Genomic DNA, 55,977 nt, shown 5'->3' on the forward strand with positions numbered 1-55,977 from the left:
CGGTGGCTGGTCGGTGCCGCTGCCGCCTGATGCGGGGGCCGGTGGGCGGGTGCGGGTGGGTTGGCCCTGCGGGGCCGGGTCCCCTACCCACCCTTCGCCCGTTCCCGGGCTGCGCCCGGACCCCTTGCCGGGTGCGGCGCCGTTGCCGGGGGCCGGCCCCCGGACCCCCGCTCCTCAAACGCCGGAGGGGCTGGGTACCGAAGGGCGGGTAGGGGAACTCCGCCCGCGCAGCGGCAGGGGAGCAGCGGGGACTGCGCCCCTGCCGGTAGCCCACCGGAGCCCGCCGCAGGCGACCCGCATACCCTCCCCGGAGGGGTTCCCGACCGACCGACCACCCCCTCCGGAGGAGACATGCCCCCACTGGTCCACGCCGCGCGAACGCCCGGCCTCACCACCCTCACCCTCGACTCCCCGGCCAACCGCAACGCCCTCTCCGCAACCCTGGTCCAAGAACTCCGTACGGCCCTGGCCACCGCGGCCGCCGAACGACCCACCCGGGCGGTGCTCCTCACCCACACCGGCACCACCTTCTGCGCCGGCGCCGACCTGAAGTCCCCCTGCGACCCGGCCGACTTCCTGGCCCTGCTCCGGGAGATCGCCGAACTCCCCAAGCCCGTCGTGGCCCGGGTCACGGGCCACGTCCGCGCGGGCGGCCTCGGCCTGCTCGGCGTCTGCGACATCGCCGCCGCCGGGCACGGGTCCACGTACGCCTTCACCGAGACCCACCTCGGCGTGGTCCCGGCCGTGATCTCCGCGCCGCTGCTCCCGCGCCTGGACCCCCGCGCCGCGGCCCGCTACCTCCTGACCGCCGAGGTCTTCGACGCCGCCGAAGCCACCCGCATCGGCCTGCTCACCCTCGACACCCCGGACGCGGACGTCGACAAGGTGCTCGCCCCCGTCCTGGAAGGCCTCCTCAAGGCCGGACCCGAGGCCCTGGCCGCGACGAAACGGCTGGTCACGGCCCCGGTACGGGCCGCCCTGGAGCGGGACGGGGCAGCCCTCACCGAGCTGTCCGCCCGGCACTTCGCCTCCGCGGAGGCCCGCGAGGGCATCAGCGCCCGCTTCGAACGACGGGACCCGTCATGGCTGCGGTGACCGCGGAGAGCGGGCCCAAGCAGGCCCGCAGCCGGGTCACCCGCCGCCACCTCCTCGAGGCTGCCGTCTCCTGCCTCGCCGAGCAGGGCTGGGCCGGATCCACCGTCGCCGTGGTCGCGGAGCGCGCCGGTGTCTCGCGCGGGGCGGCCCAGCACCACTTCCGCACCCGCGAGGAGCTGTTCACCGCGGCCGTCGAGTACATGGCCGAGGTGCGCTCGACCGCGCTGCTGGACCTGTTCCCGCGCGGCGGCACCGCGGCGGCCCGCGCCGACGTGGTCGGGGCGCTCATCGACCTCTACACCGGCCCGATGTTCCGCGCCGCCCTCCAGCTGTGGGTCGCGGCCTCCCACGAGGAGCAGCTGCGGCCCCGCGTGGCGGAGCTGGAGGCCCGCGTCGGACGCGAGACCCACCGCATGGCCGTGGAACTCCTGGGCGCGGACGAGTCCGTACCGGGCGTACGGGAAACCGTGCAGGGTCTGCTCGACATGGCCCGCGGTCTGGGCCTGGCCAACGTCCTCACCGACGACACCGCCCGCCGGGCGCGGGTGGTCGCCCAGTGGGCCCGGATCCTGGACACGGAACTGGGCTGACCTCCCAGCCCCCCCAGCCCCTCCCCCTCCTTCCCTCCTCCCCTTTTCCTCCGGGAACGCGAAGGGCGCCGCACCCCCGAGGGGACGCGGCGCCCTTCGTCACGGCGGCGGCCCTGTGCGGGGGCAGCCGGCGGCCGGCGTGATCAGGCGGTGGAGGTGATGTCCGTGATATCGGAGTAACCCTCGATCTCGCGCGGGTTGCGCACGCCCGGACCGGTGTAGCGGGCCGAGGGACGGACCAGGCGGCCCGTGCGCTTCTGCTCGAGGATGTGTGCGGACCAGCCGGCGGTACGGGCACACGTGAACATCGAGGTGAACATGTGCGCCGGGACCTCCGCGAAGTCCAGCATGATCGCGGCCCAGAACTCCACGTTCGTGGCGAGGACCCGGTCGGGGCGGCGCGCGTGCAGCTCCTCCAGGGCGGCCTTCTCCAGCGCTGCGGCCACCTCGTAGCGCGGGGCGTCCAGCTCCTTGGCCGTACGCCGCAGCACGCGGGCGCGCGGGTCCTCGGCGCGGTAGACGCGGTGGCCGAAGCCCATCAGCCGCTCGCCCTTGTCCAGGGCCTTCTTCACGTACGCCACGGCGTCGCCGGTGCGCTCGATCTCCTCGATCATGCCGAGGACGCGCGAGGGCGCCCCGCCGTGCAGCGGCCCGGACATGGCGCCGACCGCCCCGGACAGCGCGGCCGCGACATCGGCACCCGTCGAGGCGATGACGCGCGCGGTGAAGGTCGAAGCGTTCATCCCGTGCTCGGCGGCGGAGGTCCAGTAGGCGTCGACGGCCTTGACGTGGCGCGGGTCGGGCTCGCCCCGCCAGCGGATCATGAACCGCTCGACCACGGATTCGGCCTTGTCGATCTCGCTCTGCGGGACCATCGGCCGTCCCTGGCCGCGCGCGGACTGGGCCACGTACGACAGCGCCATCACGGCCGCCCGCGCCAGGTCGTCCCGCGCGGTCTGCTCGTCGATGTCGAGGAGCGGTTTCAGGCCCCAGACGGGGGCGAGCATGGCGAGTGCGGACTGCACGTCGACCCGGATGTCACCGGAGTGCACCGGGATCGGGAAGGGCTCGGCGGCCGGCAGGCCGGGGTTGAAGGCACCGTCGACCAGCAGACCCCAGACGTTCCCGAAGGAGACGTGGCCCACGAGGTCTTCGATGTCGACACCCCGGTATCGCAGCGACCCGCCTTCCTTGTCGGGTTCGGCGATCTCCGTTTCGAACGCGACGACTCCCTCGAGACCGGGTACGAAGTCGGACATCAGGCTGCTCCTCAAATAGTGCGAACACGCGCGGCTCCCGGCGTGATTCGCGGTCCGGCGCGGTCATCCCCGTTGATGCCCGGCACGGCCGATGGTCATCCGTTCGGGACCGTCGGACCGGCCCCAAGATTTTGTACGTTCCGCTTGGCGCGGGGAAGCGTGACATACGGCACAGTCCAGGGCGGGCGGCTGCGGCAGGATGGCCGCGTGACCGATCAGCACCTTGACCCTGCCGACATGCGCAAGCAGTACCGCTCCCAGCTCGTCGCCGAGGAAAGCCTCGCCGAGGAACCGATGGGCCAGTTCGCGCGCTGGTTCCGCGACGCTGCGGAGGCGAACGTCTTCGAACCCAACGCGATGGTCGTCGCGACCGCAACCCCGGACGGCCGCCCCAGCTCGCGCACGGTCCTGTTGAAGCAGTTCGACGAGCGCGGATTCGTCTTCTTCACGAACTACGACTCCCGCAAGGGCCGCGAACTGGCAGTGAACCCGTTCGTCTCACTGCTCTTCCCCTGGCACCCCATCGCCCGCCAGGTCATCGTCACCGGCACGGCCTCCCGCATCGGCCGCGACGAGACGGCGGCGTACTTCCGCTCCCGTCCCCACGGCTCCCAGCTGGGCGCCTGGGCCAGCGAGCAGTCCACGGTGATCGCCTCCCGCGCGGAACTGGACCGCCGCTACGCGGACCTGGAAGCCCGCTACCCCGAGGGCGAACAGGTTCCGGTCCCCCCGCAGTGGGGCGGCATCCGCGTGGTACCCGACGCGGTGGAATTCTGGCAGGGCCACGAGAACCGCCTCCACGACCGCCTCCGCTACGTCCTGGAGGCGGAGAAATGGCGCGTGGAACGCCTCTGCCCGTGACCCCGTAGGGGCCCGGACACGCAGACGACCCGCGAGCTCGGGTTTCCCCCCTGCAGTGGGGGAAGCCGGCCGGACGTACCGGCGAGCTCGCGGGTCGGGTGACTGCTTGGGATTGGCGCCGGCGACTCCGCCGGGCACCGCACTGGGTGCGTGCGACAACGGGCGCTTTAGCCCGCAGCCACCTCACGCGTCCGGTTTCCGTACATTGCGGCAACCACCTCCTTTCAGTGTGCCGCCACTGTAGGCACCCCCGCGGAGCGCGCTCAACCGAATTTCGGGGGCGAGTTCGTACCCGTATCCGTCCGCTCTCTGGAGCAGCGCCACATTCCGGTGGGAGACATCAAACCGGCAGGTCAGCGTGCTGATTCGATGCTGGCCACTCGTCCGGACCGCGATCCGGCCCACCCAGGTCCCGACCCACTTCCCCCGGGGAACCACGGCTTTCACGAGGTCGCCGGTGGCGTAACCGTTCAGGATCTTCGCGCGCGGCCGCCGCAAGCGGGGGAACCCGAAGCGGTCCGGGGTGGTTCTGGCGTACGCACCGCGCCCTGTCGAGGTCACCACCAGGATCTGCGCGGGCACCCGCACGAGCTGGTCGCCCCGCTCATGCTCAAGGAACCCAACGGAGAGGGCATCGAGGGTGTGGCTCTTCGGCAGCTCCATCACGACACGGTTCCAGTACGTCCGGCCGCCCGACCAGGCGTGCACAGGTACGCCCAGCGTGGCCAGCACCTCCACGAGCCGGTGCCGGGTGGCGTTCATGACGGCGACGTCCCGAAGCGGTCTCCTGAGCTGGGCGATCACCCCCGCCAAGCGGTCGGGCCGGTCGGCGAGGAATTCCTCGACCCGCTGACTGCCCTTCGCCTGATTGCACGGAACGCAGGCGAGGACGAGGTTCGAAACCCGGTCCGACCCCCCGTTGCCGTGGGGGCGGACGTGTTCGATGTTGAGCGGTACCGCTGAGGCATCGCAATAGGCGCAGGACCTGTTCCACTTGGCCAGCAGGAACTCACGGACCTCGGACCCGGCGAGTGTGGCACCCGGGTCCTCCCGAACGCCGGGCCGCACGACTCCGGCGACAGCGGTCGTATCGAAGGCGACTTGTTCCACGTGGATCGCGACGACCGGCGCGTATCGGCACAACTTCGTCACGAGCGACATCGTGGAGTCGACCCGATGCCGTAGCGACGGAGGGAGCCAGCCGGCTGGCCGGCAGCGGTTGTCGGACCGGGGAGCCCGGTACCGCAGGTTCGAGGAGCGGCGTCGGCGACGTAGCCCGCGCGCCGCAGCATGCCGTTGCGGATCTGCTGTCCCCGATGCCGGAGCTCGATCGTGACGAGCCCTCGGCGCGCTACGGAGGTCTGGCCCTCCGGGCCGACGGGATGGAGTTCGTCGGTCACTGCGATCCCCGTTGCTTTCGACCCGGGGTCGAGGCGCACTTGCACGCCCGCGACGGTGGAACACTCACGGGTTCGCTCCCTCAGTCGGATGGTGAAGGGCACTCGTCGGGCCAGGACCGCTCGCCCGCTCCGGAGCAGTTCGCGGGCCCGGGCGGGATGGCAGGGCATCAGGGGTTCGCCCCCTTCGCCAGAACGAACACCCGGCTTGCCGTGTCGCGGGGAGCGTCACCGCTCCCGTTCACTGCCATGGCCGCTGCGTGAGCAGCGGGTCCGGCGTTCCGCCGACGGGCCCAGGTGCGGTTCCCGTCGATCTCCCCTCGCCCATGTTCCACGTCGGTGCCCGGCTCCGTGGCCGGGAGTCCGCGAGCCGTTTCGTCCCTGCTCCCGGGGGTGTCTGCGCTCACGGATTCCAGAGCAGGCTGCTGAGGAAGCACAGCCTGGTGGGTCTGCTCACCTGCGGAGAACGTAGTCATCAAGGCACCTCGTCTGATCCTCGGATCGTGATGACTGGGGCTGGTCACTCAGTGAGGGAGCGAGTGACCTCCCTTCTCGTGTTGCGGCCGACGCTATCGACCTTGGACCGAGCGGCGACGACGGATCGGTAGGGCTCACTCGAACGTGTGGCCGCTCGGGTCGTGCAGTCCAGGCGATCGGGCTGTGGTCAATCGGTCCCGGGGCTGTTTACCCTGGCCGCCGAGGCTGGGGGGCCGTATGGATCAGGGGACGCTGCCGCGCGAGTACCGGACCAGGGCGGGGTCGGCGGGTGGGGCGTACCTGTGGATGGGTCTCGTCTGGGTGTGGGGGTGCTACCAGTCGGCCACAGCCGATCGCCTGCCGTTCTGGTGGAGGGTGGCACTGCCCGTCCTGGCAGCCCTGCTCCTTGCCTTCGCGGCCTACGCCCGGGCGCGCCGGTTCACCGTCCTCGACGAGCAGGGGATCGCCGTACGGAGCCTCCTGCGGGTGCGGCGGGTGCGGTGGGCTGAGCTGCACGACATCCGGGCCGAGGGCCGGCCCGGGCGGGCGGGCAGGGGGCCCGGTGCGGAGTGGGTCTCCGCGTACGCCTACCTGCCCGGGGGCAAGCGGGTCTCGCTGCCGTGCGTGGACGACCGGGAAGTCGAGGGGGTCCGTACCGAAGTGGCCCTCATCCGGGCCGCGTGGGCCGGGCTGCGCGGCCCCGGGTGGCGGCAGGATCCGGGTGCGGAGGCGCGCATCGCCCGGGCTGCCGCGCAGCGGGAGTGGTGGGCGCGGTCGGCCGGGGCGAAGGCGGTGATCGGTACGGCCACGCTTGCCGGCATCGCGCTTCTCGTGGTGGTTCTCAGCTGACCGGACAGCCTCCGTGGCCCGGACATACCGGGATGATTGCGGGAAGTGGGTGTGTGCTGCGTCACGTTCGAGTTCAATGACGTGACGTGCCGCACACGCGAACACCTGTAGGGGGCCCAGGTGACTGCATCCGGACGTGATGAGACCGCCGACGATCTGCTCGCAGCGCTGCTGGACGGGATGGACGCGGCCTTGTGCGCGTTCGATGCCGATGGCGTGATCACCCACTGGAACCGCGAGGCCGAGCGGATTCTGGGGTGGTCGGCGATCGAGGCCGTGGGGCGCAAGGGGTTCGCGGGGTGGGCCGTGCGGCCCGCCGACGCGCAGGACGTACAGGACAGACTCATGGCCGCGCAGGACGTGCCGGGGCGGCAGGTGCACGAGTTCGCACTGCTGACCAAGGACGGCGGGCGGGTGCTCGTGCGGACCCAGTCCGCGGGGGTGCCGGGCGCCGACGGGAAGCCGGCCGGGGTGTACTGCGCCTTCAGCGAGGTGCACGCGCAGATCGACCTCGAGCGTTCCATCGCCCTGAGCGAGGCGCTGATGGAGGACGCCTCCTGGGGGGTCGTGCTCGTCGACGTGGACCTGCGCCCGGCCGTGGTCAACGCCCATGCCGCCCGGGCCTTCGGCTCCGGCCGCACCGTGCTGCTCGGGAGGCCGCTGGGGGAGCTGCTGGCGCAGGGGGTGGAGGAGCTGGAGGGGGCGCTGCAGCACGTGCTGGCCGAGGGCGCGCCCCCGGCGCCGGCGGAGCTGTGGGTGTCCGTGCGCGGACCCGAGGGCGTGCGGCGGCGGTGCTGGCGGTGCGGGTTCCTGCGCCTGGCCTCGCCGCTCGCGGAGGAACCCGTACCGCTCGGGGTCGCGCTGCTGTTCCAGGACGTCACCGAGGCCCGCCAGGCGCAGCTGGACACGGCGCAGCTGCGCTTCCGGTCCCATCAGCTGTACCGGGCCGGGCGGGCCGCCGCCGAGTGCGAGGACCCGGCCGAGGCGGCGGCCGTACGGCTGGAGTTCGCCCTGGCGGGCTTCGCCGAGCACGCGCTGGTGGACGTACTGGAGCCGCTACGGGAACCTGCGCCCGCACGGCTGCTGCGCTGGGCAGCGTCCCCGCCCGGCCTGCCGGGGCTCCCCGAGCCCGGGGTGATCCCGGTGCGCTACCGGGCCGGTCACCCGGCGCTGCAGGCGCTGGACCGGGCCGGGTCGGTGCGGACGAGCGCGCCGCGCGGGCAGGCCGACGGGGCGTGGGCGGGCGCCCGGCACTGGCCCGAGGGTGCGGCGCACGCCCTGTGCACGGTCCTGCGCAGCCGGGGCCGGACCCTGGGGACGCTGACGTTCCTGCGGGGGCCGTCCCGGGCCGCCTTCGAGCGCGAGGACGCGGCGTACGCGGAGGAGGTCGCGGCCCGCGTCGCGGCGGATCTGGACCTGGCGGGGCGCTGAGGCGCCCCGCGGGCGACAGCCTCTAGTGGCGGAAGAAGATGCGGTCGCCGTACTCCTGCATGACGCGGCCGTTCCACTCGTGGCCGCCGTCCACGTTGCCCGAGCGCAGGAGCGGCGGTTCGACCCCGCGGGCGACGAGCTCGCCGGCCGCGGCGGCCATGACCGCCTGCATGATCGCGCTGGTCACGACGGTGGAGGCGGGAGCGAAGGGGGCTTCGATGCCCTCGTGGGTGAGCTCGGCGTCGCCGACGGCGATCTTGCTGTCGAGGACGATGTCGCAGTGGTCCTTGAGGAAGGTGCCGGAGACGTGGCGGGACTTGGTGCCGGTCGCGTAGGCCACCGAGGTGACACCGATGACCTTGAGGCCGATCGCGCGGGCGTTCATGGCCATCTCGACCGGCAGCGCGTTGCGCCCGGAGAGGGAGATGATCACGAGGACGTCGCCGTCACTGGCCGGGCTGCTGTCCAGGACCGCGCCGGCGAGGCCGTCGACGCGTTCCAGGGCGCTGCCGAGCGTGGCGGGCATGACGTCGATGCCGACGGTGCCGGGGACGGCGAGGAAGTTCATCAGGGCGAGCCCGCCGGCCCGGTAGACCACGTCCTGGGCGGGGAGGGAGGAGTGCCCGGCGCCGAAGGCGAAGAGCTTGTTCCCGGCGGCCACGGCGTCCGCGATGACGGTCCCGGCCTCGTTGACGCGGGCGGACTCCTCGTCCCGTACCCGCTCCAGCAGACCGATCGCGGCGTCGAAGAACTGACCGGCCAGCTTGCTCTCGCTCATACGCCGATGGCCTTCCGGGGTGGGAGTGGGTGAGGTTGTCGTCCGTGTCCGCCGCTCACCGTGCGGTCTGGACCAAGGGCCTGTCAATACGAACTTCCATCCACGGGGCGAAAGGCCCGGTGGGCGGCGTAATGAGAGGTGCCCAGAGGGGACGGAGGGGCGTTTCCGGGCAGTCCGGAACGGCCCTTGACGTCCTACACGGGACGGTTGTCGGCGTGATGGGTCAGAATTGGGGGCAGGGCCAGCGCACGCAATCCGAGGGGCACGAATGTCCGGACTGATCGATACCACGGAGATGTACCTCCGCACCATCCTCGAACTGGAAGAGGAAGGTGTGGTCCCCATGCGCGCCCGTATCGCCGAGCGGCTCGACCAGAGCGGCCCGACGGTGAGCCAGACGGTGGCGCGGATGGAGCGCGACGGCCTGGTGGCCGTCGCCAGCGACCGGCACCTGGAGCTGACCGACGAGGGGCGCAAGCTGGCGACGCGCGTGATGCGCAAGCACCGCCTCGCGGAGTGTCTGCTCGTCGACGTCATCGGCCTGGAGTGGGAGCAGGTGCACGCCGAGGCCTGCCGCTGGGAGCACGTGATGAGCGAGGCGGTGGAGCGGCGGGTGCTGGAGCTGCTGCGCCACCCGACCGAATCGCCGTACGGGAACCCGATCCCGGGGCTGGAGGAGCTGGGCGAGAAGGCCGAGGCCGATCCGTTCCTGGAAGAGGGCATGGTCAGCCTCTCCGAGCTGGACCCGGGCGCGGAGGGCAAGACCGTGGTGATCCGCCGGATCGGTGAGCCGATCCAGACGGACGCGCAGCTGATGTACACGCTGCGGCGGGCGGGCGTGCAGCCCGGCTCGGTGGTCAGCGTGACCGAGTCGCCCGGCGGTGTGCTGGTCGGCAGTGGGGGCGAGGCCGCGGAGCTGGATGCGGACGTCGCGTCCCACGTGTTCGTGGCGAAGCGCTGACGGACGGAGGGGCTGGGGGGTCTTCGACAGGCTGACGCACGGTCGTTCGATCGGGTCGCCAGTGCGAGCGAATCCGACTGGTGTCGGTCGGTGTGGACCGGTGAAGATCTGCATGGATGGTCCCGGCGCCTTACGGCGCCGGGACCGGTCCTCCCCTGCTTGACCTGGAGCCCCGAGCTCTCAAGGTCATCCCTTCGGACCGTCTTCCCCGAGCGGCCCGCCTCCCTGTGGAAAGGATCTCCATCGGCAGCGGCGGTCAATCCTTGAGCAAGGTCACTCGAAAGAGCGGTGTTGTCGGCGAGAACCCCGTTTTCGAATACGGGTTCGATACTGTGGCCGGGAGCGAAGGGGGTGCATCTGCGGTGGTACGACGCCTCGATGTGACGGGGGCCGACGGCGTACGCCTGGCGGCCTGGGAGTTCTGCGCAGCGGCCGCGGAGTCCGAGCCGTCGACGCCATCGCCGCACTCGCCGTCGGGCGAGCCCGCGGCCCTCTTACTGCACGGCCTGATGGGCCGCGCCTTCCACTGGACGGGCACCGCCCGCTGGCTCGGCGCGAGCCGCCGCGTCGTGGCCCTCGACCAGCGCGGCCACGGCCAGAGCGAGCGCCCGCCGACCGCCGGCCCCGGCAGCTCCGTCGCCTACGGGCGCGAGGCCTTCGTGGCCGACGCCGAGGCGGCCGTCGAGCAGCTCGGCCTCGCGCCGGTGACGCTGATCGGCCACTCCATGGGCGCCCTCACCGCCTGGCAGCTCGCGGCCCGCCGCCCCGACCTCGTGGCGGCCCTGGTCATCTGCGACATGCGGGCGTCCGCGCTGGGGGAGGCCTCGCAGCAGGAGTGGGAGGAATGGTTCCGGCACTGGCCGCTGCCGTTCCCCACCCAGGACGCCGCACGGCGCTGGTTCGGCGAGGACGACCCGCGGGTGGAGCGCCCGGACCCCGGCCGGGGCGAGTTCTTCGCGGAGGTGATGCACGAGGCCGACGACGGCTGGCGCCCGCTGTTCTCGCGCCGTCAGATGCTGACCGCGCGGGAGACGTGGGTGCACGACGCGCACTGGGAGGAGCTCGCCCAGGTGCGGTGCCCGACGCTGGTCGTCCGCGGTCTGGACGGCGAGCTGGGCCGGGCCGAGGCCCAGGAGATGGTCCGCGTCCTGCCGGCTGGGCAGTACGCGGAGATCCCGGACGCCGGCCACTACCTCCACTACGACCACCCGACGGCGTGGCGAGCCGCGGTGGAGCCGTTCCTGGAGGGCATCAAGGCATCGGCGTGAGGGGTGGGCGCGGCCCGGTGGGACCCTGTGGGCCGCTACGGGGGCGGCTGCCGGGGCCGGCCCCGGCAGCCGTCGCCGTCGCCCCTGCGGGCCCCTGGGGGCCTTGTGGGGCCCCGGTGGGCCGGTGCCCCGGTGCCCCGCTGGGCCGGTGAAGGGCGGCTGTTGGGCCGGGCCGCTCGCCGGCGCCGCGCCGCCTGCTGCCGCGGAGTGGGTCACGGGCCTTCCAGGAGGGCGAGTTGTTCCTCCAGGGGGAGGGCTTCGCCCGTGGCGAAGGCGGTGGCGTAGGCCTCCGGGCCCAGGGCCGCACGGGCCCGGGCCGTCGCCCGGTCGGTGTCGGTGCGTTCTGCCCGGGGGCGCGGGGTCCCCACCGAGGTGCGCAGGGCCGTCGCGGTGCCCAGCAGGGAGGCCGCCCGGGCGGGCGGGAGTATCCCCGCCAGGCCTTCGAGGGCCAGAGCGAGGGCGCGGGGGTCCCCCGAGCGGCGGGCCGCCGCGAGGCCTTCCCGGTGCAGGGACTCCGCCGCGGCCGGGTCGGCCCGCAGCTCCGCGACGTAGCCCAGCTCCGCGAGGACCAGCGCCGCTCCGGAGTCCACTCCGAGGCGCCGGTTCCAGTCGAGCCACGGTCGCAGCCGCGCCTCGGCGCCGTCCAGGTCGCCGCCGCGCCGCGCGCCCAAGGCGAGCCCGATCGCCGCGAACTGCTCGGCCGGGCGGTGGCATTGCTCCTCCGCGAGCCGCAGGGCCCGTTCGTGCAGTGCGGCCGCCTGTGCCAGGTCGCCGGTCAGCAGCGCGATGCGGCCCTGCCGGGCCAGCCGGAAGGAGGCGTGCGTCCACAACTCCAGCTCCTGCGCGTCCCGTACGCCGTCCTCGTGCAGTCGTGCCGCGGCCGGGTAGTCCCCGGTCACCTCGGCGAGGATGCCGAGCTGCTCCGAGGTCTGCAACTGGCCCCAGCGATCACCCAGTTCGGTGAACACCGCGGCGGCCGCCTCCGCGTTGCGGCGCAGTTCCGCGAGGTCGCCGTCGTACATCGCCCGCGTCGAGAGGGTCAGCAGCGCGACCGCTTCGCCCCATCGGTCACCGCTTTCGCGGAACCGGGCGGGGAGAGGGGTGAGTTCGTCCTCCCTCACGCCGGAGCCGAAGCCGCACCGGGCGTAGGTCAGCAGCCACTGTTCCCGGAGGTCGGCGGCCGAGAAGTCGCCGCCCAGGTGGCTGTCGTCCCCGCCGAGCAGTGCGAAGGCGGCGTGCAGGGCCGAGGCCCCGGCCGCCCGGGTGGCCTCGGTGGCTTCCTGGATCCGGCCGCGCAGGAACCAGTACCAGGACTGCGCGCCGACCAGCCGCAGCCCCAGCTCACCGGCCCCCGCGTGTTCCAGGGCGGCCCGGGCGTTGAGGCCTTCCCGGTCGAGCCGCCGCAGCCACTCGCCCTGCCCGGGCCCGTGCAGCCGCTCGGCCGCGCGCTCGGCCAACCCGGTGTAGTACTCCGCGTGCCGGTGCCGGGTCGTGCCCGTCTCCCCGGCGGCGTCGAGCCGTTCCAGCCCGTACGCCGCCACCGATTCCAGCAGCCGCAGGCGCGAGTCCCCGTACGCGGGGTCTCCGTACGCGGAGTCCCTCTGTCCCGAGTCCCCGTGTCCGGAGTCCCCGTACGCGGAAGCCACGAGCGAGCAGTCCACGAGCCGCGTGAGCAGATCGAGCACGTCGTCACGGGCGACCGGGTCACCGGAGCCGCCGCCCCCACCCGGCGGGTCCTCGTCCGCGCACACCGCCTCGGCCGCTTCCACGGTGAATCCGCCCGCGAACACCGACAGGCGGCGCAGGACCGTCGCCTCCGCCGGGGAGAGCAGCTCCCAGCTCCAGTCGATCGTCGCGCGCAGCGTGCGCTGGCGGGCCGGGGCGTCGCGGCGCACCTGGTTGAGCAGGCGGAAGCGGTCGTGCAGGCGGTCCGCCAGTGCCTGCACCCCCAGGACCCGTACCCGCGTCGCGGCGAGTTCCAGCGCGAGCGGGATCCCGTCCAGCCTGCGGCAGATCACGGCCACGGCCTCCGCGGTGTCGGGGCCGAGGGCGAAACCGGGGGCGGCGGCGGCCGCGCGGGCCGCGAACAGTTCCACGGCCCGGGCCTGCGGGAGCGGGGCGACGGCCTCGATCACCTCGCCCGAGAGCGCGAGCGGCTCCTGGCTGGTGGCGAGGACGCGCAGGCCGGGGGCGCGGCGCAGGAGCCGTTCGGCGAGGTCCGCTGCGGCCGGGAGGAGGTGTTCGCAGTTGTCGAGTACGAGGAGCGCCTCGCGCCGCCGCAACGCCTCGGCGAGCCGTTCCTCGACGGAGCCGCCGCCCGCGTCGTCCTCGCGCATCCCGATCGCGGCGGCCACCGCCTCGGCGACCGACGTGCCGTGCGCGCCCGCGAGTTCCACGAACCACACCCCGTCGGCGTGGGTCTCCTCCAGCCGCGCCGCCGCGGCCAGCGCGAGCCGGGTCTTGCCGACGCCGCCGGGCCCGCACAGCGTCACCAGCCGGCCCGCCCCGAGCGCCGCGCACACCCGGGCGACGGCCTCCTCGCGGCCCACGAGGGAGCTGAGGGGCGTGGGCAGGTTGCCGCCCCCGTACGCCCGGTTGCCCCCGTATGCCCGGCCGCCCCCGTATGCCCGGCCTTCCCTGGATGCCCGGCCGTCCCGGGCCGACTGTTGCGGCAGGCCCGGCCGCGCGGTCGTGCCCAGCGCGGGGTCCTGGCGCAGGATGGCCTGGTACAGGGCCGCGAGTTCGGCTCCGGGGTCGATGCCGAGCTCCTCGGCGAAGAGCTCGCGCAGGTGCGCGTAGACGGCGAGGGCCTCGCTTTGGCGGCCGGCGCGGTACAGCGCCCGCATCTGGCTGCCGCGCAGCCGCTGGCGCAGCGGGTGGGCCGTGGCGGGGCCGGTCAACTCGTCCGCGAGCTGCTGGTGTTCGCCGAGCTCGAGGCGGGCCTCGGCCAGGTCCTCGTACGCGGTGATCCGCTGTTCCTCCAGCCGGGCGATCGCCGCCTGCGTGAAGTCGGCGTCCTGGAAGTCGGCGTAGGCCTCCCCCTGCCACAGTCCGAGCGCCCGGGTCAGCAGCTCCGCCCGGGCCCGCGGCTCCGCCTCCTTGCGCGCGGCCGCCGCCAGCTCGGCGAATCGGTCCGCGTCCACGGCCCGCGCCGGAGCGCGCAGGGCGTAGCCCGCCGGACCGTAGGCGACGAGTGAGCGTGCGCCGTCCTCGGCCTTGGCGAGGGTCCGGCGGAGCTGGGAGACCTTGGTCTGGAGGGTGTTTCCCGGGTTGCCGGGGGCGGCATCGCCCGCCTCGCCCCACAGGTCCTCGATCAGCCGGTCCACCGGCACGGGGCGGCCGTCGCGTACGAGGAGGGCCGCGAGCAGGGCCCGTACCTTCGCCTCGGGAACGGGTACGGGAGTCCCGTCATCCGTGCGGACGGTCAGTGGCCCCAGCACCTCGAAACGCATGCCGCAACGTTACTTCTTGCCCGTCAGAACACGGTGAGCGGAGAAAACCCGGCGCCGTCCGCGACCCCGTGCGCAACCCGCCTCCGACCCCGTGCGCAACCCGCCTCCGACAACCCCGCCTCCGATCCCGTGCGTGACGCGTGCGCGGCCCGTGCGCGCCCCCGGACACGGTGTTCCCGTGACCGCGACCGAGCGGGCACGGGAACACACCGGAAGGAACAGTCACATGACCACGAGCACCACGAGCACCACGAGCGCCACGGGCACTCTCTCCCGGGAGATCCGCCTCGCCGCCCGCCCGGTGGGCGAGCCGGGCCCGCACCACTTCGACCTGGTCGCCACCGAGGTTCCGGAGCCCGCCGAAGGCCAGATCCTGGTCCGCAACACCTGGATGTCCGTGGACCCGTACATGCGGGGCCGGATGGACGACGCCCCCTCCTACATCCCGCCCTTCGCCCTCGGTACGGCCCTCGAAGGCAGCGCGATCGGCGCGGTCGTCGCCTCCCGCTCCGCGGCGGTGCCGGTCGGGGCGACCGTCTCGCACTTCCTCGGCTGGCGGGAGTACGCGGTCCTCGACGCGGCCGCCGCCACCGTCGTGGATCCCGCGGTCGCCTCGCAGTCCTCGTACCTCGGTCCGCTCGGCACCACGGGCCTGACGGCGTACGCGGCACTGACCCGCACCGCCCCGGTCAAGGAGGGCGACGTCGTCTTCGTCTCCGCCGCCGCCGGCGCGGTCGGCAGCGTTGCCGGGCAGCTGGCGCGGCGCTTGGGCGCCTCCCGGGTGATCGGCTCGGCGGGCGGCCCGCTGAAGACGAAGAAGCTGCTGGACCGCTTCGGCTACGACGCGGCCGTGGACCACCGCCAGGGCGACCTGGCCGGCCAGCTCGCCGAGGCGGCCCCCGACGGCATCGACGTCTACCTCGACGCGGTCGGCGGCGACCACCTCCAGGCGGCCATAGGTGCGATGCGCCAGGGCGGGCGGATCGCCATGGTCGGCGCGATCAGCGGCTACAACGCCACCGCGCCGGCGGTGGGCCCGGACAACCTCTTCCTGGCCGCGGCCCGCGAGGTGACCCTGCGCGGGATGCTCGTCTCCAGCCACTTCGACCTGTTCCCGGAATGGATCGGCCGGGCGGCGGGATGGCTGGCGGACGGCAGCCTGCGCACGGAGGAGACCGTCGTCGACGGCATCGAACACGCCCCGGAGGCCTTCCTCGGCATGATGCGCGGCGCGAACACCGGCAAGATGCTGGTCCGCCTCTCCCCGGAGGACGCCGCCGCGAAGGCGACCCCCAGCACCCCGGGCACCCCGGGCACTACGACCACCACGAGCACGACGCCCAACACGACCACCACCGATGCCCGATGAGCGCCGCCCTGGTCGTCTTGGCCCACCCCCGCGGAGATTCGCTGACCGCCCAGCTGGCCCGCCGCGCCGTGGCCCGGCTGGAGGCCGACGGCCATACGGTCGACGTGCTCGATCTGCACGCCGAGGGCTTCGACCCCCGGATGGGGACCGAGGACGAGCCGGACTGGTCGGACCCCGGCAAGGAGTACTCCGCCGAGGCCCGCACGCATATGGACCGGATCGCCACGGCCGAGATCCTCGTGGTGGTCTTCCCGCTCTGGTGGTTCGGCCTCCCGGCCATCCTGAAGGGCTGGATCGACCGGGTCTGGAACAACGGCTTCGCCTACGGCCTGCGCCGTCCGCTCCTGAAGGGCAAGCGGATGGTCTGGATCCCGCTGGTCAGCTACCCGGAGGCCAAGTTCAAGGAGCTGGGCTGGGACGAGCCGGTGGACCGCCTCCTGCGCGTCGGGATCTCCGAGTACTGCGGCATCGGGGACGCCGCCGTCCACTTCGTCTACGACTCCCTGAGCGCGGGCGAGTCGGCCCTCGACGAGGCCGACGCCGCCCTGGCCCCGGTGGTCAGCCCTTGCTGACCGCCAGCAGGATCTCCGGGAGCTTGCGGACCACCGTCGGGGCCGCGAGACGCAGTCCGGTCCAGGTGGCGAGCGTGCCCCAGGCCACGCCCAGGGGGAGCAGGATCCAGGCCAGGGACTTCTGGTCCGTGGCGCTGAAGTAGATCGCCAGGGCGATCATCGGCGAGCTGACCAGTGCCGAGGCGAGCATGCCGCCGAGGAGGGCCGCCCACGCCAGGGCGCCCTGGCCCGGAGCGACGCTCTTGAAGGCGCCGTCGGTCGGGATCGAGTACGGGAGGTGGGCGGACGCCAGGGCTCCCGTGCACAGCATCGAGCCGAGCAGGGCAAGGGCCAGGCCCAGGGCGCCGGGGAGGCCGGCCCAGTCGCCGAGCAGGCCCGCCGTGACCGCCGCGACCACCACGGTGAAGGGCACGGTGACCAGCGCGAGGGCCAGGGCGCGGGCCCGCAGTTCCACGTACGCGTCCCGGGTGTTCGAAATGGTCTGCGCGACCATCCAGAACGCCGAGGTGTCCTGCCCGAACTGGTTGTACATCTGCAGGCCGAGCATGCCCGAGGCGAAGCAGGCCAGGTACACCGAGCCGCTGCCCTGGACGGCGTTGACGACCGGGATGATCAGGCCGAGCGCCAGGGCCGACACCCACGCCGCCTTGGTCTTCGGGTCGCGCACCATGTAGCGCAGCACGCGCTGGGCGGCCGCGCCCGTACGGTCGTCGGGAAGGATCGACCAGCCGCCGCCGGTGGCGCGGTTCGCCGGCTTCTTCTCCTTGGCGGCCGCGATCGTCGAACCGTCAGGGGTGACCATCAGCTTGGTCAGGCTGCGCTCCCAGAACCAGAGCAGCAGGCCGAGGGCCGCGACCGTGATGAGGAGCTGCGCGGCCGCGATCCCGTACGAGCCCTCGCTCGCGGAGTCCACCATCCCGACGGCCGTCGCGGGCGGCAGCCAGCGCACGACCGCCCCGGCCGGCTCCAGCTTGTCCAGGCCGCCGGTCTGGAACAGCCGCTGGGCGGCGAAGTTCGCCACCTGCGCGCCGATCGCGATCAGCAGACCGCTGAGCAGCGCGAGGTCGCGCCCCTTGCGGCTGGTCAGCAGCCGGACGTTGGCGGTGGCCACCGCCCGGGCCAGCGCGACGCAGCCGACCAGCAGCAGCGGTACGGCCAGTACGGCGGCCACCGCGCCCGCCGCGCCCCGGGCGACGGCGATCACCGAGCCGACGGCCAGGCACAGCGTGAAGAGCGGCCCGATGCCCACGAGCGAGGCCGCCAGCATGGCCCGTACGAGCGGCCGCGGGCGCAGCGGCAGCATGACCAGCCGGGTCGGGTCGAGCGTCTCGTCGCCGGTGGCGAAGAACAGCGGAACGAACGTCCAGCACAGGGCCATGAGCGCCGCCAGCAGGACGACGACCGCGCCGGCGTGCTCGTTGCCGCGCAGAACGGTGAGGCCGAGCGTGGCGAAGAAGGCGATGACGAGGGCGAAGGCGAGGGCGCCGAAGTAGGCGGCCTTGCGCATCGTGGAGCCCTTGAGCCCGTTGCGCAGGAGGGACAGCTTGAGGCGGACGAAGATCGGGGTGATGTTGACGGAGGCGGCCGCGGAAGCGGAGGCCGGGGCGCCGGCGGAGGTGGCGGACCCGAATGCGGCCGCCTGAGCCTGCGCGGACGTGGCGGCGGGCGTGGGCGTCGGCGTGCTCATCGGACGCCCGCCCCGTTGCTTCCGCCGTTGGCCGCGGCCCCGCCGCCGAGCCAGTCCAGGGACTCGCCCGTGGCCCGGCCCTGCGCCCCGACCAGTTCCAGGAACGCGGCCTGCAGCGAGGGCGCGTCGCCCCGTACGTCGGCCAGCGTGCCGGCGGCCCGGATCCGGCCGGCGGCCATGACGGCCACCCAGTCGCACAGCGACTCGACGAGCTCCATGACGTGGGAGGAGAAGACGACCGTGGCTCCGGAGGAGGTGTAGCGCTCCAGTACTCCGCGGATGGTCTGCGCGGACACCGGGTCCACGCCCTCGAACGGCTCGTCCAGGAAAAGCACTTCGGGGTTGTGGAGCAGCGCGGCCGCCAGGCCGATCTTCTTCCGCATGCCCGTCGAGTAGTCGACGATCAGCTTGTTCTGCGAACCGGCCAGGTCCAGGATGTCCAGCAGCTGAGTGGCGCGGCTGTCCGTCTCCTTGCCCGGCAGCCCCCGCAACCGGCCCATGTAGCCCAGCAGTTCCCGGCCGGAGAGTCGTTCGAAGAGCCGCAGCCCCTCCGGCAGCACGCCGATCCGGGACTTCACCACCACCGGGTCCGCCCACACGTCGTGCCCGGCGACGAACACCCGTCCCATGTCCGGGCGCAGCAGTCCGGTCACCATCGACAGCGTCGTCGTCTTGCCCGCGCCGTTCGGCCCCACCAGGCCGACGAACTGCCCCGCCGGGAGCTCCAGATCGATCCCGGAGACGGCCACCTGCTCGCCGAACCGCTTCCACAAACCCTCGACCCGTACGGCGGGTGCGGCGGCCGGTGCGCGCCCTGCACCGCCGCCCGTTCCGTCCGCCCCGCCCATCGCAACGCCCTGGTCCGGCATGCGCCTGCCTCTCGTCCTGTTCCCCGTGTCCTGCTTTTCTCACCATAGGAGGAGGGGGAGAGGCGGAGCAGTTACTTATGTCATGAGTTTCCCCGCGGGGATCTCCGCTGGTCAGAGAGGGGCGGAGCAGGACGGAGCCGTCGAGCGGGACGACGGGCGGGGCTCAGGCCGTGCGCCGGGCCCGTTCCGCCGCCGCCTCGCGGCCGCACGCGTAGGCCAGGGCGTCGATCAGCTCCTCCACGTCCGGCAGCCACCGGTTCGCGGCCGTCGGCGGCTGCGCCCACTGCACCGAACCGCGTCCGCCGATGCGGGTCGGCGGCGCGGCCACGTACTCGCCCTCTCCGCGCGCGGCCAGGTCGAGTTGGGCCGGCTGCCAGCCGATCTTGCGCAGCAGGTCGGGCACCTTCGCCCCGGCGCCGGGCAGGACGAAGAACAGCATCCGCCCCGCCGGGTTGGCGATCACCGGTCCGAGGGTGCGCTGCATGCGCTGGAGCCGGGCCAGTGCCAGGAAGCCGGCCGCGTCCGGGACGTCGAGGGCGTCGAAGGTCCGGCCGGTGGGCAGCAGGATGGCGGCCTTCGGGTTCTTGCCCCAGAGCCGCCTGACCTGCACGGCGCTGCCCGAGGCCTGTGAGGCCCAGTCCTTCCCCGCCGCGTGCGCGCCGGGCGCCGGGCACTCCGGTGCCCCGCACGAGCACCGCTCGCGCCCGTCGCCGGACTCCAGCCAGGTGCCGGCGAAGACATCCCAGTGCCGTTCTTCCGTGTACCGCACGGCATGGTCCAGCAGCGGCTCACTGCGCTGCAGGGGGATGGGCGCGGTCTCCGTGACTCCGATGGTCTCTTCCACGTGCAACACAACTCTTGCGGTCACCGGGGGTTACGGGCGTAAACCGGCCGGGCTGCGGAGCATCGATCCTGCATGCGGGGCGCATCGGTGCATCGCGGGGGGCGCGTAGGAGGCCGGGGCGCCGGAGGTGGGTAGCGACAGGACGCAATGGGGAAGATTCCCCGCACATCAGGCGGGAAGTGATCATTCGAACGATCACCCGCGTCTCTGGGGGTTTTCATGGCAGCCAGGCCTCTCGTCGCCCGCCAGCCGAACGAACGGCTGCAGGCGCTCATCCAGGAAGCCGGGTGCTCCAATGCCGGGCTCGCCCGGCGCGTCAACATGTGCGGGGCCGAGCACGGTCTCGACCTCCGCTACGACAAGACCTCCGTGGCCCGCTGGCTGCGCGGCCAGCAGCCGCGCGGCCGGGCCCCCGGGATCATCGCCGAGTCGCTGGGCCGCAAGCTGGGCCGGACCGTCACCATCGACGAGATCGGCATGGCCAACGGCAAGAACCTCGCCTCCGGGGTCGGCCTGCAGTTCTCCCCGACCGTCGTCGGCGCGATCGAGCAGGTCAGCGAGTTGTGGCGGAGCGACGTGGGCCGGCGCGACTTCCTTTCGGGGTCGAGCGTGGCCTCCTCTGCCCTGGTCGAGCCGAGCCGCGACTGGCTGATCACGGGGGCCGACGCGCAGGTCGCGCGCAGCGGCGGCTCACGGGTCGGGATGTCGGACGTGGAGGCCGTACGGGCCACCACGCAGGCGCTGAAGGAGCTCGACCACCGCTTCGGCAGCGGGCACGTGCGCCCGGTGGTCGTGCACTACCTCAACTCGGTGGTCTCCGGCCTGATCGGCGGCTCGTACCGGGAGCCCGTCGGCCGGGCCCTGTTCGCGGCGGTCGCCCGCCTCACGGAGCTGGCGGGCTACATGGCGGTGGACACCGGCCAGCCGGGCCTCGCCCAGCGCTACTACATCCAGGCCCTGCGGCTCGCACAGGCGGCGGGGGACCGGGCGTACGGGGGCTACGTCCTGGCGGCGTCGATGAGCCACCTGGCGGCGGAGCTGGGCAACCCGAGGGAGATCGCGCAGCTGGCCAGAGCCGCGCAGGAGGGCACGCGGGGCCAGGTCACCCCCCGGGTGGAGGCGATGTTCTACGCGGCGGAGGCGCGCGGGCACGCGCTCCTCGGTGACGCGCGGTCGACGGCGGTGCTGTCCTCGCGGGCGGTCACCGCGCTGGAGCGGGCGGAGCCGGAGTCGGGGGACGACCCGGAGTGGATCCGGCACTTCGACGGGGCGTACCTCGCCGACGAACTGGCGCACTGTCACCGGGACCTGGGGCAGGCCGACGCGGCGGCGAAACGTGCGGAGGAGGCCCTGCGGGACCTCCCGGCGGGCAAGGCGCGGCGCCGGGCGATCGGCCTGCTCCTGCTGGCGGCGGCGCGGGTGCAGCAGCGCGAGGTGGAGGCCGCCTGCCAGACGGCCACGCAGGCGGCGGAGGTCCTGTCGGGCATCCGCTCCAACCGCGGGGCGGTGTACCTGGAGGACTTCCGCACCCGCCTGGACCCGTACCGGGAGGAACCGGCGGCCCGGGAGTTCACGGCCCGCCTGGAGCCGGTCGGCTGACCCGCCGCCCGGATCCCGGGGTCGTGGGGATCACGTCGTCCTTTCCCCGCCGATATCCGGACGCCCGGTGCCCGGCCCGGCTCTTGGTGCCGAGGCCGACACTGGCAAACTCGGCGGGGAACGGTAGCGTGAGCCGACGGTTCCGTAGACGCGGACAGGTCGGAGAGGGAGTTCCGGTGACGGAGAGCGGACAGGGCGGCAGCCCGCAGGGAGGCGTGCCGTGGGGTCCGCCCGTGCCCGCACAGCCGCCGGCGGAGCCGCCCGTGCAGCCCGGCGGGGAGCCGGAGTTCCTGCACGGCCCGCCCTCCTACGGCTATCCCGCACCCGGTGGCCCCTCCTACGGCTACCCCCAGGGGCACGTGGTCGGCCCCGGCTACGAGGGCCCCGGCGACCCGCACGGCTACGGCTACCCGCCGCTGCCGGAGGCCGCCACCCAGTACATTCCGCCGGTCCCGGCCGCCCCCTCGTACGAGGAGGCCGCGACGCAGTACAACGCACCGGTCCCCGCGGCTCCGGCGCACGACGAGGCCGCCACCCAGTACATACCGCCGGTCCCCGCGGCCCCCTCGTACGACGAGGCCGCGACCCAGTACATTCCGCCGGTCCCGGCCGCCCCCTCGTACGAGGAGGCCGCGACGCAGTACATCGCGCCGGTTCCGGCCGCGCCCGCCGATCCCGCCGCCGGCTTCGACGGGATCTTCCGGGGGGACACGGCGCTGCTGCCCCCGATCCAGGAGCCGGTGCTTCCCCAGCAGCCGCGCCGGCCGCATCCGCAGCAGCCCCCGCACCAGGCGCACCAGCAGCAGTACGCGCCGCCGCCGCAGCAGCACCAGCAGTACGCGCCGCCGCAGCAGTACCAGCAGCAGCCGCCGCCGTACTACCAGGAGGAGCCGCCCGGCCCCGCCCCCCGCAAGGTATCGCCCGCGATCATCGCCGCCGTCGTCATCGGCCTGGCCGTCGTCGGGCTCGGGGTCGGCGCGGTGCTCGGTGACGGCAAGGCGCAGAACAACGACCCGGCCGCCACGGCGCCCACCCCCACCCCCGGCAGCTCCGCCGCGGACAAGGGGGAGGCTCCGCTGGATCCCGCGCAGCCGCAGGCCGTTCAGCTCGACAAGCTCCTCGCGGACAGCAACGACAGCCGGGCCTCGGTGATCAAGGCCGTCGAGGACATCAAGGGCTGCAGGAACCTGGACCAGGCGGCCACCGACCTGCGCGACGCGGCCCGGCAGCGCGATGAGCTGGTGACCCGGCTCCAGGAGCTCAAGGTGGACAAGCTCCCGAACGACGCGAAGCTGACCGCGGCCCTCACCAAGGCGTGGAAGTCCTCCGCCGAGGCCGACAACAGCTATGCGGCCTGGGCGAACGACGTGAAGTCCGACGGCGACAAGTGCAAGGACGGCAAGGCCAAGACGACCCGCAATGCCTCCGAGGGCAACAAGGCGAGCGGCGACGCCACCAGGGCGAAGGAGAGCGCGGCGGGCCTGTGGAACTCCATCGCGGGCAAGTACGACCTCACCAAGCGTGACAAGAGCCAGCTCTAGCGCGTCGCCGAAGGACGGGCCTCTGGAAGGACGGGCCTCTGGACGAACGGGCCCCCAGAAGGACAGGTCCTAGCTCGAACGGGGGGCCAGTTCCAGGGTCTTGGTCATGTCCATGGACGACTCGCCGCCCGGCTGGGCGATCAGCCGGCCGTGCTGGACGACCTGGAAGGTAACCCGGCCGTTGACCATGCGGGGGAAGCCGGAGACGGCGCGCATGTCCTGGTGGCGCCAGCTGAGATCGGGGGTCAGGCCGCCGGTCTTCACCGGGTCGGACTTGTTCAGCTTCCGCGTGAGGATGCGTCCGGTGATGTCCTCGTCCTCCTTGAACCGCTTCACCATCTCGCTGAACACCGTGTACGCGATCCAGGTGGTCTGGGCGCCGCTGTCGTCGGGGTCCACGGCGTTGTCGCCGAAGGCGTGGTCGGAGATCACGTTGCGCATCTCCGTCCACAGGGGATCGGCGGAGACCGGGTACCAGCTCGTGACGAGCGCGCCCTCGAAGGGGCTCTCCTTGCCGCCGGTGCGGTCGACCAGGGCCTGGCTGACCGAGCCCAGCACCGAGGAGACCTGCGGCTTGGGGCTGTCGGAGTCGGCGCGGCGGAAGGCGTCGAAGAAGGTCTCGGTGCGGGCGCCCAGGACGGCGGCCACGCAGCCCTTCTCCTTGGCGTCCTTTCCGCCCTTCCCGTCCTTCGCCGAGGAGGCGCCGCCCTTTCCGGAGGCCCCGGAGGAGGTGGCCGCCAGGGCCTCCCTGGCCTGGACGGAGAGGTCCGCGGAGTCTTCGGCGGCCTGGATGTCGCTGGCCTCGGGCATCTGGTTGGCCTTGAGGCCGGCGTTGAGCTGGATGGGGATGGAATCGCCCGCGAGGGTGTCGGGGCGGACCAGGGCGACCTTGGCGCAGGTGCGCCCCAGCTGGTGGCCGACTCCGGCCATGAGGACGGGCTGGCCGCCGTTGACGGGGAAGGAGAGCGGGGACTGGAACTCCATGGAGGAGACCCCGTACCCGCCGATGAAGGGGATGCCCTCGGCTTCCAGCGGGGCGAGGAAGGCGCGCCCGTGCTGGCTGTACGAGCCGATGACGGCGACGGCCTTCTCCGCGACCGCCTTGCGGGCGCAGTCGGCGGCGCCGCCGGCCGTGTTGCGCTCGTTGCAGGTCAGGACGCGGAGCTTGCGGCCGTTGATGCCGCCCTTGGAGTTGACCCAGCGCTCGTAGGCCTTGGCCATGCCCGGCATGCCCGGCATGTTGGTCGCTTTGGAGTCCTGCGGGGCGAAGGTCATGACGGTGAGGGTGTCGGCGCCCCCGGGGCCCCCCGAGCCCCCGGGGAGCACCCCGCAGCCGACGAGGAGACACGCGCCCATCGCCATGGCCGTGGTCCGGGCCAGAAGGGTGCGGGAGAGTGCTGCTGCGCATCGCCGGTTGGTCATGTGCATGCACCATTCCCCGTCAGGGGTAACTGAGGTGTGAGGTGTGCACAACATCGGGTGACGTCGAGGTGAATTACGGGTGTCACCCACACGCTGAGTGAGCACCGGGCGCCCGGGCCTCCGGGCCCGGGCGCCTCAAGATCGCGCCGCACGGGAACGTACGATCGAAAGCGTGACATTCGCCCAAGGTTCGAAGAACTCTTCCCGCCGCGGCGGCCGCTCCTCCACCATGGGCGGCATGCCCCTCAACGACATGGCGTGGTGGCGCTGGCGCAGCAACGTGCGCTCGGCGCTGCACATGCTTTCCGACCCCGCGTTCCAAGAGGACACCTGGCTGGCCGGCGCCGAGGGGTACGGGGACGTCACCGACGCCGTGTACCGGCTCGTCGAGGACACCTGGCTCGACAGCTGGTCCGCGGAGAAGTACGTCGGCACGATCTTCCGCGACTCGCAGGAGGCGGCCCTGGTGGACCTCGCCGTGCTGCGCGTGCTGCGGATCATGCACCAGATAGGCCCCGACGCCCCGGTGTCCGGCTACCTGGAGCACCACGCCTGGCCGGAGGCGGTACGGGCCGCGCGCGAGGCGCACGTACGGCTGGCGACGGCGGACGGGGACGACCCGGACGCGCGGCCGTGCTCACTGGACGTCCTGAGGATCCTCACGCGCGCGGTGTGATGTGGAAGGCTGTGGTGCCATGAGCGACGACCCGCAGCCCCAGGCCCCGCAGCAGTACGTACTGACCCTCTCATGCCCGGACAAGCAGGGCATCGTGCACGCCGTGTCCAGCTACCTGTTCATGACCGGGTGCAACATCGAGGACAGTCAGCAGTTCGGCGACCGCGACACCGGTCTCTTCTTCATGCGGGTCCACTTCGCGGCCGACGCTCCGGTCACCGTGGAGAAGCTGCGAGCCAGCTTCGCCGCGATCGGCGACTCCTTCCGGATGGACTGGCAGATCCACCGCTCCGACGAGCGCATGCGGATCGTGCTGATGGTGTCGAAGTTCGGGCACTGCCTCAACGACCTGCTCTTCCGCCACCGGATCGGTGCCCTGCCGGTGGAGATCGCGGCGGTGGTGTCGAACCACACCGACTTCGAGGAACTGGTCGGCTCGTACGGGGTCCCGTTCGTGCACATCCCGGTGACGAAGGACACGAAGGCGGCGGCTGAGGCGCGGCTCCTGGAGCTGGTGCGGGCCGAGGAGGTCGACCTCGTGGTCCTCGCGCGGTACATGCAGGTGCTGTCGGACACCCTGTGCAAGGAGCTGAGCGGGCGGATCATCAACATCCACCACTCGTTCCTGCCGAGCTTCAAGGGCGCGAAGCCGTACCACCAGGCGCACGCGCGGGGCGTGAAGCTGATCGGCGCGACCGCGCACTACGTGACGGCGGACCTGGACGAGGGTCCGATCATCGAGCAGGAGGTCGAGCGGGTGGGGCACGAGGTCACCCCGGACCAGCTGGTGGCCATCGGCCGGGACGTGGAGTGCCAGGCGCTGGCGCGGGCCGTGAAGTGGCACAGCGAGCACCGGGTCCTGCTGAACGGGACCCGGACGGTCGTCTTCACGTAACCGTCGGCCGGGCCCGGACGGCGGGGCGGGCGCCCGGTGTCCGGGCTCCTGGCATCCGGTTACATCCGGCTCAGCGAGGCGGCCGCGAAGAGGACGTCGCGGATGGCCTCGCGGTCGCCGTTCTGGCCGACCGCGGCCTCCTCCGGGGAGATGTGGCCCGCGGCGAGCTGGCAGAATTCGGCGCCGTCCAGGGCGATCCGGGCCACCGTGTGCTCCGGCGAGGGCTTCGCCGCGGGGGAGTCCAGGGCGATGTCCCAGCCGCCGCCTCCCGCACCCTCGATCTCCAGGTGCAGGGTCCGGCCCGGCGCCCCCGCCGCGACCAGCCCGCGCGGCGGCGCCGCCAGCCCCGCCCGCCGGCGCCCGGCCAGGGCCGCCGGCAGGAGCCGGGCCGCCAGGTCGATCATCCGGTTCAGGTGGGGCGCGGACGGCGGCTCGTACGGGTAGTCCACGGCCTCCGCGATGTCCACGGCGTGGACCCAGCACTCGAAGGCCCGCTCCAGGAAGGCGTCCCCGAGGGGCAGGGCGAAGGGGCCGTACTCCACGTCCAGTTCGGCCACGCCGCGGCCCGCGAAGGACACCGTGCGGACCAGGGTGTGACCCTGCTCCCGCCACGGCTCGCGGACCCGGCGGGTGGTCGGGTACGGGGAGTCCTCCCAGAACCGCTCGGTGCGCTCGGCCGGGGTGCCCGGGGGTGCCTCCCGGCCCAGGGGGTCGTCCAGGCCCAGCGCGGCCGCCACGAGCCCGTCCACCGCCAGCAGGTGCCCGATGACCCCGGCCACCGTGGTCCGGCGCGTCTGGCGGCGCTCCTCCTCGAACCACTTCAGCCGGACCGGGGTGTGCCACTCGGAGTCCCCGAAGTCCCGCAGCAGCGCGTCCAGCCGGGCCGTCTCGGTGTCGTACGGGCTCGCCCACACCGGGACCGGGATGCGGGCCGGGCGCTTGCCGAGGCAGTCCTCGAGCACGCGCGAGCGCAGCAGCGGCTTGAGGTCGAGGCTCTCCTCCGGGTGCAGCAGCCCCACGGCGTCGCGCAGCCGCAGGGCCTCCTCGGCGCAGGGCGCGCACTCGGTGAGGTGGTCCTCGACGGCCTGGGTCTCCTCCGCGGAGCAGGCCGCCAGGGCCCATGCGCCGAGCAGGGACTTCAGTACGGCGTGGGACGGCGGCGGCGCGACCGGGAGGGGCTCCGGGTCGGGCTGCGCCGGCGCCGGTACGGCGGGGTGACCGGTGATCTCCGTGTACTCCGGGTATTCCGATTCGTCGAGGGCGTCGAGGTCCTCGAGGTCGTCCGGCTCGTCGGGGTCCAGGGCCGCGGGCGGGGCGTCCGTGTGATCCGTCGCGTCCGCGGCCAGGGCGTACCCCGGCCCCGCGAGGTCGAGGTCGTCGGCCGCTCCGCGCGGGCCCGGTATGCGCGCCGGGCCGCGGGGGTTCGGGTGTCGCTCGTACTCTTCGCCGTCTTCTTCGCCGAAGGGGTTCGGCGGCATCGTCATCGGTTCGTTCCAAATCCGGAGGGGCCGTACCCGGGCGGGACCGTGTCGTCGCGCGGGACGGCGTTGGCCGTGGAGAGGAGTTGCAGGCCCAGGCGCAGCCGGCGCCGGGCCTCGTCCTCGCTGATCTGCAGGTCGGCGGCCGCCTGCCGGTAGTCGCGGCGCTTGAAGTAGGCGAGTTCGAGCGCGGCCCGCAGGGGCGCGGGCATGGAGGTGACGATGAAGTCCGCGCGGGCCGCCGCGTTGGCGGTGCGCACCTTCTGTTCCAGTTCCTCGCGGGAGCCGTTGCCCAGTTCGGCCTGGCGCAGGCGGGCCACGGCCTGTCCCTGGGTGATGCGGGCGACCCAGGAGCGCATGGAGCCCTGCTTGGGGTCGTAGGCGTCCGGGTTCTCCCAGATGTAGCCGAAGACTTCGCGGGTGACCCGGTCGGCGGCCTTCTCGTCGCCCAGGACCCGGTGGGCGAGGCTGTGCACGAGCGAGGCGAAGCGGTCGTACAGCTCGCCGAGTGCTGCGGCCTCGCCGCGGGCCAGGCGTTGTTGCATGCGGCGGTCCCAGCGTGGTGGTGCGTCCTTCGGCATCGTGCCCCCAGCCGGCTTCCCGGTTTCGCAGCCGTGTGTCGACCACTCGAATGTAGTGGGCATGCAGCGGTTCGCGCCCGTTTTGCCAGAACCCGGCGTCGGAAGTGCGCCCTGCGTGATAGGGGCGTCGCTCGGCGTGAACGGGGTGGTGTGGCCCGGCACATGGGTACAGGCGTACGCGCCCCGCCGCGCTCCTCGTGCGCTGGTTCGATGCGGCCACCTGCTTGCCCGCTTCGCTTAACGCGCAGGCCACGTAGGCCTTACGCTCCTGTCCTGTCTTGAACTGACCCCACTGCACACGTGAAGGCGGAACGCCGAACATGGACAGCGCAGAATACGAGCGCAAGATCGCCGCCCGATTCGCCACCTTCGACCAGGACGGGTCCGGGTACATCGACCGGGAGGACTTCAGTACGGCGGCCAAGGCGGTCCTGGCCGAATTCGCCGTGGCGGCCCGGTCCGACAAGGGTCAGGCCGTGTTCGCGGGCGCGGAGGCCTTCTGGCAGGGCATGGCCGGCATCGCGGACGTGGACGGGGACCAGCGGGTGTCCCGCGAGGAGTTCGTCACGGGCGCGGCGAAGCGCCTGCGGGACAATCCGCACCGGTTCGCGGAGATCGCGCGGCCGTTCCTGCGGGCGGTGATCGCGGCGGCGACCCCCGCCGACGACGTCGCCCGCGGCGCGACCCCGGCGGCGACGGCGCGCGTCCTGCGCGTGCTGGGCACCCCGGAGGAGCTGGCGGGCCCGGTCGCGGCGGCCCTGGACGCGGACGGCGACGGCCACATCACCGAGGACGAGATCCTGGCGGCCTTCGCCGGCTACTGCGGGGTGGCGGCGCCGGACGCGTAGCCCCTGGCGGGCGGGAGCGGGGAGGCGGGGCCGGAGTCCCGCAGCCCCGCCGCGCCCGTGAGCGGCACCTGCCCGACAGGGTCTACGCGAAGCGTTCGCGCAGTTTGTACTTGAGGACCTTGCGCAGGGCGTCGTTGCGGGGCAGGGCCTCGACCAGTTCCAGCTGTTCGGGGAGCTTGTGGGTGGAGAGGCCCTCCGTGCGCAGGTGCGAGGTCACCTCGGCCAGGGTCAGGGGGGCCGCGTCCGGGGGCTGTTCGACGACCGCGCAGACGCGTTCGCCGCGTTCGGGGTCCGGCAGGCCTATGACGGCGACGTCGGCCACGCCGGGGAGCAGGTGGAGGAGGTCCTCGATCTCCTTCGCCGAGATGTTCTCGCCCTTGCGGATGATGACGTCCTTGCTGCGGCCCGTCAGGACCAGGTAGCCGTCCTTCGTGAGGTGGCCGAGGTCGCCGGTGATCAGGTAGCCGTCGGAGTCGAAGACCGCCGCGTTCACGTCGTACCGCTCGCGCCCGAGGTAACCCTGGCAGACCGCCTCCCCGCGCAGCCGGACCTCGCCGTCGGTGTCCGGCGGGAGGAGCGCGCCCTCCGGGGTCGTGATGCGGATGGACATGCCCTGCGGGGGCCGGCCCTCCGTGGTGGCGAGGTTCTCCGGGGTGTCGTCCGGGGCGCCCATCGTGATCATGGGGACCTCGGTCATGCCGTAGCCGTGCGTGAGCTGGCAGCCCAGCTCGCGGACGACCGCGTGGTAGATCTCCGGGGGCTTGGGCGCGCCGCCGCCCGCGAGGAGGCGGAGGGTGGGGATGAGTCTGGTGCCCGGGTCCTTGCGCTGCTCGGTGAGGAACATCGAGTAGAAGGCCGTGGAGCCGCCGGCGACCGTGACCCCGTGGCGGCGGTAGCCGTCCAGGGCGTCGGGCATCGCGAACTTCTCGAACAGGACCGCCGGGAACCCGTAGAGCAGCAGCATCACCGTGTAGTCGGGGCCGGCGATGTGGGCGAACGGGAAGGCCATCGAGCCGACGTCGTCCGGTGACAGGTGCAGGGCGTGGGCGAGGCAGGAACCGCCCGCGATGAGGGAGCGGTCCGTGTGCAGGACTCCCTTGGGGTCGGAGGTGGTGCCCGAGGTCCAGTAGATCCACCGGACGGCGACCCCCTCCTCGGGGGGCGGGGGGAGCACCGCCGGGTCGCCGGTGGGGAGGGACTCGTACGCCTCGAAGACGCCGTGCGCGCCGAGGCGGTGCGCCATCGCCGTGTGGTCGAAGCCGCGCCAGACGCCGGGGACGGCGAAGAACTCCGCCTTCGACTCGCGCAGGGCGAAGCCGACCTCGCGGTCCCGGTAGAAGGGGATGACGGGCGTCTGGACGGCGCCGATCCGGGCGAGGGCCACCGAGAGCAGCACGGTTTCGATGCGGGTGGGGAGCTGCCAGGCGACCACCGTGCCGGGGCGCACGCCCATGCCGTGGAGACCGGCCGCGACCTGCTCGGAGCGGTCGCGCAGTTCCGCGAAGGTCAGCCGCCGGTCGTGGGCGGGGTCCTCGGCGGCTTCGATGAGCACGGGGGCGTCGGGGGTCATGGCGGCCCGGCGGGCGATCAGGTCCCAGATGGTGCGGGACCGGCTGAGTTCGACTGCGGTGCTGTTGTCCGTCATCCGGACCCGCCTCCCGTTGGCCGCCACATGGACCTGACGGATAGTCAGATCAAGCGCAGAGCGTAGAGCGCGGACGCTTGTCGGTCCAGGGGTGGGGGGCTAGCTTGGTTCCAGATTTCTGACGCTCCATCAGATTCGGCACCGGATTCGGCATCGGATTCGGCTTCGGATTCGGCTTCAGCGAGGGGACACCATGGAACTGCCTCGGATCATCAGCGTCGACGACCACGTCATCGAACCGGCCCACCTCTTCGACGTCTGGCTGCCCGCCAAGTACCGCGACCGCGGGCCCAAGGCGCTCACCGCCGGCATCGGCGAGCTCGCCTACACCGGCGGCAAGTACGTGATCACCATGGACCCCGACGGCCCGCCCACCGACTGGTGGATCTACGAGGACCTGAAGTTCCCGTACAAGCGCAACATCGCCGCCGTCGGCTTCGACCGGGACGACATGACCCTGGAGGGCATCACCCGCGAGGAGATGCGGCGCGGCTGCTGGGACCCCAAGGCGCGCCTCCTCGACATGGACCTCAACCACGTCGAGGCCTCCCTGTGCTTCCCGACCTTCCCGCGGTTCTGCGGGCAGACCTTCGCCGAGGCGAAGGACAAGGAAGTCGCCCTGGCCTGCGTGCGCGCCTACAACGACTGGATGGTCGAGGAATGGTGCGGGGACAGCGGGGGCCGGCTCATCCCGCTCTGCATCATCCCTCTCTGGGACATCGACCTGGCCGTCGCCGAGATCCGCCGCAACGCCGCGCGCGGGGTGCGGGCCGTGACCTTCTCCGAGATCCCCACCCACCTCGGCCTGCCGTCCATCCACTCCGGCTACTGGGACCCCTTCTTCGCCGTCTGCCAGGAGACCGGCACCGTCGTCAACATGCACATCGGGTCCAGTTCCCAGATGCCCGCCGCCTCCCCCGACGCCCCGCCCGCCGTCCAGGCCGCCCTCAGCTTCAACAACGCCATGGCCTCGATGATGGACTTCCTGTTCAGCGGGGTGCTGGTCAAGTTCCCGACGCTGAAACTGGCGTACAGCGAGGGCCAGATGGGCTGGATCCCGTACGCCCTGGAGCGCGCCGACGACGTGTGGCAGGAGCACCGCGCCTGGGGCGGGGTCAAGGACCTGATCCCCGAAGCGCCGTCCACGTACTACTACCGGCAGATCTTCTGCTGCTTCTTCCGCGACAAGCACGGGATCGCCTCGCTGGACGTCGTGGGCCGCGACAACGCCACCTTCGAAACCGACTACCCGCACGTGGACTCGACCTTCCCGCACACCAAGGAGGTCGCCCTCGACCACGTCAAGGGCCTCGACGAGGAGACCGTCTACAAGCTCATGCGCGGAAATGCCATCCGCATGCTCGGACTCGACTTCGACAAGGACCGGCGGACGGGGCGGTAGGCGCAGTGGACCTCACCTACACGGAGGAGGAGCGGGAGTTCCGGGCCCGGCTGCGGGTCTGGCTCGCCAAGGAGCTCCCCGGACTGCCCCCCAAACCCTCGCCCGACGACTGGCCGGGCCGCCGCGCGTACGACGCGGGGTGGCAGCGCAGGCTGTACGACGCCGGGTATGCCGGACTGCACTGGCCGGTGGACGCCGGCGGCCGCGGGGCCACCCCCACGCAGCACCTGATCTTCCTGGAGGAGACCGAGCGCGCGGGAGCCCCGTACGTCGGCGCGAACTTCGTCGGGCTGCTGCACGCCGGCCCGACCATCGCCGCCGAGGGCACGGCGGAGCAGCGCGCGCGCTGGCTGCCGCCCGTCCTGCGCGGCGACGAGGTGTGGTGCCAGGGCTTCAGCGAGCCGGACGCCGGCTCCGACCTGGCCTCGCTGCGCACCCGCGCGGTCCGCGACGGCGACGAGTACGTGATCACCGGCTCGAAGATCTGGACCTCGCACGCGGAGGTCGCCGACTGGTGCGAACTGCTGGTCAGGACGGACCCCATCAGCGAGACGACCCCCAAGCACCGGGGGATCTCCTGGCTGGCCATGCCGATGGACGCCCCCGGGGTGACGATCCGGCCGCTGCGCACCCTGGCCGGGTCCACGGAGTTCGCGGAGATGTTCCTCGACGAGGTACGGGTCCCGGTCGCCAACCGGGTCGGCGCCGAGAACGACGGCTGGCGGGTCACGATGGTGACCCTGTCCTTCGAGCGCGGCACCGCCTTCGTCGGGGAGGTCGTCGCCTGCCGGCGCACCCTGGGCGAGCTGGCGCGCACCGCGAAGGCGAACGGCCGCTGGGACGACCCGGTGCTGCGGCGCAGACTGGGCCGGCTGTACGGGGAGTTCGGCGCCCTGTGGCGGCTCACCCAGTGGAACGTCAGCGAGTCCGAGCGCTCGGGCGGGGTCCCCGGCATCGGCGGCAGCGTCTTCAAGCTGGCGTACTCGCACGCGCGCCAGCAGCTGTACGACACGGCCGCCGAGGTGCTGGGGGCCGAGGCCCTCTCGCTGGACGAGGAGTGGACCCTGGACCGGCTCTCGTCGCTCTCGTACACGATCGCGGCGGGCACCTCGCAGATCCAGCAGAACATCGTGGCCGAGCGCATCCTCGGCCTTCCGAAGGGCAGGTGAGCGTTCCGTGGACTTCCAGCCGACGCAGGACCAGCGGGACCTGCGGACGGGCGTACGGGACCTCCTGGCGGGCCGGTACGGGCGCGAGGAGCTGCGGGCCTCGGTCGACCGGGCGGCCGCCACTGGCAGGTCCGTGGACCGGGGGCTGTGGCGGGAGCTCGGCGAGGCCGGGTTCTTCTCACTGCGGCTCCCGGAGGACGAGGGCGGGGTCGGGCTCGGGCTGCCCGAGGCCGTGCTCGTCTTCGAGGAGGCCGGGCGGGCGCTGCTGCCGGGACCGCTGGTCGCCACCCACCTGGCCGCCGGGCGGGTCGCGGGGGCCGCGGAGGGCGAGGCGGTGGTGACGGCCTTCGACCTGCAGGGCCCGCTGGTGGCCCACCTCGGCGAGGCGGACGCGGTGCTCGGCGCGGACGGGGAGCCGGTCGAGGTCCGTGCCGGGGATCCGGTGCGCTCCGCGGACCCGCTGACCCCGCTGGTGCGGGTGCCGCTGCCGGGGGAACCGGTGACGGCCGGCGCGCACCGGGACGCCGGGGCGCTGCTGACGGCGGCGCTACAGCTCGGCAGCGCGCTGCGCACGGTGGAACTGGCGGTGCGCTACGCGAAGGAGCGCGAGCAGTTCGGGCAGCCCATCGGGGCGTTCCAGGCGGTCAAGCACCTGTGCGCACAGATGCTGGTGCGGGCGGAGGTGGCCCGTACGGCGGTCTACGCGGCCGCCGTGACGGCCGATCCGGCGGAGGTGGCCGGGGCCAAGCTGCTGGCCGACGAGGCCGCCGTGCGCAATGCCCGGGACTGTCTGCAGGTGCACGGCGGGATGGGCTTCACCTGGGAGGCGGACGTACACCTGCACCTGAAGCGGGCGTGGGCGCGGGCGGAGCAGTGGCGGACGGCGGCACAGGCGGAGGAGGTGCTGGCGGCGGAGCTGCTGGCGGCGGTGGAGTAGCCGAGGCCGGGGCCGCGCGACGAAGCTTGCTCGCTTGCTCGCTGTGACGAAGAGGTGAGGGAGGGGTGCGGGAGGGACGGCGCGGGACGCATGTCCGATTACAGAGAGTTGATATCGGTTTGTGTCCTTCGCCCGACTCATTGCGGCCCGGAGGCGGGGGGCCGCTCCGGTACGCTCCCGGGAATGCGAGCGGTTGAGCGGCGCGAGCGCCGCACAGTATGCACCACGCCTACTCCTTCACGCTGGAATATGCCCGAAGCGCTTGTTGTGGTGACTGTATGTCAACCATGCTGCTCCGCAAGGGGGTCACACTCGGTGACCCCGTCCTGTCGCGAGGCGAAGTGTCCGCCGGTTCGGATGGTGTGAGCGGTGCAGGTGCTTCAGGTTCAGCTGGAGGTAGGACCGGACCCCGCCGAGGTCGGCCGGGCCCGCCGATGGGCCCGCTCCCGGCTCGCGGGCTGCGGCATAGGGGATGACGAGCCGCTCGCCGAGACGCTGATCCTGCTGATCTCCGAGCTGGTCACCAATGCCGTCGTGCACACCGGCTGTCCGGCCGTGCTGCGCATGCTCTTCGGGGAGCCGGGGGTGCGGGTGGAGGTCGCGGACGCGAGCGACCGGGCGCCGTCCCCGAGGCAGGCCGCCGGCGACGATACGGGCGGCCGCGGACTGGAGCTGGTGGACGGGCTGGCGGACCGCTGGGGCTGGCAGCGCGAGGGCGCCGGGAAGCGGATCTGGTGCGAGATCGACCGTGCCGAGAAGGGCGCGGGGGACCTCGCGCAGGAGCTCGCGGGGGCGGCTCCGGGCGGGCCGGAAATCCAGGGCGGGATCCGGGAACCGCACGTGTACCTCTAACGAGGTGTTGACGGTTCGTCAACTGGTGATCACTCTTGTGTTGAACGATTCGTCGCGAGGGGACGCCAAGGGTCAGTCCTGCCTTGACGAGTGCGGGTCGTGGGGTGGCGGCCGCCGTGCCGCGCTCGGGGCGTGCATGCGCGCCGCCGCCACCCGCAGACCTCCTCCTTCCCGACGCGCCGCTCGCGCCGCTCGCGTGGCTGCGCCGGACTCCGTCCGCCGATGGCCCGGCCCCGGAGTTGGTGACCCGGCTGTGCAATGCGATGGCACCCCCGGGTCGTCTTGAGGGTGAGGGGGTGTTGCCGGGTGGATCCATCCGAAGAAACCTTTGCGGAGTTCGTCGCGGCGCAGGGACTCCCGTTGCTCCGCACCGCGCGGCTGCTGACGGGCGACTGGCATCTGGGGCAGGACCTGGTGCAGGTGACCCTGGCCAAGGTGTACGACCGCTGGGACCGCGCGGGCCGGTACGACGCGCCGGTCGGCTACGCGCACAAGGTCATGGTCACCACGTACTGCACCTGGCGCCGCAGGCGCTGGCACCACGAGCTGCCCCATGCGGCCCTGCCCGATGCCGCAGGCGGCTCCGGCTCCGGCTCCGGCTCCGCGGAGCCCACCGCCGAGGCGGTCGCCGCCTCGGACCTGCTCGAACGCGCCCTGCTCGGCCTGCCGCGGCGCCAGCGGGCCGTCCTGGTGCTGCGCTACTACCAGGACCTGACCGTCGAGCAGACGGCGGAGATCCTGGGCTGCCCGAACGGCACGGTGACCAGCCTGGCCGCGCGGGCGCTGACCCGCTTGCGGTCCCACCCCGACCTCTGGCCGGGCGACGGCACCGCCGCGAGCGCGAGCGCGAGTACGAGTACGAGTACCCGTACGGGCACGAACACGAGGGAGGCGGAGGCGCGATGAACGGGTACCCCGAAGAAGAGCTGCGCCGCGCCCTGCGGGCGCTGGCGGACCGGCCGCCGGTGCCGCTCGCGGCGCCCACGCCGCAGGCCGCCGTCCGGGCGGCCGCCCGGATCCGAGGGCGCCGCAGGGCGGCGGCGGCCGGACTGGTGGCCGCCGCGGCGGTACTGGCCGTCCTCGCCCCGCAGTGGTCGTCGGACGACGGGTCCCGGATGCCGGCCCCGCCGGCCGCGACCGCGGGACCGCCGAGCGAGCTGCCCGCGGCGACGGAGCCGGCCGTTCAGGCCGACCCGGAGCCCGGGGTCCCGTACGCGCACGACCTGTACGTGCACTGCGGGATCCGGTACGCGAAGTTCGCCGGGCGCTGGTGGCACGCCGAGCCGGAAGTGCCCGAGGAGGCCCTGGATCCGGCCCTCAGGGTGAACCCGTACACGGCGGGCACGATGGTGCTCGTCTCGGCGGTCGAGGCCCGCTTCGTCCGCAGCGCCCCGGACCTCGTGGTGACCTTCCGCCCCCTGGCGGTCGAACCACCGCCCTGCCGCTGACAGTTGGCGGGCGTACGGCCCCGGGCGAGGTGCTCGTGCTCCGCGTGGAACTATGAGGTGTCCATGACGTGTCTCGGATGGTGACGCGTCATGGAGACCCGAAAGTCCACCCTCACCGCAGGAGGAGCACATGGCAAACCCGTACGAGGTGACGCCTCCGACCGCCCCGAGGCGCCGCGGGAGCGGATCCCCCGGCTTCCTCGTCGTCGTTGTCCTCGTGCTGGTCGCGGCAGGGGTCTACGGAGCCTCCCAGTGGCTCGGCAAGGATGGCGACGGGAACGACGCCAAGCCCTCGGCCACGGCCTCCACTTCCGCCACGTCCTCCGCCGCGCCGTCCAAGGACCCCGGGAACCCGGAGTCCTCCTCCGACACGTCGAGCACGTGGGCGGTGGGCGACTGCGGCGGCCCCGACCCGGACAACCCGCCGGACGGCTACCGGCCGCTGAAGTGCTCGGCGTCCGGAGCCACCTTCAAGGCGATCGACATCAAGGACGCCAGCATCCTGCCGGGCGCCATCCAGTGCCCGCCCGGCACCGACCTGATGATCCAGGTGAGCATGACCTACGGCTCCGCGAAGTCGGGCGGCATCCCCACCAACACCGTGTGCGGCCGGAACCTGACCGGCGAGCACCCCGGTGACGCGGGCGCCGGCGGCGGCCAGCTGGTGCAGGGCGACTGCGTGACCGACCGGGCGCAGGAAGTGCCGTGTGCCTCGGGCGCGTACAAGGTGCTCGGCCTGGTCAAGACGAAGGCCGAATGCCCGTCGGGGACCACCGAGCCGATGGAGCTGACCATGGCGGTGGGCCGCCCGTACGACGTGATCTGCGCCAAGGGCTGACCGCGGGCGCGAAGGGCGGTGGTCCAGGACCGGCTACGGGGTCCGGGGCCACCGCCTTGCGCGTACCCGGCCGCGGGCCGCGAGCCTGCGGCGGACGGGAGCGGTCGTGTGGAAGCGCTCAGAGGATGGCGACCGGGGCCACCGGGGTGCCGACCGCGCCGACGAAGGGTTCCGGCATGGCCGAGAGGAGGAAGGAGTAGCGGGATTCTTCCGCACAGGCTGTGGACAACTTTTCGAGGTTCCAGTTCTGGCCCTGGTGCATGCCCATCTCGACCAGGTCCAGCGCGTGCACCGGCAGCCACAGGTTCTCTATCTCCGGCGGGAAGATCTCGAAGGTCAGGGTGTCGTTCGCGACGGCCGCCACGTCCCGCGCGTGGAACCACTCGGGCGTGCGGACGGACAGGCCGGGCGACGGGTAGCCGTAGCCGTGCTTGTCGCCCGCCAGGTAGACCTGCACCTGGCCGGTGCGGACCAGGACGATGTCGCCCGCGCGGACGGTGACCCCGCCGAACTCCTCGGCCTGCTCCAGGTCCTCCGGGGTGACCGGGTGACCGCCGGGGAGCCGGTCCAGGCCCTTGGCGCGGGCCACGTCCAGCAGGACACCGCGCGAGACGATGTGCCCGGCCTTGTCGATGCCGCTGAACTCGGCGCGGCCGTGCGCCGTGATGGTCCCGGCCGGGCGGCCGTTGTAGATCTTTCCCGAGTGCGAGACGTGGGTGAGCGCGTCCCAGTGGGTGCCGGCCTGGAGCCCGAAGGTCACCGCGTCGTCGCTGCACGCCACCGTGCCGGGGCCGAAGAGCTCCTGGTTGATCTGCACCATCGTGTGCAGCGGGTTGATCCGGCCGGGGATCATGCCGGACTGCACCCCGTCCTCCTTGAGGGGGAGGGCCAGGGGGATGCGGCGCCCGGTGCGGATCTCGGCCGCCGCCGCGCGGACCACCTCGTCGGTGATGAGGTTGAGGGTGCCGATCTCGTCGTCGGCGCCCCACCGGCCCCAGTTGTTGACGCGCTTGGCGATGTCGTGGAACTCGGCGGGCATGGCCATCGATCTCATCAGCTCCTCGTAGCGAAATGAACTGCGGTGGCGAACTGGGGCTTGTGCTGGCGCATCCGACTGCCCATAGAATCTAACGGACCGTCAGAAAACGCGGGAAGGGGCCGGACGTGGGGAACTTCTTGGCAGGCAAAGTCGTCGCCGTCACAGGCGCCGGCCGGGGCATCGGACGGGCCGTGGCACTCGCCGCGGCCGCCGAAGGTGCCAAGGTCGTCGTCAACGACTACGGCGTGGGGATGGAGGGCAACGAGCCCACCAGCGAGATCGCCGAGGCGGTGGTGAAGGAGATCATCGCCGCGGGCGGCGAGGCCGTGGCCGTCGCCGACGACATCTCGACCATGGCGGGCGGCCAGCGCATAGTCGACACCGCGCTCGCCCAGTACGGACGCATCGACGGAGTCGTGTGCGTCGCCGGCATCCTGCGCGAGCGGATGCTGTTCAACATGTCCGAGGAGGAGTGGGACCCCGTGGTCGCCACCCACCTCAAGGGCACGTTCACCGTCTTCCGTGCCGCCTCCGCCGTCATGCGCCGCCAGGGCACCGGCACGCTGATCGGCTTCACCAGCGGCAACCACCAGGGCTCGGTGGCCCAGGCCAACTACAGTGCCGCCAAGGGCGGGATCATCTCGCTCGTCCGGTCGGCGGCCCTGGGGCTGGCCAAGTACGGAGTGACCTCCAACGCCGTGGCGCCCGTCGCACGCACCCGGATGTCGGCCAACGTCCCGATGGAGCTCAAGGAGATCGGCGAGCCCGAGGACGTCGCGGCGCTCGTGACCTACCTGCTCTCCGACAAGGCCGTGGCCGTCGGCGGCGAGAAGATCACCGGGCAGGTCTACACGATCGCCGGCCCGAAGATCGCCGTCTGGGCCCAGCCCCGTGAACTGCGCGCCGGGTACGCCGAGGGCTCCTGGACCCCCGAGAAGATCGCCGACTTCCTGCCCGGGACGGTCGGCACCGACCCGATGCCGATGCTCGCCCAGCTCGAAGCCATGGCCAAGGCGGCGGCCGCCAAGGACCGCCCCAACGCGTAGTCCCTGGACGGGCGTTAGGAGTGCCCGGTGGCCCGGTGCGTACGCGGACCAAGGCGCGACAGAGACGGCCCAGCGGCCGGACAGGAACCGAGGGGGTACGACCATGGACTTCCGCTTCGACGAGGAGGCCGAGGAACTGCGAGGCCGCGCCCGGGCGTGGCTGGCGGAGCACCTCACGGGCCCGTACGAGGAGGCCGTCGGCCTCGGCGGGCCGGGCAGCGAGCACGAGGGGGTCGAGGTCCGGCGTTCCTGGGAGCGCGAGTTGGGGCGCGCGGGGTGGATCGGCCAGGGGTGGGAGACGGGGGAGGGCGACGCCTACGGCAACCGGCGCCTCTCCCTCACCGGGCAGGTGGTGTGGGCCGAGGAGTACGCGGCCGCGCGCGCCCCGGCCCGGGTCGGCCACATCGGCGAGAACCTCCTCGCGCCGACGCTGATCGCCTACGGCTCCCCGGAGCAGCGGGCCCGCTTCCTGCCCGGCATTGCCCGCGGCGAGGAGCTGTGGTGCCAGGGGTACTCCGAACCTGGCGCCGGCTCCGACCTCGCGGGAATCCGTACGACGGCGGTCAGGGACACGGCTGACGGGCTGTACCGGGTCACCGGGCAGAAGATCTGGACCTCGCTCGCCCAGGACGCCGACTGGTGCTTCGTCCTGGCGCGCACCGGGGCCGGTTCCGAGCGGCACCGCGGGCTCTCCTTCCTCCTGGTCGCCATGGACCAGCCGGGCAAGGTCGAGGTCCGGCCGATCCGGCAGATGTCGGGGACCTCCGAGTTCAACGAGGTGTTCTTCGACGGGGCCGTCGCCGCCGAGACCGTGGGCGGGGAGGGCAACGGCTGGTCCGTGGCCATGGGACTGCTCGCACTGGAGCGCGGGGTCTCCACCCTCGTCCAGCAGATCGGCTTCGCGGCCGAACTGGAGCGGGTGGTCCGGGCGTACGTGACCGCGGGCTCCGGCGACCCGGTCCTGCGCGCACGCCTCGTGCGGCAGTGGGCCGAGCTGCGCACGATGCGGTGGAACGCGCTGCGGACGCTGGGCACCGCGAACGCGAACGCGAACGCGGGCCCGGGCCCGGGCGCGAGGTCCGGCGGCGACCCCGGCGCGCCCAGCGTGGCCAAACTCCTGTGGGGCGGCTGGCACCGTCGGCTCGGGGAGCTGGCGGTGGAGGTCCGGGGCGCGGTGGCCACGGCCGGGCTGGGGCACTGGTCGCAGGGGACCCCGTACGAACTCGGACTCGACGAGGAGCAGCGGCTGTTCCTGTTCACCCGTGCCGACACCATCTACGGCGGCTCGGACGAGATCCAGCGCAACATCATCGCCGAGCGCGTGCTCGGCCTGCCTAAGGAGTCCAGGTGAGAGGCGTCGTATTCGACGGCAAGCAGGCCCAGGTGGTCGACGATCTGGAGATCCGGGACCCGGGACCGGGGGAGGTGCTGGTCGCGATAGCGGCGGCCGGGCTGTGCCACAGCGACCTGTCGGTGATCGACGGGACCATCCCGTTCCCGCCGCCGGTGGTGCTCGGGCACGAGGGCGCGGGTGTGGTGGAGGCGGTCGGGTCCGGGGTCACGCACGTGGTGCCCGGTGACCACGTCTCGCTGTCCACGCTGGCCAACTGCGGTGCGTGCGCGGACTGCGACCGCGGCAGGCCGACGATGTGCCGCAAGGCGATCGGGATGCCGGGGCAGCCGTTCTCGCGGGGCGGCAAGCCGCTCTTCCAGTTCGCGTCCAACTCGGCCTTCGCGGAGCGGACGATCGTCAAGGCCGTGCAGGCGGTGAAGATCCCCAAGGACATCCCGCTGACCTCGGCCGCGCTGATCGGCTGCGGGGTCCTGACGGGCGTGGGTGCCGTACTGAACCGGGCCAAGGTGGACCGCGGCGAGACGGTGGTCGTCATCGGAACCGGCGGCATCGGGCTGAACGTGCTCCAGGGCGCGCGGATCGCGGGCGCCACCACCATCGTGGCGATCGACGCGAACCCGGCGAAGGAGGCGGTGGCCCGGCAGTTCGGCGCCACGCACTTCATCGACGCCTCGGCGGTCGCCGACTCCTCGGCGGCGGTGAAGGAGATCCTGCCCACGGGCGCGGACCACGCCTTCGAGTGCGTGGGCAACGTCAAGCTGATCCGTCAGGCGATCGACCTGCTGGACCGACACGGACAGGCGGTCCTGCTCGGCGTGCCCGGCTTCAAGGAGGAGGCCTCGTTCCAGGTCTCGTCCATGTACCTGGACAAGACCGTCATGGGCTGCCGGTACGGGTCCTCGCGCCCGCAGCGGGACATCGCGCTCTATGCGGAGCTCTACCGGCAGGGCCGGCTGCTGCTCGACGAGCTGGTGACGGAGGTCTACCCGGTCGAGGACTTCGACAAGGCCGTCGACGACGCCCACCACGGGCGGGTGGCCCGGGGGGTCCTCACGTTCTGAGCCCGGCCGGCCCGCTCAGCCCGCTCGACCCGCTCGGGTCGCCGAACTCGCGGCCGGCCCTGCGCACCCGGCGCAGGGCCGGCCACGGGGTGAGCGCCGCCAGTCCGGCCGAGGCCCGGGCGGTCCGGTCCGGGCCCGGTGGGAGGCGGCGATCCAGCAGCCGGCGATCATGGCCCCCACCTGTTGGAGATCCGCAGGATTGCGACAGGGGAGGGGGACGCGTCAGTCGGTGCGGCGGGGACCCGTCAGCCGGCGAACCGGCCGAAGCGGCCCTTGTGGAAGAGGAGGGGTTCGCCCTCGCCGGCCGCGCCCATGGCCTCGACCTTGCCCACCACGATGAGGTGGTCCCCGCCGGTGTGCACGGCGTGGATCCGGCAGTCGATCCAGGCGGGCACCGCGTCGAGCTGCGGCGATCCGGTGGCGGGGGACGGGGTGTGGGCGACGCCGGCGAACTTGTCGGCGCCGCTGACGGCGAAGGCCCGGCACAGTTCGCCCTGTTCGGCGCCGAGGATGTTCACGCAGAACACCCCGGTGCGCGCGATGCGGGGCCAGGTGGTCGACGTACGGGCCACCATGAAGGTGACCAGCGGCGGGTCGAGGGAGAGCGAGGCGAAGGACTGGCAGGCGAAGCCGGCCGGGCCGTCCTCGTCCTCGCCGGGCGGGGAGGTGATGATCGTGACCCCGCTGGCGAAGTTCCCCAGTACGGTGCGGAACTCGGCCGGGCTGACGGGCGCGCGCTCGTCCTCGCCGACGGCCCGCAGATCGGGGCGGGGCAGTGCTTCGACGGGCTCGGCCCCGTGCTCCGCCGCGGCGGAGGGGAGGGAGCCGACTGATCTGAGGTATCGGACGACGGTGGCCGCCATCCCTGCGTGTCCCATCACAGCACCGATTGAAGCTGACGGTTCGTCAGATGGGAAGGGGAGCGCAGGGTCCGCATCGATTGAACGTGTTCAATAGCGTGCGCGCGTGGGCGCCGGGCTCCGCGCGGTGGACCGCTGCTCGGGGCACGGGACCTGGGAGCACACCGGGGGGTCGGCCGACGGCTACGGGCCGGGCGTGGCCCTGACCGTCGCGGAGCGCGAGGAGGCTTCGCCGTACCGGCAGGTGCCGGGCACGGAGGAGCACCCTCAGCTGTTCGTGCTGTTCGTGCCGATCGGCCACCCGGACGGCGGGGACGTGCGGGTGCTGCGGAAGCGGGCGCGGTAGGCGGTCGGGGCAAGGTTCAGGGTGTGCTGGAAGACGCGGCGCATCGTCTCGGCGGAGCCGAAGCCCGACTGCGCGGCCACGGTGTCCACCGGGTCGTCTCCGGCCTCCAGGAGGGCCTGGGCGGCTTCGAGGCGGACGGATTCCAGGTACTGCCCCGGCGTCATCCCGGTCTCCGAGCGGAACAGCCGGGCGAGGTGGCGGCCGCTGAGCCCGGCGTCCCGGGTGACCTCGTCCAGCGTGAGCCGGGGGTCGGCCCCGATGGCGTCCATGACGGTGCGCAGGACCGGGTGTTTGGCCTCGCGCGGGGTCAGGCGGGCGCTGTACTGGGACTGGCCGCCGGGCCTGGCCATGAAGACCACCAGCTCCCGTGCGACCTCCCGGGCCACTGCGGCCCCGTGGTCCTCCTCGACCAGCGACAGCGCCAGGTCGATGCCCGAGGTCACCCCGGCCGAGGTGACCACGTGCCCGTCCTGGACGAACACCGGGTCCGCCTCCACCCGCACCAGCGGGTACGCCGCCGCGAGCTGCGCCGCGAGCCGCCAGTGCGTGACCGCCCTCCGCCCGTCGAGCACCCCGGTCTCCGCGAGCACGAAGGCCCCGGCGCACACCGAGGTGACCCGGCGCGAACGGCGCACGAGCTCGGCGACCAGGCCCGTCAGCGCGGGATCGGCGACGGCCCGCCGCCAGTCGCTCCGGCCGGGGACGACGAGCGTCCCGGGCCGGGCCGGGAGGCTGCCGGGGCCGCCGTCCGCGCCGATGCGTACGCCCGAGGAGGTGCGGACGTCGGTCCCGTCCGGGGAGACGATCCGGACCTCGTAGCGGGCGCCGTGCAGGTTGGCGGTGCTGAACACCTCGGCGGGTCCGGTGACATCGAGCAGCTGCACGCCGTCGAAGGCGACGATGACGACGGGGTGCGGGGCTCCTCGCTTCGCCGGTCCCCGGCTCACCGGTCCTTGCCTCTGTGGTCCCCGGCTCACCGGTCCTTGGTCCACGGCTACTCCGCCCACGGGGAGTCCAGGATCAGGCGTACGAAGTCCGTGCGCTCGAAACCGGGCACGTGGTGCGCGAGGACGTCGGCCTTGACGTTGCCGAAGGCCGTGCCGGGCTTGGGCGCCACGCCGTCGGCGAAGGCGCGCAGGATGCGCTCCTTGAACCGCGGCCGCGGGTGCAGGGCGACGACCGCCGCGCGGTCCGCCTCGGTGAGGTCGTGGTAGCCGATGCCGAGCACGTCGTACTCCACGCCCGCGGTCACCAGCGCCACCTCGGGCTCCATGTGCTCCGGGATTCCCGGGGTGGTGTGCAGGGCGATCGCCGTCCACACCCGGCGCACCGAGTCCTCGGGGACCTGGTGGCTCCGCAGGAACCGGCCCGCCTCGTCGGCGCCGTCCACCTCGAAGCGGCGGCCGCTGGAACGGAAGGGCTCGGTGAGGCCGAGGTCGTGGAACATCGCCGCCACGTAGAGCAGTTCGGGATCGGCCTCGATGCCGAGGCGCCGGCCCCGGAGGCTGCCGAAGAAGTACACGCGGCGGGAGTGGTCGTAGAGCAGCTCTCCCACACTGTCCCGGACGAGCTCGGTCGCTTCCTTCGTCAGCCGTGAGTCCGGTACCGCTACCGGGATCGTGTGCGCGAGTGCGTCGCCGGTCGCTGTCATGGTCCGCTCCCTCTCCTGGGCTCCTTGCGGGGTCGACTCCAGTCTTCGGGGCCCGCGGGGCCTCCCGCCATGACCATCGCGCCACACATCCCACAGATACGGACACGGGCGCGCGAGTGGCGCGGCCGTACGGGTGAATCCACCGCCGTGCGCAGTCCCCCGGAGCGCGGGCCCCGGACGGGCTCGGCATGGTGGCGGAGACCGGAGACAGGACCCCGCCGCCTCAGCGGCGCACGCACAGGAGGACCGCATGCTCGGCACCGATTTCCGCAAGGGATCGCCCAACTGGCTCGACCTCGGAAGCCCCGACACCGACGGGGCCGTCTCGTTCTACACCGGAGTCTTCGGCTGGGAGTTCCTCTCCCTCGGACCGGAGGCGGGCGGCTACGGCTTCTTCCAGATCGACGGCAAGACCGTCGCCGCGCTGGGGCCGCTCACCGAGGAGGGCGCCACACCGGCATGGATGCTGCACTTCTGCACCCCCGACATCCAGGAGACGGCGGCTGCCGTCAGGGCGGGCGGCGGAGCGGTGCGCATGGAGCCCGGGGACGTCATGGGCGAAGGCTGGCTGGCGCAGTTCACCGACCCGCAGGGCGCGGAGTTCGCCTGCTGGCAGCCGGGGAAGACCGCCGGGCTGGGGCGGACCTCCGAGGTCAACTCCCTGGTCTGGGCGGAACTGCACGCCCCCGACCCGGTCGCGGCCGTCGAGTTCTACGCCGGCCTCTTCGGGTGGCGCTCCGCCGAGATGGAGGCACCCGGGATGACGTACCGGGTGCTGAGCATCGCCGACGGGGACCAGGAGGACGGCTCCTTCGGCGGAGTCGCACCGCAGGGCGACGGTGCGGGCCAGGGGGCCGGGGCGAACGAAGTCCCGCGCTGGGTGCCGTACTTCAACGTGGCCGACGTGGACGCGACCGTGGCCGCCATCCGGGGCGGCGGGGGCTCGGTGCTGATGCCCGCCGCCGACGTCCCGGAGGTCGGCCGGATGGCGTGGACCGCGGACCCGACGGGGGCGGTGTTCGCCCTGCTCACGCCGGACCCGCGGATGTAGCGCTTCGAGCCGTCTACCGGCCGAGGTACTTCGGGGTGCGGCGCTCCACGAAGCTCGCGACCCCCTCGTTCGCGTCGGCCGTGCTCATGTTGAGCTCCTGTGCGGTGGCCTCGGCGGCGAGAGCCGTCGCCCGGTCACCGTCCAGGGAGGCGTTGACCAGCTGCTTCGTCAGGGCCAGGGCGCGGGTGGGGCCCTGCGCGAGGCGCTCCGCCCACTCGCGGGCGGTCTCCACCAGCGCCTCGGCGGGCACCACCTTGTTCACCAGGCCGAGCCGCTCGGCCTCGGCGGCCGGGACGGCGTCCCCGAAGAACATCAGCTCCTTCGCCTTCTGCGGGCCGACGAGGCGGGGGAGCAGGTACGCGCCCCCGCCGTCGGGGACCAGGCCGCGGCGGACGAACACTTCGATGAAGCGAGCCGGTTCGGCGGCGATGACCAGGTCGCATGCGAGCGCGAGGTGTGCGCCGATGCCGGCCGCGGTGCCGTTCACGGCGGCGATGACCGGCTTCTCGCAGTCGAGCACGGCCGTGATCAGGCGCTGCGCGCCGAGCCGGATCATGCGGGCCACGTCCCCGACCACCCGCTCCGCCGGGGCGGCCGGAGACCCGCGCAGGTCGGCGCCCGCGCAGAAGCCCTTGCCGGTGGCGGTGATGACGACGGCCCGCACGTCGGGATCGGCGGAGGCTTCGGCGAGCAGTCCGATGACGCGCTCGCGCTGGTCCCAGGTGACGGCGTTCATGGCCTCCGGCCGGTTGAGGGTGATCCAGCAGACACCGCTCTCGAAGCGGTGGAGGACTTCGTCCTCGGGGGTGGGGGCCATGGCGGAACTCCCGTTCGGGGGTGGGTTGGTCTTCTCGGCCGTCCGGCGTTTGAGGGCCGGGTCAGGGCCGGGTCAGGGCCGGGCCCGCCCCGCGCGGCGGGAGCCGGTCGGCGCCGAGCAGGGGCGGCAGGGCACCGGAGGTCAATGGCAGATGGCGAGCGCGTCCAGCGCCACCGCCCCCTGCCCCCGCGGCAGCACCATCAGCGGGTTGATGTCCAGCTCGGACAGCTCGTCGCCGAGTTCCATCGCCATCCGCTGGACCCGCAGGATCACCTCCACGAGCGCGTCGACGTCGGCCGGGGGAGCCCCCCGTACGCCCTCCAGCAGTGCGTGCCCGCGCAGTTCCCCGAGCATCGCCCGCGCCTGGTCCTCGCCGAACGGCGGCACCCGTACGGCGACATCGTGCAGCACCTCCACCAGGACCCCGCCCAGCCCGACCGTCACCGTGGGGCCGAAGAGTTCGTCCTGGGTGACGCCCACGACCATCTCGACGCCGCGTTCCACCATCTGGCAGACGAGGATCCCGTCGAGGGGGACGTTCTCGTAGCGTGCGATGTCCGTCAACTCCCGGTAGGCGTCGCGGATCTGGCTCGCCGAAGTCAGGCCGATCTTCACCAGTCCGAGCTCGGTCTTGTGGGCGAGCTGCGGCCCGGAGGCCTTCATGACCACCGGGTAGCCGACCAGTCCGGCGGCCCGTACGGCCGCTGCCGCGCTGGTCACCAGCTGCTCCCGGGGCACCCTTATCCCGTAGGCGCGCAGGAGTTGCTTCGCCGCGTGTTCGCTGAGCTGCTGGCCGGGACGCATGAGGGCCTGGGCCTTGCGGAAGGAGGGCGAGGTGGTGCGCGGGGCGTCTTCGAAGGGGGAGCGGTAGGCGGCGGTGAAACGGTGGTGACCGAGGTACGCGCGGACGGCGGTGATGCAGTTGCCGAAGGTGCGGAAGGTCGCGACCCGGGAGGAGCCGAGGAGCGTGGTGCGGTAGGCCTCCTCCGTGCCGACGGGGGAGCCCCAGATCACGCAGACGAGCTTGTCGGTCTGCTCGGCCGCGTCCACCAGGTCCTGCGCGAGCTTGTCGCTCATCGGGGGGAAGGGGCCCGTGATCGGGCAGATCAGGACGCCTACCGAAGGGTCCGCGAGGATGGCGTCGATGATTTTGCGGCCGCGCCAGTCGCCGACCGGGTGGCCGCCGTTGTCCACGGGGTTGGAGACGCCCAGGTACTCCGGGATCCACTGGTGCAGCTCGTCCTGCTTGGCCTGGGAGAGGGTGGGGATGCTGAGCCCCGCCTCGGTCGCCAGGTCGGAGAAGTGGGCGCCGGTGCCACCGGAGATGGAGTACACGACCACCCCGTCTGCCAGTGGCTTGCGCGCCCGGGCCAGCAGCGCGGCGGTGTCCTGGAGTTCGTCGAGGCCGTCGACCCGGATGACGCCGAACTGCCGCATCGCGGCGTCCACGACGGTGTCCGCGCCGGTCAGCTTTCCGGTGTGCGAGGCGGCCATGCGGGCGCCGGTCTCGGTGCGGCCGACCTTGACGGCGACGACGGGCACGCCGTTGCGGGCGGCCCGGTCGGCGGCGAGGAGGAACTGCCGCCCGTCTTTGAGGCCCTCCACGTAGCAGGCGATGGCCCCGACCTCGGGCTGTTCGGCGAAGTAGGAGATGAAGTCGGAGGTCTCGAGGTCGGCCTCGTTGCCGGTGGGCGCCCAGTGGGAGAGGCGGATGCCCAGCTCCTGGAGGGTGTAGACCGGCCGGCCCTGGTGGCCGGACTGGGTGATGAGCGCGATGGCCGGGCCGTCGAGGTCGTCGCGGAACTTCTCGAAGGCGTTGAGGTTCGTGTTGGGTCCCAGGAGGCGCAGGCCGGAGCGTCGTACCGCGGCGCCCAGGCGGGCCTGTGCGGCGGCGCCCTCGTCGCCGGTCTCCGCGAAGCCGGAGGCGAAGGCGACGGCGAACTTCACCTTGGCCTCGGCGAGCTGCTCCACGACGGGAAGCGGGTCGGCCACGAGGAGGACGGCGAGGTCGACCTGTTCGGGCAGGTCGGCCACGGAGGCGTGGCACGGCAGCCCGAACACTGTGGTCCGGGTCGGGTGTACGGGGTGCAGCCGGGCACCGACGCGTTCCGCCCAGGCGATGAGCTGGCGGGTGATGCCGGTGTTCGGTCTGCCGTCGGCGTCCGAGGCGCCGATGACCGCCACGGACTCGGGCCGGAAGAACCGGTCCAGGTCGGGGGCGTCGGCGTGCAGGGGCCGACCGCTGACGTCCAGCGCGACCGTGTCCTCGGCGGACGGAGCCGCTGTGGAGTGGACGGCCGTCCTGGGGGTCTCCCCGCAGGCCTCGACACGTGCGCGGAAGTCGGTGGTGAGGGTGCCGTGAGTAGATCCAAGCATCGTTCCGCCCGCTCCTGCTCGATGAACCTCGACGAATCTCAATAACTGACGCGTAGTCAGATTACTGAACTGACGTGCCGTCAGGAACAGGGATGCACAGGAAAGCTGGTGGAGGTGCTGTGTGGAACACGCGCGGCCCTGCTCCCGGGCACGCTTCGGGGCGGCTCCGGGGTGCCCCCGGGGCGGGTTCCGGGATGACTTCCGGGGCCTTCCCGGGAACGGTCTCAGATTGCCGGGGGCCGGTCCAGACCACTATTCGGCCGAGGTCAGGGCGGCCGAGCCGGCCCCGCGGGGGCGCTCGCCCCGCCGGGCCGGCCCGCTGGCTCCCGGAGCTGCTCACCACTCCCGGGGGGCGATGAGCGCCTCGACGTCCGCGTCCGTGAATCCGTATGCGGAGGCCACGAACGCGAAGTCCTCGGCTATCTCCTCGCGCGCCACGGTCTCGATTTCGCTCCCCGCGGCCTCGAACTCCGCCTCCAGCAGGTTGAACTCCTCGGTCGCCGCCCCCGTCAGCACGTACAGCGCGGCCAGGCCCGAGGGCTGCTCGGCCTCGATGCGCGCGCACAGCCGGAGCAGGATGTCCCGGCCCTTGTCGAGGACGTGATCCGGGTAGTACGCGTCCCGGTAGAGCGGCTCCAGGAAGGAGCGGGCTGCCACTTGCTGGTTCGTGATCGACACGATGACCCCCATGGTTGCGTCGCCGGTCGCGACATACCGATGCTGCACCGGGCCACTGACAACGGTCTGGATCGAGCGTGGGGAGAGGGGTGGCCGATCCGGACGGGACCGCCTAGGTGCGGACGGTGCGGGCGATGGCCTTGGCGATCTTTTCGGCGTCCAGGGCCAGTTCGCGGATGTTGCCGCTGATGGGGTTGGTGAAGCCGGTGAAGTAGAGGCCCGGGGCGTTCGGCGGGGTGGTCGCGCCGTGGGTGCGGGGGCGGCCGCGGTCGTCCAGGACGTCGAGGCCGCCGAGCAGGCCCTCCAGGGCGCGGCGGTAGCCGGTGGCCGCGATCACGGCGTCCGGGGTGATCCGGGAGCCGTCCGAGAGGACCACCTCGGCTCCGTCGAAGGACTCGACGGAGGCCACGGGTTCCACCCGGCCCGTACGGACCGCGTCGATCAGGCCGACGTCCTGGAGCGGGATCGACCCCTGCTTGACCCTGCTGTACAGGCCGGTGGTGGGGCGCGGGAGGCCGTACGCGGACAGGTCCGGGACCGAGGCCTTGCCGACGATCGCGCCGAGCCGGTCCACGAGCCGGACGGGCAGGTGCCGGACCAGGATCCCGGTCCGCTGCGAGGGCCAGCCGGCGGTGGAGCGGCGCAGGATGTGCGGGGCCGTGCGCACCGCGAGCCGGACCCGGGCGGCGCCGCCCTCGGCGAGGTCGACCGCTATCTCGGCGCCGGTGTTGCCGACGCCGACGACGAGGACGTCCTGGCCGGCGTAGGGGGCGGGGTTGCGGTACTCGGCGGCGTGGGCGAGGGGGCCCGGGTAGGTGTCCCGGCCGGGCCAGTCGGGGATCAGCGGGGTGTGGTTGTACCCGGTCGCGACCACCACCGCCCGGGCCGCCATGACGCGGCCGCCGGTGGCGTGCAGGGTCCAGCCGGGGGCTTCGGGGAGGGATTTCGCGGAGGTCGCGGAGTCCGCGGGGTCTGCGGAGTTCGTGGAGGGCTCGATGCGGGTGACCTCGATGCCGGTGGCTATCTCCAGCTCGTGGAATTCGGCGTACTTCTCCAGGTAGCGCACCACGTTCTCGCGCGCCACCCAGCGGCCGAAACGGCGCGGCATGGCCAGGCCCGGGAGGGCGGACAGCCGACGCGTGGTGTGCAGGTGGAGGCGGTCGTAGTGCCTGCGCCAGGAAGCGCCGACCGACTCGGACTTCTCCACGACCACCGCGCGGATCCCGCGGGCACGCAGCGCGGCGGCGACTGCGAGGCCGCCGGGGCCGGCGCCGATCACGTAGACCGGGCGGGGCTGGGTGGACAGGTCGGGTGCTGCGGGGACTCCGGGCATGAGGTGTGAGCGTATCGCCGTACGGGGGCGGTGGGTCTCGGACGAGGAGGGAATCGGTTGCGGATCGATTACGGGGAGTGGTGGGGGAGCGGTGGGGTGCGGTGGGGAGCGGTGGGGAGCGGAGTGGTGATGGGTGGGGTGCCGTGGGTGGGGACTTGTGGGATGGGGCCGGATCCGGTGAACTGACGCTACGTCAGATGTGGTGTGTCCCGGAGGAGTGGTGTCGTGAGTACTGGAGCCGGTACGGCTGCGCGGTTCGACCTGCCGGAGATCGACGAGTTCACGCGGCCGTACTGGGACGCGGCGGCGGAGGGGCGGCTGTTGCTGCGCCGCTGCGGGGAGTGCGGGAAGGCGCACCACTACCCGCGGGAGTTCTGCCCGGCCTGCTGGGCGGGGGAGGACCGGGTGACGTGGGAGACGGCGAGCGGGCTGGCCACGCTCTACACCTGGTCGGTGATCCACCGCAACGACCTGCCGCCCTTCGGAGAGCGGGTGCCGTACGTGGCGGCGGTGGTGGACCTCGCGGAGGGGCCGCGGATGATGACCGAGGTCGTCGGCGCGGAGGGGGCGGAGCTGCGGGTGGGGATGGACCTGGTGGTGACCTTCCGGGAGGCGGCGGAGGGGGTCTGGGTGGCGGTCTTCCGCCCTCGCGCGGTGGCCTGACCGGCCTGGGCACCCTGACCGGTCCGACCGGTCCGACCGGTCCGACCGGTCCGACCGGTCTGGCGGGCCCGACCGACCGGCCTGGGTGCGGGTGCGGTGCGGGTGCCGGGTGGTCGGCCCTGCGGGGCGCAGTCCCCTACCCGCCCTTCGCCCGTTCCCCGGGCTCTGCCCGGACCCCGGTCCTCAAACGCCGGACGGGCTGGAGGGGTCCCGGGCTGCGCCCCGGACCCCTTGGGGCTGCGCCCGGACCCCCTGGGGCTGCGCTCCGGATCCCGGTCCTCAAGCGCCGGACGGCTGAGAGCGCCCGGGCCTTCGTCCGGAAACGCCGGACGGCGAGAGCGCCCGGGCCCCGTTCTCAGACGCCGGACGGCGAAAGCGCCCGGGCCCCGGTTCTCGAGCGTTGGACCCCGGCCGGGGCGGTCACGGCCACAGGAGGTGGTGGGTCCAGGGGGTGGTGGGGGTGCGGGTGTACTGGAGGCGGGTGTGGAGGCGGGCCGGGTCTCCCTGGAAGAACTCGATCTCCGTGGGGGAGAGGACGTACCGGGTCCACGTCGGCGCAGGGGCGTCCGGCTCCGCGCCCGCCCGTTCCCAGGACTCCGCCGCGACCGCGGCCAGTTCCTCGCGGGAGGCCAGGACCTCGCTCTGCCGGCCCGTCAGTGCCGCGGCCAGCGCACCGCGCGTGCGGGCCGCCAGGTCGGCCCGGCTCTCCGTCGCGTCGCACGCGGTGACCCGTCCCCGGATGCGGATCTGGCGGGCCACCAAAGGCCAGTAGAAGCCCAGCGCCGCCGCCGGCTGCCCGGCCAGTTGCCGGCCCTTCGTGCTGGTGGAGTGCGAGGCGAAGTGCAGGCCGCGCTCGTCGGCGTCGTGCAGCATGAGCGTCCGTACGTCGGGCCGCCCGTCCGCGTCCACCGTCGCCAGGCTCATCGTGTGCGGCTCGGGCTGCCCCGCCTTGGCGGCGTGCGTGAACCACTCCCGGAACAGCTCGAGCGGCTCGGCCGGTGCGGCGGCCGCGTCGAAGGAGGGCAGCGGGCCGTCCCAGACGCGCAGGGAGTGCAAGGTGGTGTGGAAGTCGCTCAGGTCGCTCGTCATGCCTCAATCGAACACCACGCGGCCGTGGCGGAACCACGAGAAAACCGAACGGGGGCGCCCCGCCCGGGCTGTTCGGCCGGGCGGAGCGCCCCCGTGGACGCCCGTGCGTTTCAGCAGGGCGTCAGGGCGTCACGACATCAGTCGAGGACGTCCGGGATGGGCTCGGTGGCGCTGCGCTGCAGCGACGACGTGGCGGCCGGGCCGGCGGCCCAGTCGATGAGCTTGATCGCGTCCGCGTAGCGCTCCTCGTCCTTCAGCAGGACGCCGATGACGGTCTTGCCGTTGCGGGTTGCGGCGAAGACGATGCACTTGCCCGCGGCCGTGCCGGTGCCGGTCTTGACGCCGATGGCGCCCGGGATCCCGTAGCCGGTGGGGCGGGGCTGGATCAGCAGGTTGGTGTTCTTCCACGTGGCGACGGTGGAAGTGCCGCCGCTGCTGTACGCGGTGGTCTTCACGATCGCCTTGAAGTGGGTGTAGCGCATCGCGGTACGGGTGAGCTTCGCGAGGTCGCGCGCGGTGATGTGGTTGTTGCCGCGCGAGATGCCGTCGAAGGTGTCGTAGTGGGTGTTGGTCATGCCAAGGTCTTTCGCCTTGGTGTTCATCTTCGAGATGAAGCTCTGGACGCGTGCCGCCCTGGTGGAGCCCTGTCCGAAGGTGTCGGCGAGCGCGTAGGCGGCGTCGCAGCCCGAGGGCAGCATCATCGCGTACAGCAGCTGGCGGACGGTGGGGGTGGCGCCGGCCTTCAGGTACGCCGAGCTCGCGCCCTCGCGGGCGACGTAGTTCAGGTGCTCCTGCTGGATCGTGACCTTCTTGTTCAGGTCGAGGCCCGACCTGGTGAGGACGACCAGGGCCGTCATGATCTTCGTGGTGCTGGCCCCCTCACGCTTGGTGTCGCCCCCCTTGCTGGTGAGCGTGGCACCCGTGGAGGCGTCCAGCACGAAGGCGGACGCGGCGGTGGTGGGCGGCGCGGCGACGGCCTGGGCCGGCGAGGCGACCGCGATGAGGGCGCCGGTGGCGACGGTGATGGCGAGAGCGGCGCGCGAACGCCGCAGCAGGTTCGATATCAAGTCAGTTCCCGTGATGGCTGGAGTTTCCCCGAAGGGGCTGTGGACACCGAGGTGTCCGGCCCCGCCGGGAGCTTACGCAGCCGGACCGACAAGGAGATCGGTCGCGTCCGGGATTTCGAGGGCGCCCGAGGAGCGGATCAGCCGCCCTTGCCCGGGGTGATGCCCCTTGTGGGAGGTTTCCATCGGGTTTGCGTACGTCGCCGGCGCCCGCCCCGCCGCAGTGGATGGCGAACGGGGGCGCTCCGCCCGGCAGGAGAGGCCGGGTGGAGCGCCCCCGTGGACGTCATGGCATCAGGGCGTCATGGCGTCCGTGGGTCCGTGCGTCAGGGCGTCACGACATCAGTCGAGGACGTCCGGGATGTGCTCGGTGGTGGTGCGCTTGGTCGTGGCACCGGTGGGCGAGCCGAGGGCCCAGTTGGTGAGCTTGATCGCGTCCGGGTAGCGGTCGTCGGACTTCAGCAGGACGCCGATGATCGTCTTGCCGTTGCGGGTCACGGAGAAGACGAGGCACTGGCCCGCGGCCGTACCGGAACCCGTCTTGACGCCGATGGCACCCGGCGTCTGGGTCTGGTAGGCGTGTCCGGGCTTGATCAGCAGGTTGGTGTTCAGCCACGTGCCGACCGTGGAGGTGCCGTCGCTGCTGTAGGAGGAGGTCTTCACGACCGACTTGAAGGTGGTGCCCTTCATCGCGGCCCGGGTGAGCTTGGCGAGGTCGCGGGCGGTGGAGAGGCCCTTCCCCGTCGGGGAGATGCCGTCGAAGCTGTCGTAGGTGGTGTTGGCCATGCCGAGGGTCTTCGCCTTGGCGTTCATCTTCGCGATGAAGTCCTTGACGCGGGCCGCCCGGGTCGTGCCGGAGCCGAAGGTGTCGGCGAGCGCGTAGGCGGCGTCGCAGCCCGAGGGCAGCATCATCCCGTACAGCAGGCGGCGGACGGTCGGGGTGGCGCCGGCCTTCAGGCCGGCCGAACTGCCGCCCTCCCGGAACACGTAGTCCAGGTACTCCTGCTGGATGGTGACCCGCTTGTTGAGGTCGAGGCCCGGCGTGGTGAGGACGACGTAGGCCGTCATGATCTTCGTGGTGCTGGCGACCTCGCGCTTGGTGTCGCCCAGCTTGCTGGAAAGCGTGGCACCCGTGGTGCCGTCCATCAGGAAGGCCGAGGCGGCGAGGGTCGGCGGCCCGGAGACGGCCTGGGCCGGCGAGGCGACCGCGATGAGGGCGCCGGTGGCGACGGTGATGGCGAGAGCGGCGCGCGAACGCCGCAGCAGGTTCGATATCAAGTCAGTTCCCGTGATGGCTGGAGTTTCCCCGTAGGGGCCGTGGACACCGAGGTGTCCGGCCCCGCCGGGAGCTTACGCAGCCGCGCCGACAGGAGGGTCAGTCCCGTCCGAGAATGATGGTGCCCGACGAGCAGAACCAGCCGCCCGTGCCCGAGGCGATGGCCACCTGTGGGAGGTTTCCACCGCGTTTGCGCACTTGGCCTTCGCCCGCCTCGCCGCGGAGTTGGCGTACCGCCTCGACCAACAGGAACAGGCCGCGCATGCCGGGGTGGCAGGCGGAGAGTCCGCCGCCGTCCGTATTGACCGGGAATTCGCCGTCCCGTAGGAGACGACCCTTCTCCACGAATGCGCCGCCCTCGCCCTTTGCGCAGAAGCCCAGGTCCTCCAGCGTGACCAGGGTCATATAGGTGAAGGCGTCGTAGATTTCGGCGAGGTCCACGTCCGCCGGGGTGAGCCCGGCGCGGGCGAAGGCGCGGCGGCCCGAGACGGCCGCGGGGGAGACGGTGAAATCCTCCCACTCCGACATCGTGGTGTGCGAGACGGCGGTGCCGGAGCCCAGGATCCACACGGGCTCCTTGGCCGTGTCCGGTACGTAGTCCTCCGCGGCCAGCAGCACCGCGCAGCCGCCGTCCGAACGGATGCAGCAGTTCAGCTTGGTGAAGGGGTCCGCGATCATCCCGGAGGACAGGACGTCGTCGACGGTGATGGGGTCACGGAACATCGCGTCCGGGTTGGTGGCGGCGTTCGCCCGTGCCTGCACCGCCACTTCGGCGAGCTGCTCCAGCGTCGTGCCGTACTCGTGCATGTGGCGGCGCGCGGCCATCGCGTACTTGGAGACCAGCGTGTGCCCGTACGGGACCTCGAACTGCAGCGGTCCGCGCGCTCCGAAGGAGAGGTTCGAGGTCCGGCGGCGGGCCTTGATGTCGGCGCGCGCGGTGGATCCGTAGACGAGGAGGACCGCGTTGGCGTGACCGGCGGCGATGGCGTCGGCGGCGTGGGCGGCCATGACCTCCCAGGTGGAGCCGCCGACCGAAGTGGAGTCGACCCAGGTGGGGCGCAGGCCCAGGTACTCGGCGACCTCCACGGGCGCCAGGATGCCGAGGCCGGCCGAGGCGAAGCCGTCGATCACCGACCGGTCCAGACCGGAGTCGGCCAGGGCCCGGCGGGCGGCCTGCGCGTGC

The 55,977-nt window shown here is 72.7% G+C and carries 49 protein-coding genes and 1 pseudogene (1 of these 50 only partly in view); 27 read left to right on the forward strand and 23 right to left on the reverse strand.

Translation table 11 applies throughout. The features are described 5' to 3' along the window. Positions 1–351 precede the first annotated feature (351 nt). Together ACFYM0_RS31400 and ACFYM0_RS31405 are read left to right on the forward strand one after the other, a co-directional pair. Positions 352–1,095 (forward strand): enoyl-CoA hydratase family protein, encoded by a 744-nt coding sequence (locus ACFYM0_RS31400; RefSeq protein WP_388507208.1) that lies wholly within the window; start codon positions 352–354, stop codon positions 1,093–1,095. Next, complete coding sequence (locus tag ACFYM0_RS31405; protein WP_388507210.1) at positions 1,083–1,685, forward strand: TetR/AcrR family transcriptional regulator; 603 nt, start codon at positions 1,083–1,085, stop codon at positions 1,683–1,685. Before ACFYM0_RS31400 ends, ACFYM0_RS31405 begins: the two co-directional genes overlap by 13 nt. 143 nt (positions 1,686–1,828) lie before the next feature. Here the strand turns inward: ACFYM0_RS31405 and ACFYM0_RS31410 are convergent, their stop codons facing one another. Further along, positions 1,829–2,944, reverse strand: a complete 1,116-nt coding sequence (locus ACFYM0_RS31410; protein WP_388507212.1) for a citrate synthase 2 — start codon at positions 2,942–2,944, stop codon at positions 1,829–1,831. 237 nt (positions 2,945–3,181) lie between these two features. Between ACFYM0_RS31410 and pdxH the strand changes: the two genes are divergently transcribed. Further along, positions 3,182–3,805, forward strand: coding sequence for a pyridoxamine 5'-phosphate oxidase (gene pdxH / locus ACFYM0_RS31415; protein ID WP_388507403.1), 624 nt, complete (start codon positions 3,182–3,184; stop codon positions 3,803–3,805). A gap of 183 nt (positions 3,806–3,988) precedes the next feature. Here the strand turns inward: pdxH and iscB are convergent. After that, positions 3,989–5,373, reverse strand: a pseudogene (gene iscB, locus ACFYM0_RS31420) (RNA-guided endonuclease IscB). A gap of 543 nt (positions 5,374–5,916) precedes the next feature. Between iscB and ACFYM0_RS31425 the strand changes: the two are divergent. Beyond that, positions 5,917–6,528, forward strand: coding sequence for a PH domain-containing protein (locus ACFYM0_RS31425; RefSeq protein ID WP_388507213.1), 612 nt, complete (start codon positions 5,917–5,919; stop codon positions 6,526–6,528). A gap of 120 nt (positions 6,529–6,648) precedes the next feature. After that, the gene (locus ACFYM0_RS31430; RefSeq protein WP_388507215.1) at positions 6,649–7,959 is read left to right on the forward strand and encodes a PAS domain-containing protein; all 1,311 of its coding nucleotides are present in this window, start codon (positions 6,649–6,651) and stop codon (positions 7,957–7,959) included. Positions 7,960–7,981: 22 nt separating this feature from the next. Here the strand turns inward: ACFYM0_RS31430 and ACFYM0_RS31435 are convergent, their stop codons facing one another. Continuing rightward, positions 7,982–8,737, reverse strand: a complete 756-nt coding sequence (locus ACFYM0_RS31435) for an SIS domain-containing protein (RefSeq protein ID WP_388507217.1) — start codon at positions 8,735–8,737, stop codon at positions 7,982–7,984. A 268-nt stretch (positions 8,738–9,005) separates the two neighbouring features. Here ACFYM0_RS31435 and ACFYM0_RS31440 point away from each other — a divergent pair, with 268 nt between their 5' ends. Together ACFYM0_RS31440 and ACFYM0_RS31445 are read left to right on the forward strand one after the other, a co-directional pair. Continuing rightward, positions 9,006–9,698, forward strand: a complete 693-nt coding sequence (locus ACFYM0_RS31440) for a metal-dependent transcriptional regulator (protein WP_388507219.1) — start codon at positions 9,006–9,008, stop codon at positions 9,696–9,698. Positions 9,699–10,060: 362 nt separating this feature from the next. Next, entirely contained in the window at positions 10,061–10,966 is a 906-nt protein-coding gene (locus ACFYM0_RS31445; protein ID WP_388507221.1) for an alpha/beta fold hydrolase, read from the forward strand. Between the two features lie 212 nt (positions 10,967–11,178). On the opposite strand, the gene ACFYM0_RS31450 is transcribed toward ACFYM0_RS31445, so the two are convergent. Continuing rightward, positions 11,179–14,418, reverse strand: coding sequence for a BTAD domain-containing putative transcriptional regulator (locus ACFYM0_RS31450; RefSeq protein WP_388507223.1), 3,240 nt, complete (start codon positions 14,416–14,418; stop codon positions 11,179–11,181). A gap of 226 nt (positions 14,419–14,644) precedes the next feature. On the opposite strand from ACFYM0_RS31450, the gene ACFYM0_RS31455 reads away from it, so the two are divergent. Both ACFYM0_RS31455 and ACFYM0_RS31460 read left to right on the forward strand, forming a co-directional pair. Continuing rightward, on the forward strand, positions 14,645–15,787 hold the full coding sequence (locus ACFYM0_RS31455) for an NADP-dependent oxidoreductase (protein WP_388507224.1): 1,143 nt from the start codon (positions 14,645–14,647) through the stop codon (positions 15,785–15,787). Beyond that, positions 15,784–16,359 carry an NAD(P)H oxidoreductase gene (locus ACFYM0_RS31460; RefSeq protein WP_388507225.1) on the forward strand — a complete coding sequence of 192 codons (576 nt, stop codon included), beginning with the start codon at positions 15,784–15,786 and terminating at the stop codon, positions 16,357–16,359. The genes ACFYM0_RS31455 and ACFYM0_RS31460 overlap by 4 nt, the downstream gene beginning before the upstream one ends. Here ACFYM0_RS31460 and ACFYM0_RS31465 read toward each other — a convergent pair. The 3 genes from ACFYM0_RS31465 to ACFYM0_RS31475 form a co-directional block, all read right to left on the reverse strand. Further along, entirely contained in the window at positions 16,346–18,046 is a 1,701-nt protein-coding gene (locus ACFYM0_RS31465) for a transporter (RefSeq protein ID WP_388507227.1), read from the reverse strand. The two genes, ACFYM0_RS31460 and ACFYM0_RS31465, sit on opposite strands and share 14 nt — an antisense overlap. After that, positions 18,043–18,915 (reverse strand): ABC transporter ATP-binding protein, encoded by an 873-nt coding sequence (locus ACFYM0_RS31470; protein ID WP_388507229.1) that lies wholly within the window; start codon positions 18,913–18,915, stop codon positions 18,043–18,045. The genes ACFYM0_RS31465 and ACFYM0_RS31470 overlap by 4 nt, the downstream gene beginning before the upstream one ends. 163 nt (positions 18,916–19,078) lie before the next feature. After that, positions 19,079–19,759: a bifunctional DNA primase/polymerase gene (locus tag ACFYM0_RS31475; RefSeq protein ID WP_388507231.1), complete on the reverse strand. Its 681-nt coding sequence runs from the start codon at positions 19,757–19,759 to the stop codon at positions 19,079–19,081. Positions 19,760–19,978: 219 nt separating this feature from the next. Between ACFYM0_RS31475 and ACFYM0_RS31480 the strand changes: the two genes are divergently transcribed. Together ACFYM0_RS31480 and ACFYM0_RS31485 are read left to right on the forward strand one after the other, a co-directional pair. Then, positions 19,979–21,358, forward strand: a complete 1,380-nt coding sequence (locus tag ACFYM0_RS31480) for a transcriptional regulator (protein WP_388507232.1) — start codon at positions 19,979–19,981, stop codon at positions 21,356–21,358. A gap of 176 nt (positions 21,359–21,534) precedes the next feature. Further along, positions 21,535–22,899 carry a hypothetical protein gene (locus tag ACFYM0_RS31485; RefSeq protein ID WP_388507234.1) on the forward strand — a complete coding sequence of 455 codons (1,365 nt, stop codon included), beginning with the start codon at positions 21,535–21,537 and terminating at the stop codon, positions 22,897–22,899. A gap of 69 nt (positions 22,900–22,968) precedes the next feature. Here the strand turns inward: ACFYM0_RS31485 and ACFYM0_RS31490 are convergent, their stop codons facing one another. Next, positions 22,969–24,321, reverse strand: a complete 1,353-nt coding sequence (locus ACFYM0_RS31490; protein ID WP_388507235.1) for an ABC transporter substrate-binding protein — start codon at positions 24,319–24,321, stop codon at positions 22,969–22,971. 229 nt (positions 24,322–24,550) lie between these two features. On the opposite strand from ACFYM0_RS31490, the gene ACFYM0_RS31495 reads away from it, so the two are divergent. Both ACFYM0_RS31495 and purU read left to right on the forward strand, forming a co-directional pair. Further along, positions 24,551–24,997: a hypothetical protein gene (locus tag ACFYM0_RS31495; protein ID WP_388507405.1), complete on the forward strand. Its 447-nt coding sequence runs from the start codon at positions 24,551–24,553 to the stop codon at positions 24,995–24,997. Positions 24,998–25,016: 19 nt separating this feature from the next. Further along, positions 25,017–25,892 carry a formyltetrahydrofolate deformylase gene (gene purU, locus ACFYM0_RS31500; protein ID WP_327306134.1) on the forward strand — a complete coding sequence of 292 codons (876 nt, stop codon included), beginning with the start codon at positions 25,017–25,019 and terminating at the stop codon, positions 25,890–25,892. Between the two features lie 59 nt (positions 25,893–25,951). Here the strand turns inward: purU and ACFYM0_RS31505 are convergent, their stop codons facing one another. Then, the gene (locus tag ACFYM0_RS31505) at positions 25,952–27,376 is read right to left on the reverse strand and encodes a maleylpyruvate isomerase N-terminal domain-containing protein (protein ID WP_388507237.1); all 1,425 of its coding nucleotides are present in this window, start codon (positions 27,374–27,376) and stop codon (positions 25,952–25,954) included. After that, on the reverse strand, positions 27,373–27,951 hold the full coding sequence (locus ACFYM0_RS31510; RefSeq protein ID WP_327253390.1) for a sigma-70 family RNA polymerase sigma factor: 579 nt from the start codon (positions 27,949–27,951) through the stop codon (positions 27,373–27,375). The genes ACFYM0_RS31505 and ACFYM0_RS31510 overlap by 4 nt, the downstream gene beginning before the upstream one ends. 320 nt (positions 27,952–28,271) lie before the next feature. On the opposite strand from ACFYM0_RS31510, the gene ACFYM0_RS31515 reads away from it, so the two are divergent. Beyond that, a complete protein-coding gene (locus tag ACFYM0_RS31515; RefSeq protein WP_327253389.1) occupies positions 28,272–28,799 on the forward strand; it encodes an EF-hand domain-containing protein in 528 nt (175 codons plus the stop codon). Between the two features lie 82 nt (positions 28,800–28,881). On the opposite strand, the gene ACFYM0_RS31520 is transcribed toward ACFYM0_RS31515, so the two are convergent. Beyond that, the gene (locus ACFYM0_RS31520; RefSeq protein WP_388507240.1) at positions 28,882–30,444 is read right to left on the reverse strand and encodes a class I adenylate-forming enzyme family protein; all 1,563 of its coding nucleotides are present in this window, start codon (positions 30,442–30,444) and stop codon (positions 28,882–28,884) included. Positions 30,445–30,637: 193 nt separating this feature from the next. On the opposite strand from ACFYM0_RS31520, the gene ACFYM0_RS31525 reads away from it, so the two are divergent. The 7 genes from ACFYM0_RS31525 to ACFYM0_RS31555 all read left to right on the forward strand — a co-directional run bounded on the left by ACFYM0_RS31525 (position 30,638) and on the right by ACFYM0_RS31555 (position 37,090). Next, positions 30,638–31,846 carry an amidohydrolase family protein gene (locus tag ACFYM0_RS31525; protein ID WP_388507242.1) on the forward strand — a complete coding sequence of 403 codons (1,209 nt, stop codon included), beginning with the start codon at positions 30,638–30,640 and terminating at the stop codon, positions 31,844–31,846. A gap of 5 nt (positions 31,847–31,851) precedes the next feature. After that, positions 31,852–33,015 carry an acyl-CoA dehydrogenase gene (locus tag ACFYM0_RS31530; protein ID WP_388507244.1) on the forward strand — a complete coding sequence of 388 codons (1,164 nt, stop codon included), beginning with the start codon at positions 31,852–31,854 and terminating at the stop codon, positions 33,013–33,015. A 7-nt stretch (positions 33,016–33,022) separates the two neighbouring features. Next, the gene (locus tag ACFYM0_RS31535; RefSeq protein WP_388507245.1) at positions 33,023–33,952 is read left to right on the forward strand and encodes an acyl-CoA dehydrogenase family protein; all 930 of its coding nucleotides are present in this window, start codon (positions 33,023–33,025) and stop codon (positions 33,950–33,952) included. A 369-nt stretch (positions 33,953–34,321) separates the two neighbouring features. Beyond that, positions 34,322–34,804 (forward strand): ATP-binding protein, encoded by a 483-nt coding sequence (locus tag ACFYM0_RS31540; RefSeq protein ID WP_388507247.1) that lies wholly within the window; start codon positions 34,322–34,324, stop codon positions 34,802–34,804. Between the two features lie 306 nt (positions 34,805–35,110). After that, entirely contained in the window at positions 35,111–35,710 is a 600-nt protein-coding gene (locus tag ACFYM0_RS31545; protein ID WP_388507249.1) for a SigE family RNA polymerase sigma factor, read from the forward strand. After that, the gene (locus ACFYM0_RS31550) at positions 35,707–36,252 is read left to right on the forward strand and encodes a hypothetical protein (protein ID WP_388507250.1); all 546 of its coding nucleotides are present in this window, start codon (positions 35,707–35,709) and stop codon (positions 36,250–36,252) included. Before ACFYM0_RS31545 ends, ACFYM0_RS31550 begins: the two co-directional genes overlap by 4 nt. Before the next feature lie 130 nt (positions 36,253–36,382). Beyond that, positions 36,383–37,090: a hypothetical protein gene (locus tag ACFYM0_RS31555; RefSeq protein WP_388507251.1), complete on the forward strand. Its 708-nt coding sequence runs from the start codon at positions 36,383–36,385 to the stop codon at positions 37,088–37,090. A 118-nt stretch (positions 37,091–37,208) separates the two neighbouring features. Here the strand turns inward: ACFYM0_RS31555 and ACFYM0_RS31560 are convergent, their stop codons facing one another. After that, positions 37,209–38,135 carry a cyclase family protein gene (locus tag ACFYM0_RS31560; protein ID WP_388507407.1) on the reverse strand — a complete coding sequence of 309 codons (927 nt, stop codon included), beginning with the start codon at positions 38,133–38,135 and terminating at the stop codon, positions 37,209–37,211. Between the two features lie 119 nt (positions 38,136–38,254). On the opposite strand from ACFYM0_RS31560, the gene ACFYM0_RS31565 reads away from it, so the two are divergent. From ACFYM0_RS31565 to ACFYM0_RS31575, 3 genes are all read left to right on the forward strand, one after another. Beyond that, positions 38,255–39,175, forward strand: coding sequence for an SDR family oxidoreductase (locus ACFYM0_RS31565; protein ID WP_327253372.1), 921 nt, complete (start codon positions 38,255–38,257; stop codon positions 39,173–39,175). 103 nt (positions 39,176–39,278) lie between these two features. Continuing rightward, entirely contained in the window at positions 39,279–40,526 is a 1,248-nt protein-coding gene (locus tag ACFYM0_RS31570; protein WP_388507255.1) for an acyl-CoA dehydrogenase family protein, read from the forward strand. Then, positions 40,523–41,590, forward strand: a complete 1,068-nt coding sequence (locus ACFYM0_RS31575) for a Zn-dependent alcohol dehydrogenase (protein ID WP_388507258.1) — start codon at positions 40,523–40,525, stop codon at positions 41,588–41,590. Before ACFYM0_RS31570 ends, ACFYM0_RS31575 begins: the two co-directional genes overlap by 4 nt. Positions 41,591–41,835: 245 nt before the next feature. Here ACFYM0_RS31575 and ACFYM0_RS31580 read toward each other — a convergent pair whose 3' ends face one another. After that, entirely contained in the window at positions 41,836–42,453 is a 618-nt protein-coding gene (locus ACFYM0_RS31580) for a flavin reductase family protein (RefSeq protein ID WP_388507410.1), read from the reverse strand. A 103-nt stretch (positions 42,454–42,556) separates the two neighbouring features. Here ACFYM0_RS31580 and ACFYM0_RS31585 point away from each other — a divergent pair, with 103 nt between their 5' ends. Then, positions 42,557–42,796 (forward strand): hypothetical protein, encoded by a 240-nt coding sequence (locus ACFYM0_RS31585; RefSeq protein ID WP_388507260.1) that lies wholly within the window; start codon positions 42,557–42,559, stop codon positions 42,794–42,796. On the opposite strand, the gene ACFYM0_RS31590 is transcribed toward ACFYM0_RS31585, so the two are convergent. Together ACFYM0_RS31590 and ACFYM0_RS31595 are read right to left on the reverse strand one after the other, a co-directional pair. Further along, positions 42,718–43,743: a GlxA family transcriptional regulator gene (locus ACFYM0_RS31590; RefSeq protein WP_388507262.1), complete on the reverse strand. Its 1,026-nt coding sequence runs from the start codon at positions 43,741–43,743 to the stop codon at positions 42,718–42,720. The two genes, ACFYM0_RS31585 and ACFYM0_RS31590, sit on opposite strands and share 79 nt — an antisense overlap. A gap of 47 nt (positions 43,744–43,790) precedes the next feature. Further along, entirely contained in the window at positions 43,791–44,447 is a 657-nt protein-coding gene (locus tag ACFYM0_RS31595) for an HD domain-containing protein (RefSeq protein WP_388507265.1), read from the reverse strand. Positions 44,448–44,697: 250 nt separating this feature from the next. Here ACFYM0_RS31595 and ACFYM0_RS31600 point away from each other — a divergent pair, with 250 nt between their 5' ends. Beyond that, positions 44,698–45,498 (forward strand): VOC family protein, encoded by an 801-nt coding sequence (locus tag ACFYM0_RS31600; RefSeq protein WP_388507266.1) that lies wholly within the window; start codon positions 44,698–44,700, stop codon positions 45,496–45,498. 13 nt (positions 45,499–45,511) lie between these two features. Here ACFYM0_RS31600 and ACFYM0_RS31605 read toward each other — a convergent pair whose 3' ends face one another. From ACFYM0_RS31605 to ACFYM0_RS31620, 4 genes are all read right to left on the reverse strand, one after another. Continuing rightward, entirely contained in the window at positions 45,512–46,315 is an 804-nt protein-coding gene (locus ACFYM0_RS31605; protein WP_388507268.1) for an enoyl-CoA hydratase/isomerase family protein, read from the reverse strand. A 141-nt stretch (positions 46,316–46,456) separates the two neighbouring features. Continuing rightward, positions 46,457–48,691: an acetate--CoA ligase family protein gene (locus tag ACFYM0_RS31610; RefSeq protein ID WP_327253365.1), complete on the reverse strand. Its 2,235-nt coding sequence runs from the start codon at positions 48,689–48,691 to the stop codon at positions 46,457–46,459. A 336-nt stretch (positions 48,692–49,027) separates the two neighbouring features. Next, positions 49,028–49,369, reverse strand: a complete 342-nt coding sequence (locus tag ACFYM0_RS31615) for a DUF5713 family protein (protein ID WP_388507270.1) — start codon at positions 49,367–49,369, stop codon at positions 49,028–49,030. Between the two features lie 112 nt (positions 49,370–49,481). Beyond that, positions 49,482–50,702, reverse strand: coding sequence for a flavin-containing monooxygenase (locus ACFYM0_RS31620; protein ID WP_388507272.1), 1,221 nt, complete (start codon positions 50,700–50,702; stop codon positions 49,482–49,484). Between the two features lie 225 nt (positions 50,703–50,927). On the opposite strand from ACFYM0_RS31620, the gene ACFYM0_RS31625 reads away from it, so the two are divergent. Further along, positions 50,928–51,365 carry a Zn-ribbon domain-containing OB-fold protein gene (locus ACFYM0_RS31625; RefSeq protein WP_388507274.1) on the forward strand — a complete coding sequence of 146 codons (438 nt, stop codon included), beginning with the start codon at positions 50,928–50,930 and terminating at the stop codon, positions 51,363–51,365. 420 nt (positions 51,366–51,785) lie between these two features. On the opposite strand, the gene ACFYM0_RS31630 is transcribed toward ACFYM0_RS31625, so the two are convergent. From ACFYM0_RS31630 to ACFYM0_RS31645, 4 genes are all read right to left on the reverse strand, one after another. Next, a complete protein-coding gene (locus tag ACFYM0_RS31630; protein ID WP_388507276.1) occupies positions 51,786–52,454 on the reverse strand; it encodes a pyridoxal 5'-phosphate synthase in 669 nt (222 codons plus the stop codon). A gap of 137 nt (positions 52,455–52,591) precedes the next feature. Further along, positions 52,592–53,521, reverse strand: a complete 930-nt coding sequence (locus ACFYM0_RS31635; RefSeq protein ID WP_388507278.1) for a D-alanyl-D-alanine carboxypeptidase family protein — start codon at positions 53,519–53,521, stop codon at positions 52,592–52,594. Between the two features lie 339 nt (positions 53,522–53,860). Further along, entirely contained in the window at positions 53,861–54,796 is a 936-nt protein-coding gene (locus ACFYM0_RS31640; protein WP_388507281.1) for a D-alanyl-D-alanine carboxypeptidase family protein, read from the reverse strand. A gap of 97 nt (positions 54,797–54,893) precedes the next feature. Further along, positions 54,894–55,977: the 3' portion of an acetyl-CoA acetyltransferase gene (locus ACFYM0_RS31645; RefSeq protein ID WP_388507284.1), read on the reverse strand. The gene runs 149 nt beyond the window's last position; the window shows 1,084 of its 1,233 coding nt (coding positions 150–1,233); the start codon falls outside the window, past its right edge; the stop codon is at positions 54,894–54,896.

This window comes from Streptomyces sp. NPDC006487 (genome assembly GCF_042870555.1).
Classification (GTDB): Bacteria; Actinomycetota; Actinomycetes; order Streptomycetales; family Streptomycetaceae; genus Streptomyces.

Coding starts and splice junctions, on each gene's coding strand:
- pdxH (WP_388507403.1), top strand. CDS start 3,182: ATGCGCAAGCAGTACCGCTCCCAGCTCGTCGCCGAGGAAAGCCTCGCC.
- ACFYM0_RS31440 (WP_388507219.1), top strand. CDS start 9,006: ATGTCCGGACTGATCGATACCACGGAGATGTACCTCCGCACCATCCTC.
- ACFYM0_RS31470 (WP_388507229.1), bottom strand. CDS start 18,915: ATGCCGGACCAGGGCGTTGCGATGGGCGGGGCGGACGGAACGGGCGGC.
- ACFYM0_RS31410 (WP_388507212.1), bottom strand. CDS start 2,944: ATGTCCGACTTCGTACCCGGTCTCGAGGGAGTCGTCGCGTTCGAAACG.
- ACFYM0_RS31505 (WP_388507237.1), bottom strand. CDS start 27,376: ATGACGATGCCGCCGAACCCCTTCGGCGAAGAAGACGGCGAAGAGTAC.
- ACFYM0_RS31480 (WP_388507232.1), top strand. CDS start 19,979: ATGGCAGCCAGGCCTCTCGTCGCCCGCCAGCCGAACGAACGGCTGCAG.
- ACFYM0_RS31525 (WP_388507242.1), top strand. CDS start 30,638: ATGGAACTGCCTCGGATCATCAGCGTCGACGACCACGTCATCGAACCG.
- ACFYM0_RS31465 (WP_388507227.1), bottom strand. CDS start 18,046: ATGAGCACGCCGACGCCCACGCCCGCCGCCACGTCCGCGCAGGCTCAG.
- ACFYM0_RS31455 (WP_388507224.1), top strand. CDS start 14,645: ATGACCACGAGCACCACGAGCACCACGAGCGCCACGGGCACTCTCTCC.
- ACFYM0_RS31460 (WP_388507225.1), top strand. CDS start 15,784: ATGAGCGCCGCCCTGGTCGTCTTGGCCCACCCCCGCGGAGATTCGCTG.
- ACFYM0_RS31570 (WP_388507255.1), top strand. CDS start 39,279: ATGGACTTCCGCTTCGACGAGGAGGCCGAGGAACTGCGAGGCCGCGCC.
- ACFYM0_RS31405 (WP_388507210.1), top strand. CDS start 1,083: ATGGCTGCGGTGACCGCGGAGAGCGGGCCCAAGCAGGCCCGCAGCCGG.
- ACFYM0_RS31400 (WP_388507208.1), top strand. CDS start 352: ATGCCCCCACTGGTCCACGCCGCGCGAACGCCCGGCCTCACCACCCTC.
- ACFYM0_RS31490 (WP_388507235.1), bottom strand. CDS start 24,321: ATGACCAACCGGCGATGCGCAGCAGCACTCTCCCGCACCCTTCTGGCC.
- ACFYM0_RS31425 (WP_388507213.1), top strand. CDS start 5,917: ATGGATCAGGGGACGCTGCCGCGCGAGTACCGGACCAGGGCGGGGTCG.
- ACFYM0_RS31630 (WP_388507276.1), bottom strand. CDS start 52,454: ATGACGAGCGACCTGAGCGACTTCCACACCACCTTGCACTCCCTGCGC.
- ACFYM0_RS31580 (WP_388507410.1), bottom strand. CDS start 42,453: ATGGCGGCCACCGTCGTCCGATACCTCAGATCAGTCGGCTCCCTCCCC.
- ACFYM0_RS31605 (WP_388507268.1), bottom strand. CDS start 46,315: ATGGCCCCCACCCCCGAGGACGAAGTCCTCCACCGCTTCGAGAGCGGT.
- ACFYM0_RS31595 (WP_388507265.1), bottom strand. CDS start 44,447: ATGACAGCGACCGGCGACGCACTCGCGCACACGATCCCGGTAGCGGTA.
- ACFYM0_RS31555 (WP_388507251.1), top strand. CDS start 36,383: ATGGCAAACCCGTACGAGGTGACGCCTCCGACCGCCCCGAGGCGCCGC.
- ACFYM0_RS31620 (WP_388507272.1), bottom strand. CDS start 50,702: ATGCCCGGAGTCCCCGCAGCACCCGACCTGTCCACCCAGCCCCGCCCG.
- ACFYM0_RS31560 (WP_388507407.1), bottom strand. CDS start 38,135: ATGGCCATGCCCGCCGAGTTCCACGACATCGCCAAGCGCGTCAACAAC.
- ACFYM0_RS31435 (WP_388507217.1), bottom strand. CDS start 8,737: ATGAGCGAGAGCAAGCTGGCCGGTCAGTTCTTCGACGCCGCGATCGGT.
- ACFYM0_RS31510 (WP_327253390.1), bottom strand. CDS start 27,951: ATGCCGAAGGACGCACCACCACGCTGGGACCGCCGCATGCAACAACGC.
- ACFYM0_RS31610 (WP_327253365.1), bottom strand. CDS start 48,691: ATGCTTGGATCTACTCACGGCACCCTCACCACCGACTTCCGCGCACGT.
- ACFYM0_RS31495 (WP_388507405.1), top strand. CDS start 24,551: ATGGGCGGCATGCCCCTCAACGACATGGCGTGGTGGCGCTGGCGCAGC.
- ACFYM0_RS31600 (WP_388507266.1), top strand. CDS start 44,698: ATGCTCGGCACCGATTTCCGCAAGGGATCGCCCAACTGGCTCGACCTC.
- purU (WP_327306134.1), top strand. CDS start 25,017: ATGAGCGACGACCCGCAGCCCCAGGCCCCGCAGCAGTACGTACTGACC.
- ACFYM0_RS31520 (WP_388507240.1), bottom strand. CDS start 30,444: ATGACGGACAACAGCACCGCAGTCGAACTCAGCCGGTCCCGCACCATC.
- ACFYM0_RS31450 (WP_388507223.1), bottom strand. CDS start 14,418: ATGCGTTTCGAGGTGCTGGGGCCACTGACCGTCCGCACGGATGACGGG.
- ACFYM0_RS31550 (WP_388507250.1), top strand. CDS start 35,707: ATGAACGGGTACCCCGAAGAAGAGCTGCGCCGCGCCCTGCGGGCGCTG.
- ACFYM0_RS31515 (WP_327253389.1), top strand. CDS start 28,272: ATGGACAGCGCAGAATACGAGCGCAAGATCGCCGCCCGATTCGCCACC.